The following is a 57,671-nucleotide window of genomic DNA, read 5'->3' on the forward strand; positions in this document are numbered from 1 at the left end:
TTGTAGCAGTCAATCACTGAAAACTGTTGAACTTTTATCATAGGCGAATAATTTTGGGTCTTTTGTCCTAGTCGTAGCCTGCAACCGTTGGTTTCTTTGGTAAAAAAAGTTGACATCTTTAGATGATTGCGTTACACTTATACCATCATTTAGCAAGGAGAATGTATATGCTGTTACAGACGTTTGCCGATGTGGCTCAAGTAAACATCTATTATTACTTTGGTTTCGTTAGATAAACGTTTGTACCTTATGGATACAAACGGTAGCAGTTTGTATCTATGAGGCTAAAGCATTTTCGATTGTCGTTAGCCGATTAGATGGGATTAGTCTAAGCGGCTATTTTTGAGGAGAATATCCTTTAAGAAACCGGTTAGATAACGCGTCTAATCGGTTTTTATGTTATGAGCGGTAATGGCTCGTGTTCAAATGGGTGAGAAAGAAAGGAAGATTATGATGAAGAAACCTGTTAAACTGTTTATGTCAATTGCAGCATCTGCTCTCTTGTTAGTAGCTTGTTCGCAACAATCAGCTTCAGAAAAAAAGGCTTCAGCTGATGCTCAACATATCGGGATCTTGCAGTATGTCGATTTTGAAACTCTCGATGTTGCTCGCGAAGGATTCGTGGATGAATTAGAAAAAGCCGGTTATAAAGATGGCGATAATGTTGTCATTGATTATCAAAACGCACAAGGTGATCAATCCAACCTTCAGACCATCTCCGAAAAATTGGTGAAAGACAACGATTTGGTGTTGGGGATTGCGACACCAGCGGCACAAGCCTTAACGACCGCATCTAGTGATGTACCAGTTACCTTTACAGCGGTAACAGATCCTGTGTCTGCAAAATTGGTGGAATCTCTAAAAAAACCTGGAGGGAATGCGACAGGAACAACGGACTTGGCTCCAACTCAGGAAAGAATTGATTTACTTAAAAAAGTCATGCCTGATTTGAAAAAAGTTTGCATTATGTACACTACTAATGAACGTAATTCGGAAGTTCAGGTGAAGGAAGCTCAAAAACTCTTTAAAAAAGAAGGCATTGAAGTGGTTACTAAGGGGATTGCATCGACAAATGATGTTCAAGATACAGCTCGTTCCTTGATGAATCAAACCGAAGTTCTCTACATGCCGACGGATAATCTGATTGATAGTTCTATTACTTTGGTGACAGATTTATCCCGTGAAATGAAAGTTCCTGTCTATGCGGCAAATGCTGATTTGGTTGAAAAGGGGGCACTTTTCTCTTATGGTCCAGATTTTGAAGAATTGGGACGCCAAACAGCGCGTCAGGCTATTCGTATCTTGGAAGGTGAAAAGGTATCTGAAGTAGCGATAGAGACACCTGAGAATTTAACGGTTAAGGTTAATGACGATATGGCCAAACTCTTAAAAATAGACATAAGTGCTATTGAAGATAGTAAGGAGTAAAAGGAAAGTAAGATGTTAGACATTGTATTATCAAGTATTTCACAAGGCCTGCTTTGGTCGATTATGGCGATTGGGGTCTTTATGACCTTTCGGATTTTAGATATTGCTGACTTGTCTGCAGAGGGAGCATTTCCTATGGGGGCTGCAGTGACGTCTGTCGCTATTCTGGCGGGATGGCACCCTATTTTAGCGACTCTTGCAGGTTTAGCTGGAGGGATGTTGGTCGGTTTAGTTGCTGGATTCCTTCATACCAAGATGAAAATTCCACCTCTATTGACAGGTATTATTACGCTGACGGGACTTTATTCAACCAATCTCTTGGTTATGGGGCGTTCTAATGTGTCATTATCCATGCAACCAACACTGGTTACAATGTTCCAAGATTTAGGACTTGATAAGACAATGGCGGTTATTGTCATTGGTTTGATCTTTATCGGCTTGGTTATCTTGTCCTTGATGCTCTTTTTAAATACGCAATTGGGGCTTTCTCTACGCGCCACAGGCGATAACATTCATATGGGGCAAGCTAATGGTATTAATGTCAACCAGATGAAGGTTTTAGGTTACATGATTGGGAATGGGCTGATTGCTTTATCAGGTGCCTTGCTTGCTCAGAATAATGGTTACGCTGATTTGAATATGGGTGTTGGTACTATTATTATTGGTTTAGCGTCAGTGATTTTGGCAGAGGTTATTATCAAACATTTGCCTCTAGGCAAACGTCTAGCTTCCATTGTCATGGGATCTGTGATTTATCGTTTGATTATCGTTGTGATATTAACAGCAAATGTTGATGCTCAAATGATTAAGTTAGTCTCTGCAGTCTTACTTGCTGTCATTTTATATATTCCAGAAATTCGTGCAAAATTAGGTGTTAAAACCTCTAAATCATTGACTCAGGAGGAGAAGTAATGAGCTTACTTAGTCTACAAAATGTTCATAAAATATTTGAAAAAGGTACTATTAATGAAAATCATGTGCTTCGTGGGTTGGATTTAGATGTTGAAGAGGGAGATTTCATTTCCATTATCGGAGGTAACGGTGCCGGGAAATCAACATTGCTCAACACGATTGCGGGTGTTGTGCAAATGGATGAGGGTGACATTATGCTAAATGGCAAGTCTATCAAAAAAGACTCTGTCGAGGCTCGTTCCAAACATATTAGTCGTGTCTTCCAGGATCCTCGCATGGGGACTGCAACCAATCTAACCATTGAAGAAAATATGGCGATTGCCTATCTCCGTGGTAAGAAGCGCAGCATTTTCAAGAAAGCTGTGACTGATAAAGAGCGTGAACGCTTCAAAGAGGCTTTAAAAGTGCTTGGTCTTGGTTTAGAAAATCGCTTAAAAACAGATGCGGGCTTCTTATCAGGCGGCCAACGTCAAGCGCTGACTTTATCTATGGCGACTTTAGTCCGTCCAGATATCTTGCTTTTGGATGAACATATCGCGGCCTTGGATCCTAAAACCAGTGACATGGTTATGGCTTTAACGCAAAAAGTAGTCGAAGAACATCAGTTGACGACCTTGATGATCACACACAATATGGAGCATGCTATTACCTATGGTAACCGCTTAGTGATGTTATACCAAGGAAAGATTGTGGTTGATGTCAGAGGTGAGGAGAAGAAAAATCTGACGGTTAGCCAATTGATGGATCTTTTCCATAAAAATTCAGGTCAACAGTTGAATGATGATGCTCTTGTGTTAGGATAAGCTTATAAAATATTAAGAACCAGCCTCGGTAAATTGAGCTGGTTTTTGTTTGACTTGTTATTGGTTTAGAATTTGGCTTATCGCTCATTTACAGTATCAGATTGTTTGTAAATAATCAGAAAATTTTGATATACTAGAAAGATAATAATGTGAAGAGGATTGAATGCATGACAGTTAAAATTGGTTTACTTGGATTTGGGACAGTGGCAAGTGGTGTTCCATACTTGTTGCAAGAAAATCAGAAGAAGATTTTTGATTTAGCAGAGGCAGAGATTGCTATTGGTAAGGTCTTGGTAAAATCATCTGAAGAGGCGCAGCGTTTAGTAGCGCAAGGACACGATTATGATTTTGTGACGGATGTCGAAGCGATCCTTAGTGATGAGTCTATTGCTATTGTGGTGGAATTAATGGGACGTATCGAACCTGCTAAAACCTATATTGCAAAAGCCTTGCAAGCTGGTAAGCATGTGGTATCTGCTAATAAGGATCTGATTGCTTTACACGGCACAGAATTGCTGGCTTTAGCGTCCGAAAATCAAGTATCTTTTGCTTATGAAGCTGCAGTTGCAGGTGGTATTCCCATTTTAAGAACCCTGTCACAATCCCTTATTTCAGATAAAATCACCCGCGTACTAGGTGTTTTGAATGGCACCTCTAACTATATGTTAACGAAAATGGTTGAATCCGGTTGGACTTATCAAGAAGCCTTGGAAAGTGCCCAAGCATTGGGATATGCGGAAAGTGATCCTACTAATGATGTTGAAGGTATTGATGCAGCTTACAAGGTCGCTATTTTGAGTCGCTTTGCCTTTGGAATGGCTATTGATTTTGAGGCTATCCACCATCAAGGTATTGACGTGATTACAGCTAATGATGTGGCAACTGCTAAGGAAATGGGTTACGTCATCAAATTGGTCGGTGATTTGCAAGAAACGGCATCAGGTTTATGGGCTGAAGTTGCACCAACTTTAATTCCGACAAATCACCCCTTGGCTACTGTTAATGATGTTATGAATGCTGTTTATGTAGAATCTATCGGAATTGGACAATCTATGTATTACGGTCCAGGTGCAGGTCAAAAACCGACGGCAACCTCTGTAGTGGCGGATATTATGCAAATCAGTCGGGATATCGTCCAAGATAAAGTTGGTCAACCTTTTAATCGTTTTGACCAACCTAGTCGATTAGCTGATTTGGAGCATGTTTCTCATCGTTATTATCTGTCGGTTCAGGCGCGTGATACGGCGGGACAGTTATCTCATTTAGCGCAATTATTTGAAAAACACGCTATTTCTTTCGATCAAGTTTTACAAGAGAAAGCGAGTCAAGAGGATGCCTTCATCACGGTGATCACACATGAGATTACACGTCAGCAATTGCAAGAGGTGACTAAGGATATTGAAGCGTCGGTCGACTTTGAACTCGGTAACGTCTTTAAAGTATTAGGAGATTAATATGAAAATACGAGTACCAGCAACTTCGGCAAATATTGGACCTGGATTTGATTCGGTAGGGTTAGCGGTCAGTTGTTATTTAACCATTGAAGTTCTTGAATCTTCTGATCATTGGCATATTGATCATCAGTTACCGGGGGTGCCTTCTGATGAGTCTAATCTTCTTTTACGGACAGCTTTGAGTCTTGCCCCTCAGTTGCAACCCCATTATCTCAAAATGTCATCTGACATTCCTCTTGCCAGGGGTCTGGGCTCTTCTTCGTCAGTTATTGTGGCAGGTATCGAGCTGGCGAATCAATTGGCTGACTTGCAATTATCTGATGAAGACAAATTAAGGATAGCAACCAAGATTGAAGGGCATCCTGATAATGTTGCTCCCGCTATTTTTGGTGACTTGGTCATTTCATCTTATCATGATGAGGATCTAAATCATTTGCTTGTTTCTTTTCCGGACTGTGCCTTGGTTGCCTATGTTCCTGATTATGAGCTTAAAACGAGTGATTCACGACGTGTCTTACCTGAAACCTTATCATATAAGGAGGCAGTGGCTGCATCGTCTATTGCTAATATGATGGTTGCTGGCCTGATCGCAGGTGATTGGAAGGTAGCGGGTCAAGCTATTGAACAAGACCGTTTTCATGAACCATATCGTCAAGAGCTTGTTCCAGAGTTTAAGCCTATCAAGGAATTAGCACATCGTTATCAGAGCTATGCGACCTATCTTTCTGGAGCAGGACCAACGGTAATGACTTTTTTACCACAAGAGCATAGCGCTTCATTTATACGGGAGCTGTCACAAGCATTTTCTGGTAATGTCCTAACCTTGACCATTGATCGGGAGGGGGTTACTGTTGACGACTAAAACAAAAGGGCTAATGTTAGCCCTTTCTGCATATTTTTTGTGGGGATTACTGTCGCTGTATTGGAAACAGTTGAGCGCTGTCGGCGCTTACGATATTTTTGCTTACCGGATGTTATGGACAGTTGTTACCATGTTGCTTTATATGCTGATCACGCGTCAGACTCAAAAGTATAGGAGTCAGTTAAAAGAGTTGTATCGTGTTAAAACAACCTTGTGGCGCATGGTGTTAGCGAGTGTTTTTATTACCTTTAATTGGATAGCTTATATTTGGGCTGTTACTCATCATCAAGCAACTGAAGCGAGTTTAGGTTACTATGTTATGCCATTGGTGTCTATTGTGCTGTCAGTGCTGTTTTTAAAGGAGTCACTAACAGGAGCCACTCGTCTTGCTTTGTTATTAGCTGCTGTAGGCGTTGCTATTTTAATTTATCAGACGGGTTCTCTTCCAACAATTACTTTAATTTTGGCATTTAGTTTCGCTTTATATGGTCTGATAAAAAAAGGGATTTCCTTATCCAGTGATGTGGCTATGCTATTTGAGTCAGGCATGATTTTGCCATTGAGTGTACTGTATCTCCTCTTTGGGAGTACAACATCGCTAAGTCAGTTATCACTTCGTGAAACAGTTTTAGTGATCTTGTCTGGAGTCGTAACAGCTATTCCCTTATTGCTCTTTTCAGAAGGGGTTAAGCGAGCTCCTCTTAATCAAGTCGGCTTTATCCAATACATTAATCCTACGATCCAATTGTTAATTGCTGTCTTTTATTTTGGCGAATCAATCAGTTCCGGTGAGTTGTATGGCTTCATTTGTATTTGGCTAGGTGTCCTTGTTTTTATCGTAGGGCAAATAATGTTGATTAAGAAAAGGCATATGTTATGAAAGTGATGGTTGTTTTGTGGCAATTAACCATGCTATAATTAATAAAAAATTAAAAGAGAGGTTAGAGAAAAAGCTTGTATTACCCACAGATGTAGCTTCGTGGTTATACAAGAATACTACTGCATTTAATAAAATCGGTGGTGGAACCTATGCCCATGGAATTGGGGCTTCTTTGAAATCAAGAGGTTATGGCTATGAAGTTCAAAAGAGTGTTGCCGATTTAGAGAATACGTTAAAAATGGGACATCCTGTAATGGCCGCTGTTGGACTTGGTGATTTTGTTTGGTATAGTGGGACACATGAAATTTTACTGCAAGGGTATAATAACGGAAAAACATATGTCCGTGATCCCTATCGTGATTTTTTAAACGGTTGGTATTCGATTAGTGATTTATTCTCCCAACAAAGCTGGAATTCAGCAGATAGAGAATTAGGAACACCATTTATCAAAGTTTTTAAATCATAGTCTATCTATTCAAGAGGTTGTTTTCAGCCTCTTTTTTGATATACTTAGGTTATGACAATTTACACAGAAACGATGACCTATGATGACGGTTTAGATTGGATTCACCAACAACTAAAATTTGGCATAAAGCCTGGTATCAAGCGAATGCAGTGGATGCTGGAACAACTGGGGAACCCTCAGGAGACAATCAAAGGCATTCATGTGGTCGGAACAAACGGCAAAGGTTCAACAGTTAATTACCTAAAGACAATTTTTATGGAGGCTGGTTATGAAGTAGGTACCTTTACGTCTCCTTATATTATGGATTTTCGTGAGCGCATTGCTTTGAATGGCCACATGATTTCCAAGGAAGACCTAGTTGCCCTGCTTGAGATTGTCAAGCCTATTGCGGAGAGGTTACCACTAGAAACTGGTTTTGAGCCTGCTACTGAATTTGAAATCATCACAACAATGATGTTTCTTTATTTTGGGCGTCTACATCCTGTCGATATTGCTATAATTGAGGCAGGATTGGGAGGAACGTTTGACTCGACCAACGTGTTTCATCCTTTGGCGGTTATCTGTACCTCTATTGGTCTGGATCACCAAGACATTTTGGGGCAGGATTATCCTGATATTGCCGCTCAAAAGGTAGGTGTCCTAAAAGAGGGCGTTCCTTTTATCTTTTCAGAAAATAAAGCAGAGGTGAGACAGGTCTTCTACGATAAAGCTGTGCAGACACATAGCCAAGTTTATGAGTTTACAAAAGATTTTATGGTTAGCGGTCGTTCGGATAATTTTACATTTAACTGGCAAGAGACTCAATTGACCGGACTTTCTTTGCAGATGCTAGGGCAGCACCAAGTGACTAATGCCTCATTAGCTATTATGTGTTCACTATTATTAGATGAGGATTATCCCTTAGTCAGTCAAGAAGTCATTGCTTCAGGCTTGTCTAAGGCAAAGTGGCTAGGGCGAACGGAGATGATGTCGTCCAATGTGATGATTGATGGAGCTCATAACAAGGAAAGCGTTGCTGCCTTAATTGATGTTCTAAAAAACAGTTTTCCACATAAAAATATTCACATTTTGTTTTCGGCTATCAAGGGAAAACCAATACATCAGATGTTAGATCAACTCGATCGCATCGGATCGGTTACTGTAACAACTTTCCCTTTCCCAAAGGCTCTTGATTTAGACGATTACCCTCAAACTTATGCTAGTGTGGCAAACTTTCAGGATTGGCTAGCCACTTGTGATACCAGATCAGAAAAAGATTTGTACGTCATTACAGGCTCCTTGTATTTTATCTCGCAAGTCCGACAATACTTGTTAGCAAAACCATGTTATAATAAAACCAGTGAAACGAAGGATAAAAAGGAATGATTAATCAAAAAAAAGCAGAAGAAGCAATCTACAATCTTTTACAGGCTATCGGAGAAGATCCGGAGCGTGAAGGGTTACTCGATACCCCAAAACGTGTCGCTAAAATGTATGCTGAGATGTTCTCGGAGCTTAACAGTGATCCCAGGGAGCAATTCACTGCTGTTTTCTCCGAAGGTCATGAAGAGATGATATTGGTTAAGGATATCCCTTTTTATTCCATGTGCGAGCACCATTTGATTCCTTTTTATGGCGTGGCACATGTTGCTTACTTGCCGAGTGATGGTCGTGTGACGGGATTAAGTAAAGTTGCTCGAGCAGTTGAAGTAGCAGCCCGCCGTCCACAGTTACAGGAGCGCTTGACTGCTCAAGTGGCTAATGCTTTGCAGGAAGCTATGCAACCCAAGGGGGTATATGTCATGCTTGAAGCTGAACACCTTTGTATGACTATGCGAGGTATAAAAAAACCAGGTAGTAAGACAGTGACGACAGTATCACGCGGTATTTATCAAACGGATGTTGAGGCACGTGGTCAAGTGATAGCAATGATAAGGGGAAAATAAAGTGAGAATCGGAAATAGAGATTTCGAAGCCAAAGCAGTTATTATGGGGATTCTAAATGTTACCCCTGATTCATTTTCAGATGGTGGCTCCTATATAACAGTTGATTCTGCTTTGGAGCAAGCTGGCAAGATGATTGAAGCAGGTGTCGATATCATTGATATAGGAGGGGAGTCAACGCGTCCTAATGCCACCTTTGTAACGGCTCAAGATGAAATTGATCGTGTGGTTCCTATTATAAAAGCTATCAAAGCACATTATGATGTCTTGATTAGCATTGATACCTACAAAACGGAAACGGCAAAAGCGGCACTTGAAGCCGGAGCCGATATTTTAAATGACGTTTGGGCGGGTCTTTATGACGGACAGATGATGGCTTTAGCGGCTGAGAAAGGGGTGCCTTATATTTTGATGCATAATCAGGAAAAAGAAGGATACGCTAATGTCACTGAGGAAGTTGCGGCCTTTTTGCAAGAACGGGTGCAAGCGGCTCTTGACAGTGGCATTGCTAAAGAAGCTATCTGGATTGATCCTGGTTTTGGCTTTGCCAAGTCAGCTCAAGATAATGTAGAGCTCTTAAAACATTTGGATAGGATTACAGGATTGGGTTATCCTGTTCTCTTTGGTATTTCGCGAAAACGGACGGTAGATGCTCTTCTTGGCGGTGGCCGTGCCATGGAAGATCGCGATCAGGCAACCGCAGCTTTGTCAGCTTATGCTGTCTTAAAAGGTTGTCAAATGGTTCGTATTCATAACGTTGAGGCTAACAAAGATGTTGTAGCAGTTATTAGTCAATTGATTTAGGAGAAGATGATGGATCAGATTACCTTAACAAATTGCCGCTTCTACGGTTACCATGGCGCTTTAGCAGAAGAGAATCGTCTAGGACAAATCTTTGTGATTTCAGCTAAATTGACTGTCGATCTCTCAGCGGCTTCTTTATCAGATCGCCTGGAGGACACGGTTCATTATGGGATGGTTTTTGACTGTATTAAAAATCAAGCGGAAAATCGTCGCTATCAACTGATTGAACGCTTAGCAGGAGCTATTTGTCAGGATATTTTTGACCAATTTCCCCCAGTCACTGCCATAGATATTGCCATCAGTAAGGAAAATCCACCGATCAATGGTCATTATGATGCTGTAGGTATTCGATTGGAGAGACATAGATGACTAATGTATTTCTGAGTTTAGGATCCAATATGGGAGATAAAAAGGCCTATTTAGAAAAAGCCATTACCTCTCTTAAAAACTTGCCACAGACGACTCTTTTAGGAGTATCTTCATTTTACCAAACAGTAGCCTGGGGCAAAACGGACCAAGATGATTTCATCAATGCGGTTTGTCAGATAGATACTTGCTTAGAGCCGCACGAACTTTTAAAGCAATGTCAAGCGATTGAAAAAAGACTTGGACGAGAGCGTCATGAGCACTGGGGACCAAGAACGATGGATATTGACCTATTATTATATGGTTCGGAAACAATTGATACGGCTGACCTAACAGTTCCTCACCCCTATATGACACAACGTGCCTTTGTTTTGGTACCATTGGCAGAAATAGCGCCGGATCTAATATTTCCTAAGACCAATCAAACTGTCTCGTCCTTATTGTCTGACCTTGTCACTGATGATGTGGTAAAAATCTAAGAAAGTGGTGTTATCTCAAAGGAATTTTGGTATAATGGGGATCGGCTATGCCGATTTTTGTCTGTATGAGGAAACAAAATGTTAGAAGAAATGAAAACGGCTTTATCAGGGATCGATATCCGTGTTGATGAACCCTTAAAGAACTATACCTATACTAAAGTTGGTGGTCCAGCTGATTATTTAGCCTTTCCTAAAAATCGTTTTGAGTTAGTTAGGCTAATTACATTTGCTAATAGTCACGATCTTACGTGGATGGTTCTGGGAAATGCCAGTAACTTAATTGTGCGCGATGGTGGTATTCGTGGTATCGTGATAATGTTTGATCGTCTTAATACGATCACTATAAATGGTTACACGATGGAAGTAGAAGCAGGTGCTAACCTCAAGGAAACAACCAAAGTTGCTCGTGATCATAGCTTGACAGGTTTTGAGTTTGCAGCGGGGATTCCTGGGAGTGTTGGTGGCGCTGTTTTTATGAATGCGGGTGCCTACTGGGGAGAAATTGCTCATGTACTGGTTTCTGCTCAAGTCATGGGGCGTGATGGCAAGATAAAGACACTAGATGATAAGGATATGGCTTTCGGCTATCGCCAATCAGCTTTGCAAAGTTCGGGAGACATTGTTATCTCAGCCAAGTTTGCGCTAAAACCAGGTGACTATACAGCGATCAAGAATGAAATGGATCGTCTTAACCGTTTGCGCTCTTTAAAACAACCGCTGGAATACCCTTCTTGTGGCTCCGTGTTCAAACGTCCAGTAGGGCATTTTGCAGGACAACTTATCACAGAGGCAGGGCTTAAAGGCTATCGAATTGGTGGTGTTGAAGTCTCTAAAAAACACGCAGGCTTTATGATTAATGTTGATCAAGGAAGCGCTAAAGATTACGAGAACCTCATTGCACATGTGATTGACACCGTTAAAAAACATTCGGGAATTACTTTAGAACGTGAAGTTCGGATTATTGGTGAAGAATAGTGGCTAGTAGTTGTTTTAACGCGACTAGTTAATAGCTTAGTTTTCAAAAATAACCATACCCATTGCTACAATAACACATTACAGCTCAGAAAATCTTTTTTCTGAGCTGATTCCAAGTTGTTACTAAGATAAGATTACATAGTTAGAAAATGATGGAGGATTTATGACCATTGACTAATCCAATTATTGCCTTCAAGAATGTCTCAAAAGTATTTGAAGACAATGGCACAACGGTTTTAAAAGACATTAACTTTGAACTAGAAGAAGGGAAATTTTACACGCTTTTAGGCGCTTCTGGATCAGGTAAATCAACAATTCTCAATATTATTGCAGGACTTTTGGATGCCACATCTGGAGATGTCTTACTAGATGGTAAGCGTATCAACGATGTTCCTATTAATAAGCGCGATGTGCATACTGTTTTCCAATCTTATGCCCTTTTCCCACATATGACAGTCTATGAAAATGTGGCTTTTGCGCTAAAATTAAAAAAAGTGGATAAGAAAGAAATCGATCAACGCGTTAAAGATACCTTAAAAATGGTGCAACTTGAAGGTTATGAAAAACGGTCTATTCAAAAATTGTCAGGAGGCCAGCGCCAGCGAGTGGCTATTGCACGCGCCATTATTAACCAGCCTCGTGTGGTCCTCTTGGATGAACCTTTGTCCGCTTTAGATTTAAAGTTACGAACAGAGATGCAGTACGAATTACGCGAACTACAGCAACGTCTAGGAATCACCTTTGTTTTTGTCACGCATGATCAAGAAGAAGCACTGGCTATGAGTGACTGGATTTTTGTGATGAATGAGGGACAGATTGTCCAATCTGGGACACCTGTTGATATTTATGATGAACCCATCAATCACTTTGTTGCAACCTTTATCGGAGAATCTAATATCTTGCCAGGAACTATGATTGAAGATTACCTCGTTGAGTTTAATGGCAAACGATTTGAAGCGGTTGATGGGGGGATGCGTCCGAACGAACCTGTCCAAGTGGTGATTCGTCCAGAGGATTTGCAAATTACCCTACCTGAGGAAGGTAAGTTGCAAGTTAAAGTGGATACCCAGCTTTTCCGAGGTGTTCACTACGAAATCATTGCTTACGATGATTTAGGAAATGAATGGATGATTCACTCAACACGAAAAGCTATTGAAGGTGAAGTGATTGGTCTAGATTTTGAGCCAGAAGATATCCATATCATGCGTCTCAATGAGACCGAAGAAGAGTTTGACGCACGTATTGAAGAATATGTGGAACTTGAAGAAGTGGAAGATGGTTTGATCAATGCCATTGAGGAGGAGCGTCATGAAGAAAACGGCTAGCTTTTTCTCCATTCCCTACTTTTTGTGGGTGCTACTCTTTGTCATGGCTCCAGTTGTCATGATTATTTGGCAGTCTTTCTTTGATATTGAGGGGCAAGCGACATTAGCTAATTACCAAACATTTTTTGGATCCTGGACTTATCTAAAGATGAGTCTCAACTCGGTCTTGTATGCAGGTATTATTACGCTGGTAACACTCTTAATTGCTTATCCTACTGCCTTGATTTTGACACGCCTGAAACACAAGCAATTGTGGTTGATGTTGGTTATTCTGCCAACCTGGGTTAACCTTTTGCTCAAAGCCTACGCTTTTATGGGCATATTCGGCCAACAAGGTAGCGTTAATGCCTTTTTGAGTTTTATGGGCATTGGTCCTCAACAAATTTTATTCACGGATTTCTCCTTTGTGTTTGTGGCCTCTTATATTGAGATTCCTTTTATGATTTTGCCTATATTCAATGCTTTGGACGATATCGATCCTAATATTATTAATGCTAGTCGAGATCTGGGCGCTAATAGTACTCAAACTTTTAGAAGGGTTGTCTTTCCTTTGTCTCTAAATGGTGTGCGTTCAGGAGTTCAATCAGTTTTCATTCCTAGCTTAAGTCTCTTTATGTTGACGCGACTCATCGGTGGTAACCGAGTTATCACACTAGGAACTGCGATTGAACAGCATTTTCTGACAACGCAAAATTGGGGCATGGGTTCAACCATAGGAGTTGTCTTAATCGCTGCCATGTTAATGATTATGTGGGTAACTAAGGAGAGAAAATCATGAAAAAACATGCTAACCTCTATCTGATTTTCGTATTTGTGCTTTTGTATGCGCCGATTTTTTATCTCATCTTTTATTCTTTCAATAAAGGTGGCGATATGAATGGTTTTACAGGTTTTACGTTAGACCATTACAAGGTTATGTTTGAGGATAGTCGCCTCATGTTGATTGTGGCACAAACCTTTTTCCTGGCTTTCTTAAGTTCATTGATTGCTACAGCGATCGGAACTTTTGGTGCTATTTATATCCATGAAAGTAAAAAACGCTATCAAAATGGCATTCTTTCTACCAACAATATCTTGATGGTAGCGCCAGATGTCATGATTGGCGCCTCATTTTTGATTTTATTCACCTATATTAAATTTAAGCTTGGTTTTGCGACGGTATTGCTCAGTCACATTGCCTTTTCAATTCCGATTGTGGTCTTGATGGTTTTACCACGATTGAAGGAAATGAATCAAGATATGATTCATGCCGCTTATGATCTAGGAGCAACGCGTTCTCAAATGTTGCGGGATGTTATGCTTCCATACCTGACTCCTGGAATCATTGCTGGGTATTTTATGGCCTTTACCTATTCTTTGGATGATTTTGCGGTTACTTTTTTCGTGACAGGAAATGGCTTTTCAACCTTGTCTGTTGAGATTTATTCGCGAGCTCGCCAAGGGATTTCTTTAGACATCAATGCCTTGTCAACAGTCGTCTTTTTCTTTAGTATTTTGTTGGTTATTGGCTATTACTTCATTTCCCAAGACAAGGAGGCAAAAAATGCGTAAACTGAATTCTTTTTTGGTGGGGATCTGCGCGATTATTGTCATTCTATGGGGAACGAGTTTTGTCTTACAAAGGCAGTCTGGAAGCGTTTCGGATAAACTGGTGATTTACAACTGGGGAGATTATATTGATCCTGAACTGTTAGCTAAATTTACCAAAGAGACAGGTATTGAGGTACAGTACGAGACTTTTGATTCCAATGAAGCCATGTATACCAAAATTAATCAAGGCGGTACGACCTACGATATCGCTGTTCCGAGTGACTATACCATTGATAAAATGATCAAGGAAGGCTTGTTACTGAAACTAGATAAAGGAAAGATCAAGGGATTGGAAAACATTGGACCAGAATTTTTGGGAATGAGCTTTGATCTAGAAAATGATTATTCCATCCCTTATTTCTGGGGTACCGTCGGCATTGTTTATAATAAAAAACAATTAGATACCTATCCTGAACACTGGGAAGATCTTTGGAAACCAGAGTATAAGGATAGTATCATGATGGTTGATGGTGCTAGAGAAGTCCTAGGTTTGGGGCTTAATAGTTTAGGATACAGTTTGAACTCTAAAAACATGTCACAACTGCGCCAAGCCGAGCAGCATTTGAACGATCTGACACCAAATATCAAAGCCCTTGTGGGTGATGAATTAAAGGGTTACATGATCCAAGGTGATGCCCCTATTGGTGTGACCTTCTCAGGGGAAGCCAGTGAAATGCTTTATGAAAATGAAGACTTGGTTTATGTGGTACCGACAGAAGGTTCTAATCTCTGGTTCGACAATATGGTCATCCCTAAAACAGCTAAACACATTGATGAAGCTTATGCCTTTATTAATTTTATGTTAGAGCCAGAGAATGCCGCACAGAATGCAGAATATATCGGTTATTCAACCCCTAATACATCGGCCAAGGAGCTATTGCCTGATGAAATTAAAAATGATACGGCCTTCTATCCCACTCAAGAAACGATTGATCGTTTAGAAGTTTATGATAATCTTGGTCAAAAATGGTTAGGCATTTACAATGATCTGTACTTGCAAATCAAAATGTACCGTAAATAGGAAAGCATCCCTATAGCATAGCGCTAATCGATCATGATGTCATTTCTCGATTAAGATTGAAGAGAAAAGTTGATATGACAATGAGTGTAAATTGATGCTTATATTGAAGCACACTCTCTTTTTTAGTGTAGTCGAAAAGAGAGTGTTGTTTTTTTGTTACTTTCCAGACTAAGAGGACGATCGAAAGAAGCTTCGCCTAACGGAGATAAAAGCTATTTTATGAATCATTTCATTTTGAAAATCTTCTAGAGAAGCTAAAATGTTAATTCTTTAGTGTGTTATGATCAATCCTTTCCGCTCTCTTATATGCTGAGGACTTGTTCGAGGGTGAGATAACAAATTGGAAGATTTTACACTAAACAGGCTTGGCATACCGTTTTAGGCAAACAATTTGGAGACAGAGGAGCTTCGCAAGCTTCAAAAAATGTTGCTCTTCAGACTAGATGCTTCGAGTAAGGTTATCTTGATCGGGGAGGAACTATTAATTTTAGTGATCTGTGTACAACTGTTATTTTATGCTCTTTTTTGCATTTAATGACTAAAAAAAGACATTTCGTGATTTGTCTATTCTCTTTTTGAGGGCATGTAGTATACTTAATACATAAGGACATGAGACATTTCTCTCTCAAAATCTCCCCTAAATACTCTCTCTCTACTAAAACATTTAGGAACTCTTAACTCTAAAATTAGAGTCTCATGTCTTACTATTTCTCTCTAGTCTCAATTCTCCACTGAGACGAAGGGGTTGGAATATTCCGACCTCTTTTTTTTTGACTTTCTGTTAACTGTGGAGAATTATAGTGATCTGGTGAGAAGATAGAACAAGTGCCTTTTTCTAGGTGTTCAATACTATTTGCATCTGTGTCGTAAGACTTTTATCTTGCATCAACCCAATGTGATTCACATCTTGCCCTTGATAAGAGTATTAATGATGTTTAAATTGGCACTTGACTAAGACCGTTAAATGGTATTGATTCTTGCTCGTATACTTTAGAAATGTCTTAAAAACAGTTTGACAATTGAACAGCTTAATTAAGTCGAAGAATGGATCGGTTGCTTTCTAGGTTATGAAATGGCCTTATCACTTGATATAAGGAGAGAGGATATTGCTCTTTTAAAAAAAGAGTTTAGGCAATTGAAGGTGACCTAATAATCAGATACTGTGATCAGTGTAATAAATAGCAGATGCGCTAAGATAACTAGGATTATGAGGTGATTAAAATGGTCTATTGTGAGGTTTTCTGAATCTTAAAAATATGATATGATAAGGTCATTGTTTGGAGGAAAAGAGATGATTAGAAGAGCTAATGAAGCGGATATTCCAAGAATTCAAGAACTTTTGGGTCAAATCTTAAGGGTTCACCATGAGGTTAGGCCAGATATTTTTAAAGCTCAAGGGAGTAAATTCACGTCTCAAGAACTGCTTGATGTGATCAAAGATCCTAAGAAACCTGTGTTTGTTTATGAAGATGCCCAGGGAAATGTTCTCGGACATTTATTTCTTATCCTTCGAGAAGCTAAAGGGGGAGCATTGCAGCCTATTAGAACGCTATTTATTGATGATCTTTGTGTGGATCAAGAGTCGCGTGGTCTTGGTGTTGGCGAGCAACTTTATCAGTTTGCCTTGGCTAAAGCTAGAGAATATGGTTGTTACCATCTGACATTAAACGTATGGAACGCTAACGAGGGTGCGGTTCGTTTTTATGAGCGAATGGGGATGAGACCACAAGAGATGCATATGGAAACGATCATTGGTTTTCCAGGAGGTATCGGATTAAACGATGGAGACCTTGATTGATTATGTTTTAGCAAATGGGCAGATCACATTTGATGACAAGCCCTTAACCCTATTGGATTTTGCTCTTTTTAACGAATTAGGCTATCTCCAACTGATTGAACATCTACCAAACGACTGGAGGAAGCAAGATGAAATTTGCATTCACGACTTAGCGCCTCTTTTTCACGAGTCAAAGCAGGCTATACAGTTTACTTTTTTGAATACCAAGGAACGGATTGCACTTTTTGAAGCTTTTTTAAGAGCAAAACGTTACCGTCATGTGACCATTAGTCATTATATTAACGATGTCAATACAGAATTTGAACGACAGTTTGCGGCTGTGGTTTTCTCTATCCCAGAGTTAAAGACGCATCAGATTGTTTTTCGCGGCACTGACGATAGTTTGATTGGTTGGAAGGAAGATTTTAAACTCACTTATATGCGTGAGATTCCAGCCCAAAGGGCAGCTGTTGTTTACCTGAGAACCATCCTACCAACTTTATCAGGTGAAGTCATAGTGTCGGGACATTCTAAGGGAGGCAACTTGGCAGTATATGCTGCGGCAAATGTGAGTGAAGACATGCAGAATCGCTTGTCATTGATTTACATGCTAGATGCACCAGGTTTCAGGAAAATGTTTTTGGAATCGTCGGGTTATCGTCGAGTGTCTGGTAAAATTGTCTCTATCAAACCTCATGAATCTGTCGTCGGTGTCATGCTCACATCAGATAAAATTTCTTTGATAGTAGCTTCCAAAGAGAAGGGGATGGCTCAGCATTTACTGCTCAATTGGGGTGTTGACAGAGAGACAGACAGTTTCTTGGGTTTGGAACAACTGTCACCTATGAGTCAGAAGTTAGAAAAAACATTTGCCATTTGGAACCAAAGATTGTCTCATTACGAGTTAAAGCATCTATTTGATTTGCTATTTGATTTACTCATTGAAGAGGGCGTCTCTAGTTTAGATGATCTCTCAGGGAAACACCCTTTAGAATTGCGAAAACATTTAGAAGTGTATCGGCAGCTAACTCCTCAGCAAAGGCGCTTATTTGTCAAAGCTTTCAACCTATTTATTCTTGCATACCGATCAAGTAAACTTCCTAAAGTGAAAGCAGACAAAGAGTTGCTTAGATTGCCGGAATTTTTCAATCGTCAGAAATAATCGAAAAAGGGCTTTTTATATTGGCGTGAGTAAGGATGCCAACGAGATAAAAAAAGTTCTTCAAAAAGTCTTTATTCCTGTGACACACTAGATTAGTCTGTTAGGCAGGCTTAAGGTCGAAATAAGAGAACCAAAGTTGATGTCAAGACGATCTGTCCCTGGATAGCTTAGTTTTCTTATTTTTTAAGCCTTATCCTGTGTCGCTCTATCAGTATGAGATAGATTGTTGGGAGTTTGGCGATGAGAGGAACAGCGTTCGTGTCAAGATAGTCTGGGAATCGATGGGTTTAAGACATAGAGCGAGAGCAAACGTCGTATAGGTATGATCGAGAGCGTAATGTGGTAAGTAATGACGCTTGCAATGCAATACTGATTTCCGACTTAACAAGATTTATGATTTTTTTAACCATCAATCGCTGCGTCAATGTGTTTTTTCTAGCAGAATAGTAGATCTCGGACTTGAGTTTAGGATTTTAGGAGAGTCAAAAAATAAAGAGGCTGGGCAAAAATTTGTCCGGCCTCAAGTTACATGATCATAGGGGATTATGCGTTATAGAAACACATTTTGAAAATGTGAATGAGAGTCACTAAGTTTGGGCTTAATCGGTGGAGTTACTGCCAATGTTATTCTTGATTTTTACGGCTCATTATAGTGATTGACGTTGTCCAAGGAGTGTTTTAATACTCAAAAGCATACAGCCTGCAAAAATATAGGTTATCAAAATCACTAGCGTATTTTGTCCCACTTGCATCCACCCATACTTAGTGACATTAATGAAGAAATAAGCGAACGGACTATCTTCTGCTCCCGGAATGGGAAGTTTCAAGACAAGACCGTTGAACAATGCAAAAATAAAATAAAGAAGTGGAGCGGCTGTCCACCAAATGGGATCAAACCAGCGATACATTTTTGTACGATCCAGAACTAACGTATCAATAATAAAGCCAACGGGGACAATATAATGCACTAAGAAATTTCGCAGGTTCCAAAATTCTTTAGGATCCTCTACCAGAGGAGCCAACATAAAATGGTAAACCATAAAAGTAATGGTAATAGCCATGGTGACTGCAGCCTTGGCACGTAGGGTCTGTTTATCAATAATTGGCCCACTTTTTCCTTCTTTATAGACAAGATAAAAAAGGAAACTAATCACCAAAATATTGGATAGTACGGTATAGTAAAGCAGCATTCCCCAACCATCTTGGTAAATTTGTAGAGAAATACCAAGGAGACCTAGAAGGGCTAGTAAAAGACGATAGAAGCGTATTTTAGACATGAGATTCCTTTCCATATTCAGCACTAGTTTACTGTCTTTTAACGAAAATTTCAAGGAAATCTTTGCATAAATCAACAGGTTTTCAGAAAAAGATCCAATAATAGTGCTTGTATCTTTCTTAAAACTTAAAAAAAGTGGAAGCTTTCAAAGGTATATTTGCTATAGATCTTAGTATCGCATATCTATGAAAGACGATCTGTCGATTAAAGAAGTTTTAGAGTATGTATTCCCTTACGAGATGGTTTTATTAATACGAGATTTTTGAAAAGTCATGCTGTAACAGATGGTTGCTTTACTGTTTCCTCTGAAGATATGCCAAAGTATGATATAAGAGCGATGGTTTCTGAAATAAATCGATTAGGTAGAGCTCTGACAGATGATAAGGCAGAAAAATTTATCATCGCTTAAATCAATTTTAACTATAAATATCAGACGGAAATTTTCGCAATCCGTCTTTTTTCATGTCCCAAGTTTTGGAGCCATTCAAAACAGCATAGCTCAAAAATACAGAGCTCATAGCAGTTGCTAGTCTTAAAATTTTGAAATGATGAATAAGCTAAAAAAGAAGCCCTTTTCAGAGCTTCTTTGGGGACTTTTAAATGATTTAATTCATTTAAAAAATATTTCTGGTAATCAAGATATTGTCAAATCAATGCTTCTTGGTTTAAGTCTTCTATATCTATTATTCCCACTCAATGAGTATAGGTTTAGCTTCTAAAAGCCCGTTGTTATTGCGTTTGTGAGGTGTCTCCGCTATTTTGGAGACAGTTCTGGCGACAATTGTTTCACGGCTTGATTACCAGTGAAAGTGAACTGCTTACTTGGTGTGGTTGTTATTGTGATAACACCTGCCATAGATTCGGCGACACCATCATCAATCCCTCGCCATAAATGAGCGTAATGCTTGAGCGTGATTTCTGGCGAGCTGTGCTCGAGTCGTTTGTAAACAATCAAGACAGAAGCATTGATTTCATTAATTAGAAAGCTAACATGACTATGTCTTAGCCCTTTGGCTTGAATCACGGGAACACCCGCCAACTTGGCATAGCGTGCAATGATTCTACCGATGGTTGACTTAATCATAGGTAAACCATCATATGAGAAAATGAAATCCATGTCTCCATACTGTGCTTGGTGTTCCTTCCAGACTCTCAAAACTTCAAGTGTATCATCATCCAAGGTCAGGACGCTTTTTCCATATACTGTTTTGTTATGATTCTTCCGCTTGTAGTTTTTTCTGCTTTTCGTGATAAGCATGTGATGAACCCTAAGCTGTTTCTTGTCAAAATCAACGTCATTCCACCAAAGGGCTGTACCCTCGTTTACTCTAATGCCCGTCATGTAGTAAACCCACAACATGACGAAGCACAAGTGCTCATAGAAATCCTCAACATAGATTTTTGACAGAACTTTTTCAAATTCATCTTTCGTCCAGTAAGCCACATCCGTTTTACCTTTAGGGATGAACTTTACTTGTTGGGCGATATTCTTATCAAGATAATTTAGGGTAACGGCAAATTCAACTATTTTCTTCAACATCCCGAAGACCATGGAAGTGTAGGATTGGGCATAAGCCCCACCATTTTTATCCAAAAGCCAAGTCCTGAAAAACTGCACATCATGCAGGGTAATCTTCTGTAGTAGTTTCTTCCCAAAGCGTGCAAGCAAGATTTTCAAAGTTGGATTCCGTGATTCAAATGTGTCCCCTGTCACTTCCGTTTTGTAGTGCGGAATGTAGTCATTATTCATGAATTGTTCAAAGGTCATGCCATAATCTGAATAGCCTTGAGTTTGTAGAAAATTATTTTTAACCCGAATGGCTTCGGTATAGGCTTCCTTGGCTGACTCAAATTTCTTTCCTGACTGTGACTTGCGACCTTTGCGTTTGATACGTTTTCCTGTGATTTTGTCCGTACCTAAACTTACCTCATAATAGAATTGCCCTTTGTTGTCTTGATAGACATCTTGGTAGCTAGTTTTTGGCAAATTATTTATCCTCTTTTTCGGATAACTCCACGTCACCGATAACGGATTTTACTGCCTGCAAGGGAGCAACTGAAACCCGTCGTCCCGCATAAAACTCATACCCTTGTTGTACCATAAAACGCTTGGCTTGTCTAAGGATAGAGGAAGCAGTATAAGGGCCAAATCCTGCCCTGACAAGCATTTCCCTATCCACTAAAGTCTTACACATCATCATCCTTCTTTCTAACTTAACTTTTTCTTGTCATCTCATCTTGCTTGTATCGTTGTGAGTCCAAAAGTTTTGCAAAAAAATAAGTTTTATTGACTATCAATTTTAGAAGTAATGATTTATTTTTTCTTGCATACGTCACAAGCTCTTCAAACTCAGTGAAATTATTTTGTTCAACTACATCAATCGCTTCATTCCAGAGTTAGCTGTCATCTTGTTCGCTTAAAAACTTATCTAGGTCAAATCTACACCCGCTTTGAATATCATCTTTTGAATATAAAGTTTTTTCGGGATTTTCAGCATGGATGAAATAGTCGTAAAGATCTTTTGAAGACATCACAACTTCAACGTGACTTGGAGCATTTAGCTTTTCACTCACTAACTCCGAAAGCTGAGAGTAGCTTTTAATGGAATCAAAATATAGCACACTATGCCAATGTGGCTTTTTGAACTCTCCCGTTTCCATATTAACATCTTTATCATGAAGCGGACTGGCTTCAAAGGGAACTTTCAATGCTTTCAAAGCTAACTTGAGATTTTTGGGGGCACTTTCTTCGTATGCAATGAACGTTCATGTATTGCTACGTGCTTCTTTTTTACCCATAGTTACCTCCCTGTAATTATTGATTATTGATCCCACGGGGGTCGTAGTAACCCCGTGGGATAATCGTCTTTTTTTATAGCAGAGTTTCTTTCCTCTTGCCAGAGGCAAGCAAGAGCTCCGCTATTCCTTTAGTGAAAGTTTGTTCCCTCAAGTTGTAGCCAATTCTTGAAACGGTCAAAATTCGAGAACACATAGTATGGGAAACGATTTGATATTTCTTCCCGAAGAATATCCCTCGTATCAATTACCGATTTCTATGCCTGATAATCATTTGGTAACTTCATCAAAAATACAACGGTGTCTTCCCGAATGTCTATGATTGCCCTTCTGATGGACTTATTATGCATTGCGACCGTTGAATCACTTTCATCATCAAATTGCACTTTTCTCAGTAAGAACTTCCTAAGCCGATAAGTCAGTCAAATTGACTTTCCCCAGTTAATTAATGAATCTCTTGTCAGTCTTGAAATAAGCTCAGCTAGAAGAAGTAGAAACAGTATCAATGCTGTGATTGCCGTTGCCCCATATAGCCATTTTAGAGCTATCGACAACCACTCATACAGAAATTGGGTGTATTGAATTAGCGACGGGTTTGGTTCGGACTTCAAGTAGCTCACGATAAACTTTATCGGGAGATTAACTACTGCCAACATTGCAAGTAACGTCAGCAAGTAGCCGTTTATTTTGAATGTTTTGAGAAAAAATGACTTCTTCATTTTAATAATTTCCTTCCTTGTCAAAAAATGTTGGTGTCAGGAGTGGCACAATTTGAAAGGGATGCTCCGAATCTATTACCTGTATCAAGCCTGTTCCGATTCTTTGGGGGATGACAATTCCTGTCAGGTCTAAATCAGGAAACAAGAATTGCGCTGTCTTTGAATTGATATTTCCAACTTGTACGAGGACGTTTAACTGTTTCCGAACAGAAATTGGGAGTGCATTATTATCAAAGCGTTGGCTTACAAGAAGCAGATGACACTTAGTCGCCCTGCCCAAAAGAGAAATCTGAGAAAGTAAGCTGAAAAATGCTTCTTTAATTGGTTTAGCCACCCCGTCACTTAAAGCTAGAAGTTCATCTATCAAAATCGTGTAATGTTCAAAATCGGCTTTAGGATTGTGATACAGAACTTGTTGCCGTTTCAGAATTAACTCAACACATTGACTAAGTTCTTCATTCACTGCCGAAATAAAATCAGACTTACTGCGGTTTTCACTTGGAAATATCACGCTAACCCCATTATCTCGTCCCCACCTACTAGGCAAATCAAATTTCGGGTCAATGATTACAAGGTGCGAGCTTTGCTTCAAAACGAAAAGCAAGTAAGTAAGCATGTACGATTTCCCAGAACCAGAGTTCTCTGCAATTGCCATACTTGTAACTTTATTCAAATTTATCGTGAAATTTTCCATTATAGGCACTTGATTTAAGGGCAATTCTTTCGCAAATCTTTCAATATCTGCAACAAACAACCTTTGAGAAATACCTTTTTTCCAAGGGAAGAACAAAGCTCTCATGATGTGGATGTCATCCGTTTCAAGCGGAACAAAGTAAGTTCCTGTCTGCTTCAATAATGTGTATTTTGGATATAAGGCAGCATTAGCAATTTGGAATATTTTTTGATACATCTCGTCATCCACAACATAACTTGCAGGGAGGCGAGGGATGAAGAAAATTCCTTCATCTGATACCATTACATCAAATGAATTGGTGTAGGATGTCTCGCCTACTATCTGCAATGTCATGTTCAGAGCTTGGAGCAGGTATTTTGTAAGCTCTGACTGTTTTATCATTTAACCACTCTTACCCCTGTTGCTCGGAAGTACACGTTGGAGCGGATTTCAATTGCTTCGAGATTATCCAATTTGACTTCTGAGAGAAACGGTGGAAGTGTAGGTTCTTTTTCAAACTTCACTACGAAGGGGTTAACGCCTTCTTGGACAAAGTATGCTCTGTAACCAACAACTTCATCAGTACGCTTACCATCAATCCAGTTGTATTGTTTTTCGATTTCAGACGAAACGTTGATAATTGATTTGTTTTCGTCAATGTATAACGCAGATGTTGCGCCACTATATGCGTTTGCTGTATTCAAATTCTTTCTTTTCATTTGATTTTTTCCTCCTTGATAGAGGTGGACTATCAGCAACTAGTCACCCAAGTAAGCCAGAATTGTTTGCAACCAACCTGACCGCCTACCATCAAGATTTGCTGTTCTTGATAAGGATATTAAAGTACTCACAAAGTGTAAGGGTGGGGTGGTAAAAAAATGTTTCCGCAAAAAAGACCCCCCACCTTTATAGTGAGAGTCTATACTTTTAGCGTTTGATATGTGATTCTAATCGCTTATCTAGACAAATTGAGCTAATGAATGGAACAAAAACTTTCTCAACAAAAACATCTAATTTCTTTGGTAATTCGATAAAAGTTAGTATTTCATTTTTGTACTCTTTAGCCTTTTTATCCACCTTTGTCTCATCAACCTCTTCATCATTTTTAGGTTTATTAGGCTTTCTCTTCATTCTATATACTAACTCATCCTCACGATAATACCCAAGTCTTTCGGCAGATTCAAACTCGAAATAACTAATTTTGTTAAAAGTGAAGTTGATAAATTGGTCAATCAATGCCTCAGATTCTTGGTTATATGATTCATCGATTTCTAAAATAGGAACCTGATTTTCTAAATAAAACTTGCTTACCTCGGACTCAGTAGAAAGCGGAATTCCCATCCAAAATTTGGTGTAATCTTTGTATTCTTGAATTTCTAGTAGTAATATCGTAAAAAAATGTTGAAAATACTCGGAAATATCTTCCCCCCCAATAAGGTTCATTTACGTCTGTAAAATCGAGATTTCTATGATTGCTTCCTGAATTTTTGGAGTACTCAGGTACGGATTGTTTTTTGTCCTTATGCAGTTTAGTACTCTACCAATTAACTTGCGGTCCTCGGGAAAAAACTGAGATTGGATATTATATTTTGGGTTATCTGCTTCCCATTTACGATATTTTTCGCCAATTCTTTGTGAAGCCAATTGATAAATCAACTCACAAGTTTTGAGATATGGTCGTGAATTCACACTTTTCTTTGGCATTTCACTCATCCTCCTCGATTATTACATCAGTAGAAGGGGCAGCTACCATCAATAAATCTATCTGTTCATTAGGTTTCTGATAGGTCACGCCAGACATTGCCATCAATTCAGGGATAGTGTTTTGTCCGTCTTTTGCGGTAAAGAATTTCAGACCGCTAATCTTGACGTTATCGACACCATCTTCAAATTCCATCTCTGCTTGATGGTCGGTCATATAGAGCAACAAGTCCTGCTTCCATAGCTCGCTGACGAATCTATCGCCACTCATGCCTTTTGGTTCAATGAATATTTGGAAGTAAAAGTCACTATCTTCAAGGAACAAGATGAAGTCGGGTTGGAAGCCTTGCAAGTGCATATCTACAATTTCGCCAGCTCGATTGATCCGTGAGCCATATTGATGGAGCTTGAGCTTTTCGTTCTTAGCTGACTCACGGTGCATATTCTCGTCCATGCGGAACAAGTAAACTGCCTTGTTATATTTGGCTTTTAGCTCATTCACATGAGCTTGAATACGTGTGATGAGGTCAAATTCCAACTTGTTGACGATAGCACGGTCATAGACATAGAAGTCCTCAGCTATATCGTAAACTGCAACTTTTTGAGCGGTTTCATTCAAGAGGTTTACCGTGTCGTACTCAGGTACTCGCTTATTATAGTTGGTCAGATACTCGCTAATTGGATAACCAACAAATTTGTTTGTACCACGTTTCTTGACGTATCCTGACTTGAATTTGACTTCGTACTCTTTCAAGAGGTCAATGGTAACTTTCAAAATCTCATCCGTTGTAATATCAGTTGACTTGTATTCTTTTGGAACGGTCAGGAAAAGTTTCAACTTGCTTGCGTTGAGCCAATTTTCCCCATAGATGAACTCTTTCATGGATTCAAGCAATGGCAGATACTTTTTCAAGTTGTCAAATTGATAAAACTCAAGGCGGTGAATGGCTTTCTTAATATAGCGGTCATCAAACCTATCAACATGGACTTGTTTTGTCTCAGTCAATGCGACTGTTGCTTGATATGACACCTCACGAGTACCATAATTCAAACTTCTTTGAATATCGGTCTTGTGTGTGATTCCGTATTTCTGAATGGAGTCAAACCAGTCATCCGCCACGTCCTCAGCTTCGTTGTAGTAGATTTTTCCCGTCCTATAGGCATCAGTTTTCTTGAAAGCAGGATTGAGCTTGATTTCAATCAGTGGATTTTTCTTGTCCTGCCCCGTTGGCAAGTCCATTTGCTTCAATGAGCCTACAAGCTGTTTCAGATATTGTGGTTCATTCATCGTGTGGTAGTGCAATGTTTCCAAGAATAGTTGCTTGTTTGAAGTGTCGTTATCAAATCTACGTCGATAGCTTTTTTCGCCATCTAGTTCAAACGGATTGTATCTTGCACCACGCCCAATGAGTTGCGCTTCAACCATTGTGGCATTTTTGTTTGTCGCAGCTTCCTGTTCAATACGAACAATATCATAGAGATTGAGAACATCCCATCCCTCTGTCAGCTTTGCGACCGCAAAAACCACACGATAGAGGTTGTTTGGGCTTTCGAGCGTGTTGAGTGCCTCATACTGCCCCTTTTCAAGCATATTTCCGCTTGTGTCATTAGCATTTAACACGTTTCTCGGGTCAAAGTCTTGCTTAATATCACGGACGATTTTTGCAAGGTCATCTTCATTTTTGAGATAGTAGTTGTAAGCCAATTCCAAAGCTGAGCTGTCGTTGCTATCTAGGACTTGTTGGCGCTTGATAAATGCGAGCAAATCCGTAACGTTGAGATTTTGAATCAGCTCATTAAAGACCTTGTTGGCTTCCAGTGATACCGCAACTTTTGCGGACTTAAACATAATCACGGGCTTAAATGATCCTGTGACACCCTCGGCATAAGCACGGTATTTTCTAAACTGCGAAAGCAAGACCGCGTTTAGCATTTTATCTTGGTCGCTTGCGGACGTTTCAATTCGCTTAACCTGTTTGGAATAGCCATCAAACATGAATTTATTCAACGGATAGCGGTAGACCACCTTATCCCGATACTTGTTATAGATGACTTCTTTATCAAAATCGACTGTTGCCGTAAATTCAAGGAGGAGATTCTTTTGTTCCTTATCATCACGGGCACGCAAGATTTTGTTAATGGCTGATTCCCAAGTATTTTCAGCTTCCTTCTCTGATTTGGTGCTTGCGGAATAATGGTGTGCTTCATCCGCTAAGACTGCAACAGGTTGGTTTTCATAGTCTGAAAGCCCCATAGTATTTTCTTTCAAGACAAACAGGTCATCCGATACTTTTTGAACCGAAGATAGCTTAATGTAAATGGTGTTGTCTTGTTGAATTCGTGGGAAACGTTCGACTTGCTTAATGAAAATATGCTTGCCGTCGATTTCAATTTTGTCTTGGAACAGGTATTTTTCACTATTTTCGTTGACCAAGTTGTCCTTTGTTTTCATCAAAACTGAGTTGGTATTGACAGTAAACAAGAAGTTGCGATAGCCATGCTCTTGATAAAGGTAGAGGATAAGCCCTGCCATCAAGTCGGTTTTCCCTGAACCTGTCGCCATGTTAAAAAGCACATGTTGAGGGTTTGGCTTAATCTGTGTTTGGGTATAGTGATAGTTTCGGATGGCTTTATCCTGATAAGTACGCAAAGTATGAATTAAGTTTGCGTTGATATACTCAGGAATGATATAACCTAGGTGCTGACTGAACATGTCATTTTCTGCTCGTTCAGCCTGATCCACAAGGGGAAATTGACGAGCGTTTGCGAGTGCTTTCTTTGCTTTTGCCATCCTAGTCACCACCTACATAGAAATTCTTGTTGAAGGTATAGTCTTCATCAGAGATTAAGTCACGGACGTTCTTATCGTCAATTTCTGAGAAGTTGTAGTAAAGCCCGTTTTTATCAAGGAGTTTCACAAGTAGGCGTTTATTTTCGTCAAACCCCTGTAACCAATCAATTTTGGATAAATCAGCACGGAACGAAATATCGGCAGGTTCGGTCGTATCTGTTCCAGCAAGCATACGGTCGTAGACTGACTTCAATTCATCAAGGTCTTTGGCGTGGATAACGTCTTGCAAGTAACCCATATTCTTAGGAAATAGTTCAGCATAAACAAACGAACCGCCACCTTGCCAGGCGACATCCTTGGAGATTCCTGCAGTTCGGTCCCCGTTTGTGGTATTAAGGAGTCTCGTCTTTAGCACATCCTCAATGTAGTCCATTTGCTCTACAAGAATCCACTGCCGATTAATTTTATGCGCAACTGCTCCAGTAGTACCAGAGCCAGCAAAAAAGTCCATGACTAAATCATTCTCATTACTTGTTAATTCCAAAATACGACGTACAAGTTTTTCGGGCTTTTTCCCTTTCTTAAACGATACTCCACCTTCATTGTGTAAGTCGTTAGGTAATACGTCATCCCAAATATCTGTAATGGCAGTCCCGAACGCTAATTTTCCATCAACATCAATTAGTCGCTCTCTCATGAATAACATCGCTTTTCCGTTTTTCATGTAGTAATCATTATATCCTGGACGTTCCATGTAATACATCTTATCTGGATTATCTTTCGATAAGTGTTTCAAAGCACGAGCTTCTTGACTTATCTGTCCCTCATCCAATGATACCCATTGAAAAACAGAATCAGCATTTTCGTAAGCAAATTCATCTAGTTTTCTATCAAATGCCTCGCCAAGTTCTTTTTTTAACTGACTTTTCTTAATTCCCTGACTTTCTGCAAAAGCTTCAAGCAAAGGCATGAACTCCCATGATTCGTAATGGCTACTTACATTTTTGATGAATTGATTATAACGATTATCCCTATCTTTAGCTGCAAACACTTTGTTAGGCTTCCATTGAGATTTGTTTTTTGAATATACGACTAGGTAGTCAGAGATAGTTACAACTCCAGGATTTATAACTTTTGCACCCGAAGCACTAGCTCGACGGACTGTTATGATATTTTGAAGATTTTCCTTCCCAAAGATTGAGTCTGCGAGTGTTAATAGATACCCCAACTCATTGTAATCAATAGCGATTGTTATACTACCTTGATTGCTTAGTAATTCTCTTGCAATCTCAAGTCTATTTTTCATAAACGTGAGCCAACTAGAATGCTTAAAACTGTCATTATATCCAAAACCGTCATTTCCAGTATTATAGGGTGGATCTATAAATATACTCTTCACTTTTCCGGCATAATGATTGGAGAGCGTATGCAACGCCAACAGATTATTTCCTTTGATAATCAGATTGTCTTTCTCCTTATCAAAAGAAACAATCCCTTTATCTACGCTGTCCGCCTGATTATCGCCAAAGCGTTTTACATTTACAAACACTTTCCTATCAAATAGGCGGTCAATCTCGTCTTTCTCGATAACCTCATTCAAGAAGGCATCATCGTAGCCTTCTTCGTTATTCTCCTTGGTCATGGAAGCAGTAAGCACACAATCTTTGAACGGAAAATCTAAGACAACATCTTGGCTGTCTTGTAAGAATTTTCCTTTTGAAGCCAAGCCAACACGATTTTCATATTTGGTGTAGCTTGTGTCCCAGTAATCGTTATAGAGAACGGCTTCTTCAAGTTGTTCAATCTGAAAGAGCTTTTGCCCCGCCACTTCCTTGATGAAATGTTGCATGATGAAATCCACTTCAAACAATTTGCTCAAAAGTGCTTCATCATAATTTCGTAAATCATCAGTGAGTTTGGAACGGTTCAATTCTTCTCCGATAAAATATTTATCGCCAAAAGATACCAAAGCCGTTTTCAACTCGTCAAAAATTTTCGGTTCAATTTTTGACATTTTGCTCATCTCCTTAATAGTTTATCTCTTAAATTATAGCATTGGATGCCTTACACGAGTTAGCAAGAACCCAAAGAATCCTCTCACCGACAACCATTCAGTGAGAGGATTCTTTGGCGACAGTTTTGGAGACAATTCAAATCATTTTGTGTCTCCGAACGTCATCTGAGTTTTAGCTAAATGCAGTAAAATCAACGTTTCTGGTGTTATAAAGTGTCACTTCTTTATTCCCACTCAACAGTTGCAGGTGGTTTACTTGTGATGTCATAGACGATACGGTTGACGTGGGCAACCTCATTAACAATACGAGTTGAGATTTTTTTGAGGACATCCCACGGTAGTTGGGCAAAGTCAGCAGTCATTCCATCAATAGAAGTGATAGCGCGGATAGCAATGGTGTAGTCATAGGTACGACCATCTCCCATAACACCGACGGAACGAACGCCAGTATTGACAGTGAAATATTGCCAAACGTCACGATCTAGGCCAGCTTTGGAGATTTCTTCACGGAGAATGGCATCTGATTCACGGACGGTTTCTAGTTTTTCTTCGGTAATAGCTCCCATGACACGAATCGCAAGTCCAGGTCCTGGGAATGGCTGACGCCAAACGACTTCATCTGGCATACCAAGAGCTGATCCAAGTGCACGAACTTCATCCTTAAATAGGGTATTGAGAGGTTCAATCAATTGAAATTGCATATCCTCTGGAAGTCCACCAACGTTGTGGTGTGATTTGATGGTTTGGGCTGTCTCAGTACCAGATTCAATGATATCGGTATAAAGCGTTCCTTGAGCTAGGAAATCAACACCTTTTAGCTTACTTGCTTCATCATCAAAGACGTAAACAAATTCGTTACCAATGATTTTACGTTTCTTCTCTGGATCTTCAACACCTGAGAGGAGATTCAGGAAACGTTTAGAGGCATCAACACGGATAATGTTGAGGCCAAATTTACCACCAAGCATCTCCATAACTTGATCTCCTTCGTTTTTACGAAGCAATCCATGGTCAACAAAAATACAGGTCAATTGATCGCCGATAGCTTTTTGGAGGAGAACACCGACAACAGATGAATCTACTCCACCTGAAAGACCTAAGAGGACTTTGCGATCGCCAACGGTTTTACGGATTTTTTCGACTTCAATGTCGATAAAGTTATCCATTGACCAGTCGCCATTGGCACCACAGATTGTCATAGCAAAGTTGCGGAGGATATCGTTTCCGTATTCGGAATGACGCACTTCCGGGTGGAATTGGATACCGTAAATGTTACGCTCAGCATTTTCCATGGCAGCATAAGGGCAATCGATGGAATCACCGACTAACTCAAAACCTTTAGGAATCTCAGTAACCGCATCACCGTGGCTCATCAAAACAACTTGCTGCTCTGGAGTGTTAGCAAAAAGTTTGGATTGTTTTTTCAAACGAAGATAAGATTGCCCGTATTCACGATTTCCAGCATCACCAGCAGGAACGACCTTACCACCTAACTTATGTGTAATGAGTTGCATTCCGTAACAAATACCGAGAATTGGAATTCCAAGCTGGAAAATTTCCTCATCAATATCAAAGGCATTATCGGCATAGACGGAATTAGGACCGCCTGAAAGCACGATACCAATAGGATTGATTTCGCGAACTTCTTCAGCTGTGATTTTATGACTCTTCAACTCAGAAAAGACACCGAATTCACGGATGCGTCTTGCAATCAATTGATTGTACTGGCTACCATAGTCTAAAACAATAATCTTTTCAACATCTTTCAGTAATGAAATGTCAGTCATGATTACCTTTCTATTTTACGTCACACGGACAATAGTTAACTTATTCTAGCATAAATCTGTATAATTAGCATTAGGTTTCTGTCAAAAATCTTTTAGGAAGATTGAGAGCGGTAATCTGATGAGATGTATTCTTTTAACCTTTTTGTGTTACACTATTGGTATAGATGTTTTCCTATAAATGATATAGCTGATACTCTTATGTTGGAAGCGTTTTTGAAAAAGATCTGATAGGGGAATGTAAAAAAGCAATTTAAGGAGCGGTTTGATGACCCCAGCCTATATAAAAATTCATGATAGCATCAAAAAAAGTATTGACGAAGGGTATTGGAAGATTGGCCAACGTCTACCTAGTGAGCGTGATCTGGCAGATCATTTCGCTGTTAGTCGTATGACGCTTAGACAGGCTGTTAGCCTTTTGGTTGACGAAGGGATTTTGGAACGTAAAGTCGGCAGTGGCACATTTGTGGCTAGTAGTAGGGTTCAAGAAAAGATGCGCGGGACCACTAGTTTTACCGAGATCATCAAGTCACAAGGGAAAATCCCATCAACTAAGCTGATTTCTTATGAACGCAGTCACCCCAATGAACAAGAAGTTCGTCATCTCAATGTGAAGCCTCATTCTTATATTATCCGAATGGAGAGGATTCGTTATGCTGATAAGGTTCCTGTACTGTTTGAAGTAACCAGTGTCCCAGAACGCTTGGTGAAAGACTTTGATCAAACAGAAATTACAGAACATTTTTTTCAAACCTTAACCAATCACGGCTATGAAATTGGAAAAAGCCAGCAAACTATCTCAGCGACCATACCCGATTCGCAAGTGGCTGCTTATTTGGAAATGCCAGCCTCGGCGGCCATTTTGGCTTTGACGCAAGTTTCTTTTTTGACAGATGGGCGTCCTTTTGAGTATGTTCGCAGTCAATATGTCGGTGAGCGCTTTGAGTTCTACTTAGAAAACAACTAAAGCCGCATTCGTTCATATTATTGTGACTAATATCGTGAGAGCAGCACTTCCGGTCTATGGAAGCCTATTCTAGGGAAAATGGCAAGGTTCTATCAAGGCCCTTTGTTGGCAAGTCTCATGTTCATGTTACAAAAGAAAATCTTTACCTATTGTATCGCGGTAAGTGGTAAAGGGAAGAGTCTCCTCGTTTTGCTTTAGTTCAGAAGCTATAGGCACTTGTTTATGATCTCGTACAGAATACACCTTAAGAACTTTAACGTTCTGTTATCTTTAGCGATCAATGGTTGCTATTCGGTAGTTGTTTTCTCACTTTAGAGATGGATTTTCTTATTTATTAACGCTGAGATTTTTGGTACAATAGAGTTTATGGAAATTGAAAAAACCAACCGAATGAATGCGCTTTTTGAGTTTTATGCTGCACTTTTAACGGATAAACAGATGAATTATATTGAACTCTACTATGCGGATGACTATAGTTTGGCAGAAATTGCAGAGGAATTCGGGGTCAGCCGTCAAGCGGTTTATGACAATATTAAACGCACTGAAAAAGTTTTGGAAACTTATGAGATGAAATTACATATGTATTCTGATTATATTGTGAGAAATGAGATCTTTGACGACATTAGCAAGCGCTATACTGACGATGCTTATTTATTGGAAAAAATTGCTATTTTAAGCAGTATTGACAATAGAGATTGATTCATTTCTTTCGCAAACAAGAATACTGAGATTTATAAGAATGAAAGAGGAAGACTAAAATGGCTTTTGAAAGCTTAACGGAACGCTTACAAGGTGTCTTTAAAAACCTTCGTGGCAAGAAAAAATTATCTGAAAAAGATGTGCAGGAAGTGACCAAAGAGATTCGCTTGGCTCTCTTAGAAGCTGACGTCGCCCTTCCTGTCGTTAAAACCTTTATTAAACGCATTCGTGAGCGTGCTGTCGGGCATGAGATCATCGATACTTTGGATCCGACCCAACAAATCATCAAGATTGTTAATGAAGAATTAACAGAAATTCTCGGGTCAGAGACAGCTGAACTGGAAAAATCTCCTAAGATCCCAACCATTATTATGATGGTTGGTCTTCAAGGGGCAGGTAAGACAACCTTTGCAGGGAAATTAGCCAACAAACTCATCAAGGAAGAAAAGGCTCGTCCCATGATGATTGCGGCGGATATCTACCGTCCAGCTGCTATAGATCAGTTGAAAACCTTAGGTGCCCAAATTAATGTCCCTGTTTTTGACATGGGAAATGAAACACCAGCAGTAGAGATTGTCAAACAAGGTCTTGAGCAAGCGCGTCAAAATCGCAATGACTATGTGCTCATTGATACAGCCGGTCGTTTGCAAATTGACGAAACCTTGATGCAAGAACTTCGCGATGTTCAGGCCTTGGCACAACCAAATGAAATTCTCCTCGTTGTGGATGCCATGATCGGTCAAGAAGCTGCTAATGTGGCGCGTGAGTTTAACGAGCAACTCAGCATTACAGGGGTTATCTTAACGAAAATCGATGGAGATACCCGTGGCGGTGCGGCGCTGTCTATTCGTGAAATTACTGGAAAACCTATTAAATTTACAGGTACGGGTGAAAAAATTATCGACATTGAGACTTTCCACCCAGATCGTATGTCTAGTCGTATCTTGGGTATGGGTGACTTATTGACGCTGATTGAAAAAGCTTCTCAAGAATATGACGAGAAAAAGTCTTTTGAATTGGCTGAAAAAATGCGCGAGAATACCTTTGATTTCAATGACTTCATTGAACAATTGGATCAAGTGCAAAATATGGGACCCATGGAAGATCTGCTAAAAATGCTTCCAGGAATGGCTGGTAATCCAGCTCTTGCCAATCTCAAAGTGGATGAAAAACAAGTAGCCCGTAAGCGCGCCATTGTTTCGTCAATGACGCCAGAAGAGCGTGAAAATCCAGACCTTCTCACCCCAAGCCGTCGTCGCCGTATCGCAACTGGTTCAGGAAACAGCTTTGTTGATGTTAATAAATTCATCAAAGACTTTAATCAAGCCAAGCAGATGATGCAAGGCGTCATGTCGGGAGATATGGAAAAAACCATGCGTCAGATGGGTATTGATCCCAATAATCTCCCTAAAAATATGCCCAACATGCCAGACATGAATGGTATGGACATGTCAGCATTTGAAGGCATGATGGGGCAAAATGGCATGCCGGATATGTCCGCACTCGGTGGTGATATGGACATGAGCCAACTCTTTGGTGGTGGACTCAAAGGCAAAGCTAGCTCTTTCATGATGAAACAAGCAATGAAGCGTCAAGCTAATAAAATCAAAAAAGCGAAGAAGAAACGTAAAAAATAAGAAAATCACCTGACTCCCGATTTTGTTGCTAAATGGTAAGTCAGGTGATTTTGTATTATCGAATAACCCATCCATCAGGTAATGATTTTTGGAATTCTTGGAGTGGTTTGATTTTGGTAAGAAGATAATTCCCCGTTAGACCGACAAAAAAGCCAGAGAGGATACCGCTAAAGGATAGGATAGGGAGGTAATTGAGGACTAACCAGGACTGTCCTATTAGAGCAAAAACAACTAACTGACCGATATTGTGCATGATACCGCCCATAACGGAAATTCCGATAATACTGACTCTCTTTGGTCCCAGCTGCTTGATGGTAGTCATGATAATAAAACTAAAAAGTGTCCCCGCAAATCCATAAAGGAAGGTTGAAAAAGTGCCACTTAAGAAGGTTGACACCAGTAATCTAAAACTGACAACTTTGGCACTATCTGTGAGAGGTAAGGTAAAAATAGAAATAATGGTAATCAAATTTCCAAGTCCAAGCTTGGCTCCAGGTGCAAAGGCAAATGGTGTTGGAATAAATCTTTCAAAAAAAGAAATGACAACAGCCTGAGCGACAAGCATGGTGATAAACATCAATTTTCGATTCGAATTAGGCATAGTATTATTCTATCATAAAAGTAGTGACAGGAGCGAGCGTGTGACAAAAATCCCAAATTCTATTGTTTAATACTATATAGTCTGATATAATGGAAGCGTATTAAAAAAATCTTAACAGGAGGATTAGCTGTGACAAAAGATATAGTTGTCGTAGGTGCCGGCTATGCGGGGATATCTGCGGCGCGCCAGCTAGCGAAAAAATATAAAAAGGACAATGATGTCACGATCACTCTGATTGATAAAAATTCTTTCCATACCTACATGACTGAGCTCCATGAGGTAGCAGCAGGTCGTGTTGAGCCAGAAGCGATTAAGTATGACCTCCAACGTATTTTTAAAAAATACCCTAAAGTTAACCTAGTCACTGATAAAGTGGTCTCTATTGATTACGATAATAAAAAAGTAATCGCTGAGAACCAAACATTGACCTTTGACTACTTGCTCTTAGCTATGGGGGGCGAAGCCAATGACTTTGGTACTCCGGGCGTCAAAGAGAATGGTTTTACTTTATGGTCCATTGAAGCTGCTGAAAAAATCCACAATCACATTATCGAATCCTGCCTAAAAGCCATGGGTGAACATGATGATGCCAAACGTCGTGCCCTTTTGACCTTTACGGTTATTGGTGCTGGATTTACTGGTATTGAGATGATTGGTGAGCTGATTGATTGGGTGCCAATTTTGGCAAAGCGGTATAAACTGGATCCTAAAGAGTTCTCTCTCAAGGTGGTTGAGGCGATGCCAAATATCCTCAACATGGTGACTGAGAAAGAACAAACCAAAGCACGTAAATACCTTGAGAAAAAAGGTGTTGAGTTGATTTTGGCAGACGGCGTTACAAGTGTTGAGAAAGATGCTCTTCACCTGTCTTCTGGTCGTGTGGTACCAACTTATACGTCCATTTGGACAGCAGGTGTTAAAGCTAATACAGATACTGCTAACTTTGGTATTGAGCAAGCACGCGCAGGCCGTCTCGTTGCCAACCAATACATGGAAGCGCAAGGCAAAGAAAATGTTTACGTGGCTGGAGATTTGGTCTACTTTGAAGACCAGTCTCAAGAAGGGCGTCCTGTTCCTCAGATTGTGCAAGCAGCTGAGCAAACAGGGCATACAGCAGCTCATAACATCATTGCAGCTATTAGTGGCGGTGAAAAAGAAGCATTCAAAGGAAAATATGATGGCTTCATGGTCTCTATCGGATCTAAGTACACTGTTGCCTATGTCATGGACAAATATCATGTGTCTGGTTTCATAGCAAGTGCTATGAAACACTTTACCAATCTCTTGTACTTCTTTACCATTCGTAGTTTCTATAATATTGGGGCTTACATGCGCCATGAGTTCTTTGATGTTAAAGATGGCCGAAACATGTTCGGTAGCCACACATCAAGCAAGGGCAATCGTCTATGGCTGGTGCCTCTACGGATCTTCTATGGATCTGTTTGGCTCTTTGAAGGGGTCAAAAAGGCTTTTGGTCTCTTTGGCACCACGTCATGGTTTAGTGATAAGGTTGTCTTTCCATTCCCGTGGTTACAGCAAGCTGCAGAAGCGACATCAGGTGCCTCTGAAGCAGCAACGTCTACATCATCTTCAGTTGCTGAGGCTGTCTCAGGTGCTTCTCAGGCAGCAGAAGGTGCTGGACAAGCTGCAACAGAAGCCTCACATCAAATCTTTAGTTTGAGCTATGCTTATGGTGAGGAGCCAATGCAAGTCTTGAAAGCTATGCCGGATTGGTTTGAAGCGATTATGAAATTCATGATGCCAAACCAAGAAGTAGCCCTCTTCATGCAAAAATTTATGACTTGTGTTGAGATTGCTATTGGTCTTGCCCTTATCGCAGGTGCCTTTGTCTGGCTTGTGAGTGCGGCAACGGCTGCTATGGTGGTCATGTTTAGCTTATCTGGCATGTTCTTCTGGGTTAACATTTGGTTTATTCCAGTAGCCATTGCACTAATGGCAGGCGCTGGCCGTTCCTTCGGTCTTGATTATTGGATTATGCCGTGGCTAGGGCGACTGCTTGATAGGTGGATATACGGTAAGCCAAAACACTTGTACCGACGTTAGGAAGTCATAGGATTTCTTTGACATCCATGTTATAATAAGAATAAGGTTATCTCATGATCGAGTTGGAATGACTTAATCTGAGATAACTTTTCTTTTATCAATGCATTATGAGGAGTTTTTCGTGGTCCATTACATTTGGGATGATTATCCAGACGTTCAAAAAGGATTAAAAGCGGTTAAAGACATTATGGTGTCAGAGATATCAGTGATTCATCCTGATGTCAAAGCCAAAATAATGGCATATATTAATGCGCCTGGCAAATATTTGCGATCAGGGCTATGCCTTTTGCTATCCCAGTTACGACATAATGACATTCCAGAGGGGAAATTGTACTTGGGGGCTTATTTAGAGATCTTACATCTGGCTACCTTGATTCATGATGATGTCATTGATCAAGCAGATCATCGCCGGGGTATCGAGGTCATTCATCAGACCTATAGTAATCGTATTGCTATTTATGCGGGGGATTATCTGCTAAGTTATGCTAACCGCCTTTTATGGAAAGCCGCAAATAAGCTAGATTTTGATAAGGACGATCAGGAGCTGCTGCATTCAAAACTCATTGAGCGGATCTTGGCAGGAGAGCTAGCACAATTGATGAATCAGTTTGATCAGCACATGACTATGAAAACTTATCTCAAACAAATTAAGGGGAAAACCGCCTTATTATTTGCCTTGGCTTGTCAGATGGGGGCTTGGGAAAAAGGAGTTTCTAAAAGAGAGTCCCATACTGCATTTTTATTGGGACAAAACATCGGAATGGCTTTTCAAATGACTGACGATTTGATTGATTATCAGTTACTTGAAGAAAGCTCAGGTAAACCTTGGATGCAAGATATCCAAAATGGCATTTATACCGCGCCCTACTTGCTGGCGAAACAAAAACAGGCAGATTTGGATAAGGTGTTTGCTATTAGCCCTAACAAACAGTGGACTGCCCAAGAGTTAATGGCTTTCTACAATCATCTCGTATCGCTGGGGGCTTTTCAGGAGACGGAAAAATTGGTTGCCGCTTATTTTGGTAAGATGTCTCAACAATCGCAAAAACTACTATCAGATGAACAATCGGATCAGATGGTGCACTTTTTAGAGACAATCATGAAGCGACAATTTTAAGCTTGTCAGGCTACTTGGCTTTAAGAGTCCAGATGTATTCACCAAAGCACTTTTTAAATCAGCGATTATGTCTGATTTGAGGGGTGCTTTTCATATACTACTTATAGCCAAGACCGCGCCATGAGAATGACAGATGGAGGATATGTATCTGTCATTTCGTGCAGAGTTGATCTATCAGAGTCGGATCAGGAATGCTAGTCGTCTGAATGGGGAGAGATGGTTACCAAACAGGTTTCCTAACATGAAGCCTAATCTCAAAAGGAGTTGATAATACGAAACGTTTAAATGTATTGGTCCATAATTTTATGATTACTACTGGTAGATCTAGGGCTACTCATGACTGACAATGAGAATTTTTGAAGACCTTATCGAGCCAAAGGGAAAGTGTGATACAATAGAGCTAACCTATTACTTGTGAAGGAGTTGCTAATGTCTGATCAGATTGATGTGGCCTATTACCACCAGTTGGCTTTACAAAAGCAAGAAGATCACCGTAAGTTTTTGGATGGATTGAAAAAACGTCCTCCGAAGAATTTAGATAAATTAGTCAAGGAAACTCATGAAGCTGTTTTTCAACGCATTGACTGTACGAAGTGTGCCAATTGCTGTAAAAGCTTGGGACCGGATTTGACGGAAGCAGATATCAAAAGGATGTCGAAGCTATTTCGCTTGAAATTATCGACCTTTGAGCAAACTTACCTTAGGGTTGATGAAGATGGTGATAAGGTCTTTCAATCGATGCCTTGTCCGTTTTTAGGAGCTGATAATCTATGTGATGTCTATGATGCGCGTCCCAAAGCCTGCGCTGAGTTTCCTCATACAGATCGGAAAAAATTTTACCAGATTAACCATCTGACCTTAAAAAATACCTTGATTTGCCCAGCGGCTTATCAGTTTGTTGAGGCATTGAGAGAGAAACTGTGAGGTGTGGATTTCTTCATTAGGGGAATCATTTATCGAAGAAGTGATACTGGTGCATGCGCCGAGTACAGGACCCTATATTGCACTTGACTCATGGAGAAATAAACCGCTGTGTTGAGTTTAATATAGTCAAATGAATTAACTTTCAGACAAGGAACTGAGACGCGGACAGTACTTGAGTACGGCAAGTCGAAAGTGACGATGTATCAAAGTTAATTCAAAAGACTATACATAGTTCTTTGCCAAAGCTGAGGTCAGTAATACAGTGATCACAGCTTTTTGTTTTTTAGACTATTTCGCTTGGTATGTGGAAGATAAGGAGTAGCTGCTATGTGGATGTGGGGTAATAGCGATCTTCAAAATCTTCTAAAGCGGTACACCAATGATGATTAGGCTATTCATTTTTTGACTGGTTTTGCTTTTGTGTCAATATGTCATTTTAAGTTGTATGTGTTGGAAATAGGTTGTCTAGCTAATGGTTATTATAAGAACTTTTTAGGCTTTAGCTGTTTAGGGATAAGGATGAGGCTGGGCAAGCGATCTTATTTTTGAGCGTTTGTGTTGCATTTTATTACTAGTTAGTTGTAAAATAATATTAAGAATCAAGGGACTTGTAAAGCTTTAGCAAGAAATGGAGTTATTATGACAGATCATCAGTTACTTGGTATTCATCATGTGACGGTAATGACGGATAGTGCTGAGCACAATTATCGCTTTTTTACAGAAGCTTTAAGCATGCGCTTGGTGAAGAAGACCGTTAATCAAGACGATATTCAGACCTACCCTACTTCTTCGCTGATGATGAGGGGTCAGCTGGTACGGACACGACATTTTTTGATTTTCTTGGAAATCCTAAAGCCATGCATGGGACAAATGCAATTACCAGAGCTAGTTTTCGTGTGCCCGATGATGCTGCTTTGAAGTATTATCAGGAACGATTTGATGCTTTTGGTGTTAAACATGAGGGTATCATTGACTGGTTTGGGGTTAAGGCTTTGCCATTTGAAGAAGAAGACGGACAACGGTATCAACTGGGGCGTATTTTGATAGAAATCTCGACAGATGGTCCTGGTTTTGAGACAGATGACCCCTATGAAACACTTGGTGAGCGTCTTTCTTTACCGCCGTTTTTAGAACCAGAACGTGACCTGATTGGACGAACGATTCGGCCATTTAACACTTAACGCCATCACAGTTGATAAGGAGATAGTCATATGGAAGTTATAAAGCACATTCATCATATCAGTGCAATTGTTGGTAATGTTAATGAAAATTTGCAATTTTATCGTGAGATTTTACAGCTACGACTAGTTAAGCAGACGGTTAATTTTGATGATTCTACAGGGTATCATCTCTATTTTGCCAATCAAGCGGTTGATCCTGGAACACTGATGACCTTTTTCCCTTGGGAAAATGCGGAACCTGGTCAAAAAGGGAGTGGTCAAGGTGGGCGCATTGCTTTTCGCGTTCCCAAAGGACAGTTGGGGTATTGGCGAGAGCGTCTGACTGCCTATGATGTATCTTATCAAGAGGCTAAATGGTTTGAATACCCTGCTCTCTTTTTCCAAGACCATCATGCCCTCAATTTAGCCTTGGTTGAGGGAGAGGAAGTATCAGAAACACCGGATATTCTTGGTTTTCATGGCGTTGAGCTTTTATCTAGTCATCCTAGTGGTAGTGTGGCTTTTTTGAAACAACATATGGGCTTGGTTGAATTGGAAGAATCATCTGAAGCCTATCGTCTTCAAACTACTGGCCATCAAAAACATGATATTGTGATTCCTAAAGCAAGTCTTGAGAGAGGAAGTTGGGGGCCAGGGACAGTTCACCATATTGCTTGGCATGTGAGTGACGAAACAAGCTTAATGAGCTATAGTCAAGGGCTCTCTGAAGCAGGTTTTAGACCGACTGTGGTTCGTGATCGTAAATATTTTAAATCCATTTATCTTCGTGAAGCAGGACATGTGATTTTTGAGTTTGCGACAGCTAAGCCAGGGATGACGGTAGACGAGACATTTGACCAATTAGGCATGTCGCTACAATTGCCGAAAAAATATGAAAACCGTCGTACACTTATCGAAGCCGCACTTGAACCTTTGAATATGAAAGAAGAATAAGATGCTAAATATATCATCTTATCGCTCTGATCAAGGGAATCCTGAAATGAAAGAATACGCTTCAGCAGATCATTTTGTAACGGCACAATTAAGGGAAGTTCCAGACTTACAAGATTTTTACAAAATCATCTCAGTTTCATTGGAAGGAAAGGACTTATCGGATTTTCAGGACAAGACGATTGGCCAACTGTTTGACTATTTGAATCGCTAGGTTGGTGAGAGGATCATGAATCATCTATTTTATAAAGGAGACTTGGACCAACCGACCTTGATCTTGTTGCACGGTACTGGTGGTGACGAGACGAGTATGCTCTCAATTGCAAAACGGCTTAATCCTCATGCCAGTGTATTAAGCCTGCGTGGTGATGTTAACGAAAATGGAGCCCTGCGTTTCTTTCAACGGCTGTCTGAAGGGCAATATGATGTTGTTGACTTGGAGAAACGCCGCGAACGATTACGAATATTTTTAGAGGAAGCAGCGCAAAGTTATCAATTTAAGCTTGATGAGGCAGTATTAGTTGGTTTTTCAAATGGGGCTAATATGGCTATTGCTCTGCTTTTAGAGGATGATTCTCTCTTGCAGATCGGTGTGCTCATGGCTCCCATGTATCCCATTGATACAAGTCATTTAAGGCAGAAGAAAGCTAAGACGCGCGTCTTTTTATCACTGGGGTCGGCAGATCCGATTGTTCCACTGGATGAAAGTTATAAGGTAATCAGTGAATTTGAAAAACGTGATGCTTTACTTCAGGTTTACTGGGTGAGAGGTCATGAAGTCACTGCTGCAATTCTAGAAGCAGCTAAAAAATGGTTAGCAAGTCAAATGTTAGTAATGAGATCTGACGGTTAGAAGACAGAGGAAGAGTTGGTAACAGACAAGGGTGAGCCAACCTATGCGGCCCCAGTGCCAGCACTTGGTCTAGCAGCGGTATTAGAGCAGCTTGGTTATGACAGACCAGTTCCAACCAAGGTTGTTAAGAACCTAGCTAGTCCAGAAGTCAAGCTGGGTCAACGTAAAGCTGCAGCTCAGGCTGAAAACAGCTATCCAGCTGCCTTACCAAACACGGGTGATGCTTCAGCAGTTGCCTTTGTGGTAACAGGCTTAGCCATGAGCTTACTCGGTTTTGGATTAGGTATGAGAAACCGTGAGGATTAGAACGGAGTTCTCCTAATCCCATAATCCCCTGCTTATTGATGAACTGCACCCCAAAAGTTAGACAGAAAATCTAACAAATGGGGTGCTTTTCTTTTTTTGTTTTTATAGTATAATGAATAAGATTATTGGATGAGGAAGTGCTAGAAGCATCCATCACTAGATCTTAGTCTGGGAAGTTTCTTCATGACTCTAAAGGAAGACTTACAATTAGGGATAACCCTGCACCTGATTAGTAAAATATGAGAAGATATGCGTATTTATAAAGTAAATACGGACTCTTAGAAATAGTTGACTATTCCCAAAATGTGCCTAACGAATGTTTCTCAGAGATAGTGCTCTATCTTATCAATAGGTAAAGTCGGGTACGAATGATTGGGAAAGCTGATGTTTAGCGAGATCTCTCCAGAAATCTTAGAAGCTAAGAAAGCATGTCCTACCTAACTGAGGCTAAGAGACGTAGTCTCGATTTGATGAAAGTGCCCATGCTAACTCATCACTCAGCTAACATAAAGTTAATACCTAAAGAAAGGACCTAACCGTGTCTTACCAATTTCTACTTTTCGACCTTGATCACACCTTGCTGGATTTTGCATCTGATGAAGAATCGGCGCTAACCACCTTACTAGTAGAAGCAGGTGTTAGTAATATAGCAGCCTATAAAGCGTACTACATCCCGATGAATCAAGCCTTGTGGCAAGATCTGTCAGCAGGCTTAATCACTAAAAAAGAACTGATTGACACTCGTTTTGCGAAACTTTTTGCCCACTTCGGTCAGGAAGTTGACGGCCAGGATATGGCTGAGCGTTACCAGCATTTTTTGAGCCAAGAGGGGCATGTTTTTCCAGGTGTTCGTGACTTTTTGCAAACTCTTCGCGAGCAGGGATATCATCTTTTTGGCGCCACAAATGGAGTGACTTATATCCAAAAAGGGCGTCTAGCCCAATCACAACTAGTATCTTTCTTCGACCATGTCTTTATTTCAGATGAGTTAGGCGCCCATAAACCTGAAAAAGCCTTTTTTGCGCATATTGCCAATACCATTCCAGGATTTGAAGCTCAGAAAGCGCTGATGATTGGGGATAGTCTACTGGCTGATATTAAGGGTGGTCAAGACTCAGGGATTGATACCATCTGGTACAATCCTGAAAATCATGCCAACACAACCTCAGTTACACCGACCTATATTGCGCAAAATTACCAAGATATTCTCGATATCATTCGTCGAGGGTCTTGCTAGAACTTATTTGAAATATTTGATGAAATAGTGAGCCTTTTTAAACAGCTTTTAGAAAATCTCATGCTATAATGAGACATCAAAAAATACTTTGGAGGAACACGATGTTAAAAGCAATGGAAGCCTATTTGGTGACAGATGGTAATGGATTGGAAGCTATCGATTTTTATAAGGAGGCTCTTGATGCTACAGTTGAACAAGTAAATCTTTATAAAGACTTTTTACCAGACTGCCCAGCAGAGTTGGAAAACTTTGTCATGAACGCCCAGCTTCGCCTACCGAACGGCCAACGCTTTATGTTGTCAGACAATAACCCAGAAATGCCTTATACAGTTGGTGATAATATCACAGTTGCCTTGATTACCGATGATGCTGAGACAGCCAAAGACTTCTATAACAAATTATCCGTTGATGCTAAAGCAATTGCCATGGAACTCCAAGAAGTGCCTTGGTCGCCTGCCTATGGCAATCTAACAGATAAATTTGGTATCTCATGGCAGGTCAATGCCGAAGTTGCAGACTTTGGCCGAGATTATTACGCTGATTAAGGTGAAACTGATTACTATTAATCTAGTAAAGACAAGAGTTGGTCATGTTGCCAACTCTTTTTGCGTGGCTATCATTTTGAATTGTCATAGCTTTCATATGCCAATGTTACCTTGCAATGTTAAGAAATGCCTCATTTTTGATATAATAAGCTTATGAATCAACTGATTAAACATAAATTGGAGTTGCTTCCTAATAGCCCAGGGTGCTACCTCCACAAAGACAAAACAGGAAAAATCATCTACGTTGGAAAAGCTAAAAATCTCCGGAATCGCGTCAGATCTTATTTTCGAGGCAGTCATGATACTAAAACGGAAATGCTGGTATCGGAGATCGCTGATTTTGAATTCATTGTCACTGAGTCAAATGTTGAGGCCTTGCTTCTTGAGATCAATCTGATCCAAGAAAACATGCCCAAATATAACATCCGCTTAAAAGATGACAAATCTTATCCTTTCATCAAAATCACAAATGAAACCTATCCGCGATTGATCATTACCCGTCAGGTGAAAAAAGATGGGGGCCTTTACTTCGGACCTTATCCAGATGTTTATGCCGCAAACGACATTAAGCGTCTTTTGGATCGCATGTTTCCCTTTAAAAAGTGTAAAAACCCTGCCAATAAAGTTTGCTTTTATTACCACATTGGTCAGTGTTACGCGCATACCGTCTGTCATACAGATAAGGGGTATTGGGACGGTCTGATTACTGATGTTAAAAACTTTTTGAATGGTCATGACGACAAGATGATTAAAGAGTTGAAAACCAAAATGCAGACCTTTTCAGACCGCTTAGAATTTGAAAAAGCAGCAGAATACCGCGACCTCTTGACTGCTATTCAAACGCTTCGTACCAAGCAGCGTGTTATGAGCCAAGATATGCAGGATCGCGATATTTTTGGTTATTATACTGAAAAGGGCTGGATGTGTGTTCAGGTTTTCTTTGTGCGCCAGGGAAAACTCATCCAAAGAGATGTCAATCTGTTTCCTTATTATAATGAGCCAGAAGAGGATTTTTTGACTTATTTAGGACAGTTTTATCAAGAAACCAAGCATATCCTCCCCAAGGAAATTTTCATTCCATCAGCTATTGATGAAGAGCTGGTTAAAGCCATTGTTCCTAGCAAGGTAATTAAACCTCAGCGTGGCGAAAAGAAACAGCTGGTTAATTTAGCTATAAAAAACGCCCGTGTCAGCCTAGAGCAAAAATTCAGTCTCCTGGAAAAAGACCTACAAAAGACCCAAGGCGCTATCGAAAATCTAGGGAAATTGATGGGCATTCAGACACCAATTCGGATAGAAGCCTTTGATAATTCAAACATTATGGGAACAAGTCCTGTCTCAGCCATGGTTGTTTTTGAAAATGGGAAACCCAACAAAAAGGAATACCGAAAATATAAAATCAAAACTGTTCAAGGTCCTGATGACTATGCGAGTATGCGAGAAGTTATTCGTCGCCGCTATGGGCGCGTGAAAAAGGAAAATCTCCCAGTACCCGATTTGATTATCATTGATGGTGGACAAGGACAGGTCAATAGTGCCAAAGCCGTCTTAAGAGATGAGTTGAATATGGTCATACCAGTGGCAGGTCTTCAAAAAAATGATCGTCACCAGACGCATGAGTTATTATTCGGAGATCCCTTAGAGGTGATTGATCTGCCGAGAAATTCGGAAGCCTTTTTCCTTCTACATCGTATTCAAGACGAGGTGCACCGATTTGCGATCACCTTCCACCGACAAGTACGTAGTAAAAATTCATTCAGTTCACGATTAGATGGCATTCAGGGATTGGGTCCCAAGCGCAAGCAGTTATTACTGAAAGCGTTTAAATCCATCACTAAGATTCAAGAAGCAAGCATTGCTGACATGACGTCGCTAGGTCTGCCTGAAAAGGTAGCACAAACTGTGAAAGAGGCTCTACAGGAAACAAAAGAAACGAAATAGCGGCAAATCTAATGTGGTTTATTGGGCCTAAACAGGCCAAGGAAAAAACTATGATTGTTGAATGTAATAAAATACAGTATAATAGAGAATAGCAAAATTGGAGAAAAGAGTTATGCCAAAACATCGTAGATCTAAACCGAGTCGATCGCATTCGACTAAAAATGTATGGGCAATCGTTAATAGCTGTTTAATTGCCCTGTTTATCTTGTTAGCGGGACTGACGTCCTATCTCTTGTTAGCTAACAATATTTTAAATGTCAATGGCTTGAATTGGATTGTCATCGCCTTGTTTATAGGAGTCACTTTATTAGCTATCGTCTTGACAGCGACAAAAAAATTGCAGCGACTAACTTGTTTAATATTACTAGTTGCGTCCGTATTTGTGGGTGTATTTTTATTTGCCACAAAATCGACAATTGATGCGACCAAACGGATGAATGAATCTTCCTTCTATTCAGAAGTTGAGATGTCTGTAGTTGTCAACAAGGACAGCGCGATTAATAACATTAAAGAAGTAGACAAACTCTTAGCGCCTGTTGATAGTGATCAAGAAAATATTCAAGGTTTGCTGACCAATATCAAGTCAAACGAAGGTATTGATCTTACGACTGAAAAGGTGGATTCTTACCAGTCAGCATTCGATACAATTTCATCTGATAGTAATCAAGCTATGGTCTTAAATAGCGGCTTTGTCTCCTTATTGGAGCAGCCAGGTGAGTCACTGAAAGATCGTGTCAAAACAATTTATACTTACACTGTACGAAAAGAAACCAAAACAAATTCTAAAACAGCAAACGCCGATGTGTTCAATATTTACGTCAGTGGAATTGACACTTATGGACCGATTAGCTCAGTCTCTCGTTCAGACGTGAATATCATCATGACGGTAAACCTCAAGACCAACAAAGTCTTACTAACAACGACACCTAGGGATTCTTACGTTAAGATCCCAGATGGTGGAGCAGACCAGTACGATAAGCTCACCCATGCAGGTATTTATGGCGTTGAGACCTCTGAAAAGACCCTTGAAAATCTATACGGTATTCCGATTGACTATTATGCGCGGATCAACTTCACCTCATTCTTAAAATTAATTGACCTCCTTGGTGGTGTCGAAGTGGTCAACGACCAAGCTTTTACAAGTAAGCACGGAAATTATGATTTTCCAGTTGGTAAAGTGACATTAGATTCTGAAAGAGCTTTGGCCTTTGTCCGTGAGCGTTATAGTCTTGATGGTGGTGATAACGACCGTGGTAAAAACCAAGAAAAAGTTATTACCGCTATTATCAATAAAATGGCCAGCCTTCGAACAATTACCAACTTCTCAAGTGTTTTGAATGGTCTGGGGGATTCGATTCAAACCAATATGCCAACGTCTACACTGATGACCATTGCAAATAAGCAAGTCGCTTCGGGTGGTCGCTATACTGTTGAATCACAGGATGTCAAAGGGACAGGTTCCACTGGTCAGTTGAAGTCTTACGCTATGCCAGGATCAAGTTTGTATATGTATTCCTTGGATGAGGCTAGTGTCTCCGAGGCTAAAGCAGCTATCCAGTCTGTCATGGAGGGAAATTAGTGTGATTGACTTACATTCGCATATTATTTATGAGGTTGATGATGGTCCCAAAACCTTAGATGAGAGTATCGCCTTGATCAAAGAAAGCTATTCTCAGGGCGTTAGGACGATTGTAGCAACCTCACACCGCCGCAAAGGAATGTTTGAAACACCTGAAAAGCTGATCATGCAAAATTTCTTACGTGTAAAAGAAGTTGCAGAAGCAACGTTTCCTGACTTAGAATTATTGTATGGTGGTGAGCTTTATTATTCATCGGATTTAATCAAGAAACTGGAACAGCATCGCGTTCCAAGTTATAACGAAAGACGCGTTATTTTGCTAGAATTTAGCATGGCGACACCTTGGAAAGACATTCAGACTGGGGTTTCTCAAGTGCTTATGTTGGGATTGACACCTGTTATTGCGCATATCGAGCGATACAATGCCCTAGAGTTTAATGAAGAACGCGTGAAAGAATTGCAAAATATGGGTTGCTATACGCAAGTTAATAGTAATCATGTCCTAAAACCTCAATTGTTTGGGGATAAAGAAAAGATTTTTAAAAAACGCGGGATGTATTTCTTAGAAAAAGACCTCGTTGATGTTATCGCTAGTGACATGCATAACTTGACTAGTAGACCACCTTATATGCGAGAAGCCTACAAGGTTGTTACGGCAAAAAAAGGCGAAAGCAAAGCAAAAGCCCTATTTGAAACAACACCAAAATCAATTATCGGTCGATAAGACCTAGGAGAAGAAATGGAAAAAGCAACTGTAGAAATTGATGTATTACAATTATTAAAGAAGCTGTGGAACAGAAAGTTTTTGATCTTACTGATTTCAATGATTGGAGCAGTATTAGGAATGGTTGTCAGTGTTTTCTTGATTACACCTGAATACCGGTCAACAACGCGACTTTATGTGATCAACCAAACGTCAGATGCCAATACCCCAACCGTGCAAGATATTCAAGCAGGTGGCTACTTGGTTAATGACTATAAAGAAATCATCACTTCAGAGGATGTTCTCAGCCAAGCTATTGAGAGAGAAGGCTTGACCATGACACCTGGCGAATTATCAGGAAAAATGTCAGTGGTTATTCCTACGGATACGCGTGTTATCTCTATCAATGTCATGGATGAAAATGCTAACAAAGCAAGTGAGATAGCTAATACTCTGCGGGAAGTAGCTGCTGAAAAGATCAAGGCGGTTACCAATGTTGAGGACGTCACCACACTAGAAGCTGCTAAGCCATCACCTTCACCTGCAACGCCTAATACGAAGCGCAATGTTGCCTTAGGTTTTATCGTCGGTTTCTTCCTATCAATTTTTAGTATTTTAGTAATAACTGTCTTAGATGATCGTGTAAAAGATGCTACTGATATTGAAGAACAATTAAAATTGCCGTTGTTAGGTATCGTTCCTGATTTGAAACGTTTATAAGGAGAAAGAGATAATGCCCAAATTAGAATTAAACAGTAGACGTTTAGTAGATATCGGCAAAACAGAAGAATACTTTAATTCCATTCGTACTAACATTCAGTTTTCGGGAAGTGATTTAAAAACGATTGTGGTTTCTTCTGTTCAACCAGGAGAGGGGAAGTCAACAACCTCAACCAGTTTAGCAGTTTCCTTTGCCAATGCTGGATTTAAAACCCTTCTTATCGATGCCGACGTGCGTAATTCCGTTATGACAGGAACCTTTATCGCTCATGAAAAATACCTTGGATTGACTAGTTACTTAACAGGTAATGCACGTATGAACGATGTTTTTTGTGAGACAGATGTTGACAATCTAATGGTTGTTCCATCTGGTCAGATGTCGCCAAATCCAACGTCCCTACTTCAAAACAAGTATTTCGCACAGTTATTACAAACTGCTAGAGATGTCTTTGATTATGTGATTATCGACTCACCACCGATCGGTTTGGTTATTGACTCTGCTATCATTGCCAGTCAATCGGATGCCAGTCTCTTAGTAGTAGAAGCAGGCTCAGTCAAACGTCGTTTTGTGCAAAAAGCTGTTGAGCAACTGTCACAAAGTGGTAAACCGGTCTTGGGTGTCATTTTGAACAAAGTCGACACAACCAAAGATTCTTACGGTGCGTACGGAAATTATGGCGCCTATGGGAATTATGGGAAAGAGCATAGAGGCAATAAGAGTGCGAGAACTCGCAAGTCTAAAAAATAAGAAATAGATAGAGCTAGGAGAGTTTAGATAAGTGTATAGTGAATCATCAACAATTAAGTTAATTTATTTATTATGTGATCTAGTTGCTATCTTATTGACTTGCATTGTCTTGAGTTTTAAATATCCTTTTCCTTATCTTGATTCTGTATTAGATATCTTTGTTACAGCGTTCGTATCTGTTTTTCTTGTTTTAATAGCGAACAACTATTCAAGAATCCATCTTGCTGGCTTGAGAGAACTTTTTTGGTTAAGTGTCAAATTTATTTGGAAATTTTTAGTAACCATTTTACTTGTGCAATTTGCCAAAGAAGTTATCTTAAAGTCTGCTAATTTAAGTATCACTTTAGATGTTCTTAGTCTGCAGTTAATCGTCGTTTTTTTATCGATTTTTGCAAGTAGATTAATTGTTTATGGTGTTTGCCGTGACTTTTTTAGTTCTAGACAGAAGGTTCTATTAATTTCTTCCAAAGAGAAAGTTATTGATATGGTAAAACAGCTAGAAAATGCCAAATTTTCCGTTACAGCTATTTTTACCAAGGATCAATTGGATACCTTTGATATACCTATATTAACTGACTTAAACGGAGTTAGAAATTTTTTGACGAAGAATGAACTTAATGAAGTATTTGTTTCTTCTGAATCGCATGATGATTACTATACCGTTCAAAGGCATTTTCAAGAAATTGGCTTGCCAGTGTCAATTAGCCTAGTAAATGAAAATAGCCACAATCGACGTAAATACAGCTTAACTAGCTTACCTCACCAGCTTTTTTTGACCTCTTCACTCAATATCTCACCATACCGCTACATGTTACTCAAGCGTGCAGCAGATATTGTCTTTGCCTTACTAGGCTTAATCTTGGTAAGTCTGACTTATCTCCTTATCTATCCGATTGTTCAAAGACAATCTAAAGGTCCAATGATTTTTAAGCAAAAACGTGTGGGACAAAATGGTAGGGTTTTTGAGCTTTATAAGTTTAGAAGCATGTATTTAGATGCTGAGGAAAGAAAAGAGGCTTTGCTATCTAAGAATCAGCTATCTTCAGACTATATGTTTAAGATGGACAATGATCCCCGAATTTTTCCTTTTGGGCAAAAGCTTCGTGATTGGTCTATTGATGAGTTGCCACAATTTATCAATGTCTTAAAAGGCGACATGTCCTTGATAGGAACACGCCCGCCGACACTAGAAGAGTATTACAAGTATGATTTTAGACATTTTAAACGACTAGCGATGAAACCTGGTATCACAGGTATGTGGCAGGTATCTGGTCGTAGCAACATCACCGACTTTGAAGACGTCGTTGCTTTGGATACCTACTACATTGAGAATTGGTCGCTGTGGTTAGATATCAAGATTTTCTTGAAGACGATTGTAGTGGTTTTGAAACGGGATGGGAGTAAGTAATGATAAAAACTGTTGAAATGTTGGGAATTAAACTTAATCCCTTAACAATAGATGAGACAGTGAGCGTAGTTGATCAGGAATTTATCCAAAAGAATAAACCTTTACACCTTATGGGAGTTAATGCTGATAAAATAAATCAGTGTTATGAAGATTCCAATATGATGAAAATCGTAAATAATTGTGGAGTGGTCAATGCTGATGGTGCTTCAGTTGTTCTTGCGGGAAAATATCTTGGTATTGATATTCCAGAAAGGGTTGCTGGCATAGACCTAATGCAGGAACTTCTTAAACTATCTGAAAACAAAAGTTATTCGGTATATTTCTTTGGTGCCAAGGAGGAAGTATTACAAAAAATGCTTAGTGCTTTTAAAGTAGATTATCCTAATTTAAAAGTAGTTGGTTATCGAAATGGTTATTTTAAGGACGATGAGATTGATGCTATTTCACAAGATATTGCTAGTAAGGCGCCTCAATTGGTCTTTGTAGGAATTACTTCTCCGAAAAAAGAAATATTGATTGAAAGATTCATGAGAGATGGAGTAAATAGTATTTTTATGGGAGTCGGTGGAAGTTTTGATGTTTTGTCCGGCACGATAAAAAGAGCACCGTTATGGATGCAAAAATCTCATCTAGAGTGGTTGTTCCGGGTTATGAATGAACCCCGCAGATTATTTAAGAGATATTTTGTTGGGAATACAAAATTTATAAAAACTATTGTTAAGGAAAAGAGAAAATTGAAACTATGAAAAAAGTAATGCTTGTTTTTGGAACTAGACCTGAGGCGATTAAAATGTGTCCGTTAGTGCAGGAACTAAACCGTAGACAACAGTTTAAAACAGTAGTTTGTGTTACTGGGCAGCATAGGGAAATGTTAAAACAGGTTCTGGATGTATTTGGGGTGATTCCTGATTATGATTTGGACATTATGAAAGATAATCAAACATTATTCAGTATAACCACTAGTATTCTTGAAAAAATGCAACCAATTCTTGAAGAGGAAAAACCGGATATTATGTTGGTTCACGGTGACACAACGACGACCTACGCGGCATCATTGGCTGCTTTTTACTTAGGAATAAAAATAGGCCATGTAGAAGCAGGACTACGTACCTATAACATTAGGAGTCCTTTTCCTGAAGAGTTCAATCGACAATCAGTTTCAATTATTTCTGATTTTGACTTTGCACCTACTCTTGATTCAAAAACTAATTTACTGAAAGAAGGGAAAAAAGAGTCACAAATTTTTGTTACAGGAAATACTGCAATAGATGCGTTAAATACTACTGTTGTTAGTGATTTTTCACATCCTTTGATAGATTGGATTGGTCAATCTCGCCTAATTATATTAACAGCACACAGAAGAGAAAACTTGGGTGAGCCGATGACTAACATGTTTAAGGCAATCAATAGAGTTTTAGAAAATCATTTGGATGTCAAAGTTATATATCCGATTCACAAAAATCCTAGGGTTAGAGAAATTGCTGAAAGAATATTTGCTGGTAATGATAGGATCAAAATAATTGAACCATTAGAAGTTGTTGAATTTCATAACTTACTGAATAAAAGTTACATTATTTTAACGGATTCAGGGGGTATTCAGGAAGAAGCACCATCTTTAGGAAAGCCTGTACTAGTAATGCGTGATACCACAGAGCGTCCAGAGGGTGTCAATGCTGGAACATTGAAGCTTGTAGGTACAGATGAAGAAACAATATTTAATGAATTTACAAAATTATTAGTAGATAATGTAAGCTATAATAAGATGAGTCAAGCAAGTAATCCATATGGAGATGGAAAAGCTAGTAAGCAGATTGTAGATGTGCTAGATAAGTGGTTATAGAATATGAAAAAAATAAGAGTGTGCCACATTGGAACGGGTGTCGAAAATCCTGGGGGAATGACAACTGTTATACAGGACTTATTGGCTAACCAAAAGTTAACTGAATTTGAACAAATTCACATTGTTTCAGTAGCACCTGAACATAAATTTAAAGTTTTCTTACTTGCAATCCTAAAGTTTATTGAGGAGCATAGAAAAGGAGCTATAGACATAGCTCACCTACATATGTCTGAATACGGGAGCTGTTATCGAAAGATTATTTTTATACTCTTGTGTCGTATGTTGAAGATAAAAACAATTGTTCATTCTCATGGTGGTGAATTCGAAAATTTTCTTAAAAAATCAAAAGGATCATTTATCTTTAAAAAAATTGTGAAATTGGCTGATAAAGTTTTGGTTTTGACACCAGGTTGGATGAAAATTTGGGAAACGCTAGTTCCTAGTGATAAAATTGAAATTCTTCCAAATGCTGTATCACTACCAGAAATTAATCGTAAGAAGTATTATAAAAATAACCAATTAAATATATTATTTTTAGGCTATATCGGACATAGGAAAGGAACCTACGACTTAATACGAGCCGTCAAAGAACTTGTCAATGATGAATTGAAAGTAAATTTAAAAATAGGTGGTAACGGAGAAGTAGAGAAAGCTAAAAAGATAGTAGATGAATTGGACTTATCCCGTAATATTGATATTTTAGGATGGGTCGATTCGGATTTGAAAGATAGATTATTACGTGAGGCAGACATATTGGTATTGCCATCCTATTTTGAATCTTTTGGCATTGTATTATTAGAAGCTATGTCCTACAAATTACCAGTTATTTGCGGGGATGGTGGTTTCTCTAAGGAAATTATTTCAGACGGTTTAAATGGCTATGTCGTCAAATCAGGAGATGTTCAGGACATACAAGAAAAAATTAGCCTTTTTTTTGACCGTCATATAGTTGAAGTGCTTGGTAACAATGCTAGAGAAACAGTGGAAAAGTTTTATACATTTGAAACAATAGGTTCCCAACTACGTAAAATATACTTGAGGATGGTTGAATAAAGTGAAACAAGATAGATTAGTTACTATTGTAGTTCCGATTTACAATGTTGAGAAATATTTAGAGAAGTGTTTGGAATCTCTGATAAAACAAACCTATGAAAATCTACAAATTGTTTTAGTGAATGATGGCTCTACGGATAACTCAGAAAATATTTGTCGAAAATTTATACTTGAAGACAATCGCATTGAGTTAATTAACAAAGTTAATGGAGGATTATCGGAGGCTAGAAACTTTGGAATAGACGTTACACGAGGGGAATACATATTGTTTGTTGATTCAGATGATTACCTGTCTCCGCAAACAGTAGAGTTTTGTATGAAAACCATTGAGCATACCAATGCGGATATCGTGGAATTTGCAGTAAAAAAAATATTTGAAAGTGATCCGGATTATTTTCAACCATTTGAATTTGATAAAAATGATATTCAAATATTTAATCATACTGAGGCACTTACAAATATTCTCTCATATCGCTTCAAGATAGTAGCTTGGAATAAATTATATAAAGCTAGTTTATTTAATGCCATTCGATATCCCAAAGGGAAATTACATGAGGATGAGTTCACCACTCCATATTTAGTTGATAACGTAGCCATTTATTGTACAATTCCTTATACATTGTATGCCTATGTTCAGAGGGAAGGCAGTATAATGAATAATAATTTTAGTGAGAGACGATTTGATATATTGGAGGCTTATCAAGAAAGGTACCGTTATTTTCAGGAAAAATACGGCAATAGATACGATGCTATTCTTGATTTTGGGTACCTTTCTATTCTGTCTAATTTACTAGAAATTACGCCAACTTCACATGAAAAGACTCCCATCCTCAAGCAACAAAAGCAAAAACAGTTTAAGAAAATTATTACTGGGAAAACTCCATATTTTATTAAACTAAAAGTGTTATTTAAAAACTTTTTACCGAACATTTATACTGAAATTATCGAGCGAAAGAATTGGGAGAAATAGCGAGTATGAAAAAGCTAATTTTTTTTATTTTTCTATGTGTTACAGCTGTATTAAATAAGATTTTATTTGGAAAAAAGCTTATTTTTCTAATGGGAACTCCTATGCATGGAAATTTAGGAGATATTGCGATTGCTTATGCTGAAGAACAGGTAATTAAGGAAATTATAGCAAGACCTTATTTCGAAATTCCATCATCATATGTTGGATCTTACATAAATATTTGGAAAAAAATAATCGGAAGAAATGAAGTTTTTGTTCATGGTGGTGGTTTTACAGGAACAATTTGGCCTGAAGAGATGGACATGCTACTTAGCGTTTTAAGACATTTTCAAAATAATAAGATTATTATTCTCCCTCAAACAGTATATTTTGAAGTTTTGGGCTCAGATGTAGAAAATGCATTAGCAGAAGCAATTGATAATTGTACGGATTTGACAATCTTATTGCGTGAACACTACTCAAATGAATTTGTTGATTTACACTTTAAAACAGCTCGTAGTTACTTGGTTCCGGATGTTGTCCCCTATTTGGATAAACGTTATTTTAAATTAAAAAATCATGATTCTCGTGGTAGAATACTGTTTGTTATACGAAATGATAAAGAAAAAATTGATCAAAGTACAACGATTGAGAAAATAAAGAGTTTAACTACAGATTTTGAAATAGATTATACTGATACGGTAGTGCCTTATGCTATTAGACCATGGAATAGATTGAAAGAAATTGAAAAAAAGATAGCACAGTTCAGGAATTCTGGACTAGTGGTTACGGATCGTCTACACGGAATGATATTTGCAACTATTGCAGAAGTCCCTTGCATTGTTTTGAATAACAATAATTATAAGATAAAGGGGGTTTATGAATGGATAAAGCACCAACCTAATATTTATTTCCTTAATTCTGAAGAGGAGCTAGATTCTGTAATTCCATCGTTGTTAAAGATGCCATATCAAAAATTTGATAATAATTTTATACGTGGTAAATTATCTGAAATTATTTCAAAGATTGTCTAATTAGTAGGAGTTGTTAATGAGTATTAAGCCGATTAGGGTTATTTCAATGTTATTTTCTATATTGAGTGACAAATTGAGTAGACACAATATTTCAGTGCTCAGTACAGAAGAGACATTGGATACTATTATAAAGAATAAAGTATCAATTTCTAGATTTGGTGATGGCGAATTTAATCTTTTATTGGGAAATGATATGCCTTTTCAGTCAGCAAGTCCAGAATTGAGAGCCAGCTTACGTAGAGTATTGATTGATCAGGATGACAATCATCGGTGTCTTGTTGCAATACCTGGGAGCTTTGTAACAGTGTCGCACTTAACTCTAAAATCAAAGTTTTTTTGGATAAAGTACTTTGCAAAATTTAGAAATGATCTATTACCTTTTCTAAACAACCAATATGTCTATGGCGACTCACAAATTTCAAGAATATATATCAATAGAAAAGATAAGTTAGGAGCAACCAAAAACTTTGATAACTGGAAAGAAATTTTTAAAAATAAGCATATACTCCTTGTGGAAGGTAGTGAGTCAAAGTTTGGTGTAGGAAATGATTTGTTTGAAAATACTCTTAGTATTTCTAGGGTAATCTGTCCGAGTCGTCAAACATTTCAGGTGTATGAAGAGTTGCTAGATTATTTATCATCCGTGACTTCAAT

The 57,671-nt window shown here is 39.2% G+C and carries 54 protein-coding genes and 2 pseudogenes (1 of these 56 running past the window's edge); 44 read left to right on the top strand and 12 right to left on the bottom strand.

Annotated elements, in window-relative coordinates; translation table 11 throughout:
• Positions 1-453: 453 nt before the first annotated feature.
• The 19 genes from G574_RS0100740 (at position 454) to G574_RS0100830 (ending at position 18,227) form a co-directional block, all read left to right on the top strand.
• The gene (locus G574_RS0100740) at positions 454-1,428 is read left to right on the top strand and encodes an ABC transporter substrate-binding protein (RefSeq protein ID WP_029690514.1); all 975 of its coding nucleotides are present in this window, start codon (positions 454-456) and stop codon (positions 1,426-1,428) included.
• A gap of 12 nt (positions 1,429-1,440) precedes the next feature.
• Positions 1,441-2,340: an ABC transporter permease gene (locus tag G574_RS0100745; protein ID WP_029690515.1), complete on the top strand. Its 900-nt coding sequence runs from the start codon at positions 1,441-1,443 to the stop codon at positions 2,338-2,340.
• Positions 2,340-3,143, top strand: a complete 804-nt coding sequence (locus tag G574_RS0100750) for an ABC transporter ATP-binding protein (protein WP_029690516.1) — start codon at positions 2,340-2,342, stop codon at positions 3,141-3,143. The genes G574_RS0100745 and G574_RS0100750 overlap by 1 nt, the downstream gene beginning before the upstream one ends.
• Positions 3,144-3,310: 167 nt before the next feature.
• Positions 3,311-4,597, top strand: coding sequence for a homoserine dehydrogenase (locus G574_RS0100755; protein ID WP_029690517.1), 1,287 nt, complete (start codon positions 3,311-3,313; stop codon positions 4,595-4,597).
• Position 4,598: 1 nt separating this feature from the next.
• Positions 4,599-5,459 carry a homoserine kinase gene (gene thrB / locus G574_RS0100760; protein WP_029690518.1) on the top strand — a complete coding sequence of 287 codons (861 nt, stop codon included), beginning with the start codon at positions 4,599-4,601 and terminating at the stop codon, positions 5,457-5,459.
• Positions 5,460-5,472: 13 nt separating this feature from the next.
• Positions 5,473-6,339 (top strand): EamA family transporter RarD, encoded by an 867-nt coding sequence (rarD, locus tag G574_RS0100765; protein ID WP_029690519.1) that lies wholly within the window; start codon positions 5,473-5,475, stop codon positions 6,337-6,339.
• Positions 6,340-6,355: 16 nt separating this feature from the next.
• Positions 6,356-6,805, top strand: coding sequence for a C39 family peptidase (locus G574_RS0100770; protein WP_051130507.1), 450 nt, complete (start codon positions 6,356-6,358; stop codon positions 6,803-6,805).
• A 72-nt stretch (positions 6,806-6,877) separates the two neighbouring features.
• Positions 6,878-8,170, top strand: coding sequence for a bifunctional folylpolyglutamate synthase/dihydrofolate synthase (locus tag G574_RS0100775; RefSeq protein WP_029690521.1), 1,293 nt, complete (start codon positions 6,878-6,880; stop codon positions 8,168-8,170).
• Positions 8,167-8,730, top strand: coding sequence for a GTP cyclohydrolase I FolE (folE, locus tag G574_RS0100780; RefSeq protein WP_029690522.1), 564 nt, complete (start codon positions 8,167-8,169; stop codon positions 8,728-8,730). Before G574_RS0100775 ends, folE begins: the two co-directional genes overlap by 4 nt.
• Positions 8,731-8,773: 43 nt before the next feature.
• Positions 8,774-9,532 carry a dihydropteroate synthase gene (gene folP, locus G574_RS0100785; protein ID WP_156828090.1) on the top strand — a complete coding sequence of 253 codons (759 nt, stop codon included), beginning with the start codon at positions 8,774-8,776 and terminating at the stop codon, positions 9,530-9,532.
• Positions 9,533-9,541: 9 nt separating this feature from the next.
• Positions 9,542-9,901, top strand: a complete 360-nt coding sequence (folB, locus tag G574_RS0100790; protein WP_029690524.1) for a dihydroneopterin aldolase — start codon at positions 9,542-9,544, stop codon at positions 9,899-9,901.
• A complete protein-coding gene (gene folK, locus G574_RS0100795; RefSeq protein ID WP_029690525.1) occupies positions 9,898-10,377 on the top strand; it encodes a 2-amino-4-hydroxy-6-hydroxymethyldihydropteridine diphosphokinase in 480 nt (159 codons plus the stop codon). Before folB ends, folK begins: the two co-directional genes overlap by 4 nt.
• 78 nt (positions 10,378-10,455) lie before the next feature.
• The gene (gene murB / locus G574_RS0100800) at positions 10,456-11,352 is read left to right on the top strand and encodes a UDP-N-acetylmuramate dehydrogenase (RefSeq protein WP_029690526.1); all 897 of its coding nucleotides are present in this window, start codon (positions 10,456-10,458) and stop codon (positions 11,350-11,352) included.
• Positions 11,353-11,522: 170 nt separating this feature from the next.
• Entirely contained in the window at positions 11,523-12,677 is a 1,155-nt protein-coding gene (locus G574_RS0100805; RefSeq protein WP_029690527.1) for an ABC transporter ATP-binding protein, read from the top strand.
• Positions 12,661-13,455 (top strand): ABC transporter permease, encoded by a 795-nt coding sequence (locus G574_RS0100810; protein WP_029690528.1) that lies wholly within the window; start codon positions 12,661-12,663, stop codon positions 13,453-13,455. The genes G574_RS0100805 and G574_RS0100810 overlap by 17 nt, the downstream gene beginning before the upstream one ends.
• On the top strand, positions 13,452-14,228 hold the full coding sequence (locus G574_RS0100815; RefSeq protein WP_029690529.1) for an ABC transporter permease: 777 nt from the start codon (positions 13,452-13,454) through the stop codon (positions 14,226-14,228). Before G574_RS0100810 ends, G574_RS0100815 begins: the two co-directional genes overlap by 4 nt.
• Positions 14,221-15,288: an ABC transporter substrate-binding protein gene (locus G574_RS0100820; protein ID WP_029690530.1), complete on the top strand. Its 1,068-nt coding sequence runs from the start codon at positions 14,221-14,223 to the stop codon at positions 15,286-15,288. Before G574_RS0100815 ends, G574_RS0100820 begins: the two co-directional genes overlap by 8 nt.
• A 1,291-nt stretch (positions 15,289-16,579) precedes the next feature.
• Positions 16,580-17,086, top strand: coding sequence for a GNAT family N-acetyltransferase (locus G574_RS0100825; RefSeq protein ID WP_051130508.1), 507 nt, complete (start codon positions 16,580-16,582; stop codon positions 17,084-17,086).
• The gene (locus G574_RS0100830; RefSeq protein WP_029690532.1) at positions 17,070-18,227 is read left to right on the top strand and encodes an Mbeg1-like protein; all 1,158 of its coding nucleotides are present in this window, start codon (positions 17,070-17,072) and stop codon (positions 18,225-18,227) included. The genes G574_RS0100825 and G574_RS0100830 overlap by 17 nt, the downstream gene beginning before the upstream one ends.
• A gap of 647 nt (positions 18,228-18,874) precedes the next feature.
• Here G574_RS0100830 and G574_RS0100835 read toward each other — a convergent pair.
• The 11 genes and pseudogenes from G574_RS0100835 to guaA all read right to left on the bottom strand — a co-directional run bounded on the left by G574_RS0100835 (position 18,875) and on the right by guaA (position 31,984).
• Positions 18,875-19,504: a Pr6Pr family membrane protein gene (locus tag G574_RS0100835; protein ID WP_029690533.1), complete on the bottom strand. Its 630-nt coding sequence runs from the start codon at positions 19,502-19,504 to the stop codon at positions 18,875-18,877.
• 753 nt (positions 19,505-20,257) lie between these two features.
• Positions 20,258-21,490, bottom strand: a complete 1,233-nt coding sequence (locus tag G574_RS0100840; RefSeq protein WP_029690534.1) for a tyrosine-type recombinase/integrase — start codon at positions 21,488-21,490, stop codon at positions 20,258-20,260.
• A 1-nt stretch (position 21,491) separates the two neighbouring features.
• Positions 21,492-21,698: a DUF3173 family protein gene (locus G574_RS0100845; protein WP_029690535.1), complete on the bottom strand. Its 207-nt coding sequence runs from the start codon at positions 21,696-21,698 to the stop codon at positions 21,492-21,494.
• A 19-nt stretch (positions 21,699-21,717) separates the two neighbouring features.
• Positions 21,718-22,263 (bottom strand): annotated as a pseudogene (locus G574_RS10640) (replication protein).
• A gap of 756 nt (positions 22,264-23,019) precedes the next feature.
• Positions 23,020-24,093: an ATP-binding protein gene (locus G574_RS0100860; protein ID WP_029690536.1), complete on the bottom strand. Its 1,074-nt coding sequence runs from the start codon at positions 24,091-24,093 to the stop codon at positions 23,020-23,022.
• Positions 24,090-24,410: a hypothetical protein gene (locus G574_RS0100865; RefSeq protein ID WP_029690537.1), complete on the bottom strand. Its 321-nt coding sequence runs from the start codon at positions 24,408-24,410 to the stop codon at positions 24,090-24,092. Before G574_RS0100865 ends, G574_RS0100860 begins: the two co-directional genes overlap by 4 nt.
• Positions 24,411-24,618: 208 nt before the next feature.
• Positions 24,619-25,134, bottom strand: a complete 516-nt coding sequence (locus tag G574_RS10650) for a hypothetical protein (RefSeq protein WP_037590514.1) — start codon at positions 25,132-25,134, stop codon at positions 24,619-24,621.
• On the bottom strand, positions 25,135-25,395 hold the full coding sequence (locus tag G574_RS11465; protein WP_029690538.1) for a hypothetical protein: 261 nt from the start codon (positions 25,393-25,395) through the stop codon (positions 25,135-25,137).
• Between the two features lies 1 nt (position 25,396).
• Positions 25,397-28,183 carry a DEAD/DEAH box helicase family protein gene (locus G574_RS0100880; RefSeq protein WP_029690539.1) on the bottom strand — a complete coding sequence of 929 codons (2,787 nt, stop codon included), beginning with the start codon at positions 28,181-28,183 and terminating at the stop codon, positions 25,397-25,399.
• A gap of 1 nt (position 28,184) precedes the next feature.
• Complete coding sequence (locus tag G574_RS0100885; protein ID WP_029690540.1) at positions 28,185-30,197, bottom strand: DNA methyltransferase; 2,013 nt, start codon at positions 30,195-30,197, stop codon at positions 28,185-28,187.
• Positions 30,198-30,421: 224 nt separating this feature from the next.
• Complete coding sequence (gene guaA, locus G574_RS0100890) at positions 30,422-31,984, bottom strand: glutamine-hydrolyzing GMP synthase (protein WP_029690541.1); 1,563 nt, start codon at positions 31,982-31,984, stop codon at positions 30,422-30,424.
• Positions 31,985-32,249: 265 nt separating this feature from the next.
• Here guaA and G574_RS0100895 point away from each other — a divergent pair, with 265 nt between their 5' ends.
• The 3 genes from G574_RS0100895 to ffh all read left to right on the top strand — a co-directional run bounded on the left by G574_RS0100895 (position 32,250) and on the right by ffh (position 35,284).
• Complete coding sequence (locus G574_RS0100895) at positions 32,250-32,948, top strand: GntR family transcriptional regulator (RefSeq protein ID WP_029690542.1); 699 nt, start codon at positions 32,250-32,252, stop codon at positions 32,946-32,948.
• A gap of 366 nt (positions 32,949-33,314) precedes the next feature.
• Complete coding sequence (locus tag G574_RS0100900; RefSeq protein ID WP_017768845.1) at positions 33,315-33,647, top strand: putative DNA-binding protein; 333 nt, start codon at positions 33,315-33,317, stop codon at positions 33,645-33,647.
• 59 nt (positions 33,648-33,706) lie between these two features.
• Complete coding sequence (gene ffh, locus G574_RS0100905) at positions 33,707-35,284, top strand: signal recognition particle protein (RefSeq protein ID WP_029690543.1); 1,578 nt, start codon at positions 33,707-33,709, stop codon at positions 35,282-35,284.
• A gap of 55 nt (positions 35,285-35,339) precedes the next feature.
• Here ffh and G574_RS0100910 read toward each other — a convergent pair whose 3' ends face one another.
• A complete protein-coding gene (locus tag G574_RS0100910; RefSeq protein ID WP_029690544.1) occupies positions 35,340-35,885 on the bottom strand; it encodes a Gx transporter family protein in 546 nt (181 codons plus the stop codon).
• A 129-nt stretch (positions 35,886-36,014) separates the two neighbouring features.
• Between G574_RS0100910 and G574_RS0100915 the strand changes: the two genes are divergently transcribed.
• The 22 genes and pseudogenes from G574_RS0100915 to G574_RS0101020 all read left to right on the top strand — a co-directional run.
• Positions 36,015-37,949, top strand: a complete 1,935-nt coding sequence (locus tag G574_RS0100915; protein ID WP_029690545.1) for an NAD(P)/FAD-dependent oxidoreductase — start codon at positions 36,015-36,017, stop codon at positions 37,947-37,949.
• A gap of 121 nt (positions 37,950-38,070) precedes the next feature.
• Positions 38,071-39,066, top strand: coding sequence for a polyprenyl synthetase family protein (locus G574_RS0100920; protein WP_029690546.1), 996 nt, complete (start codon positions 38,071-38,073; stop codon positions 39,064-39,066).
• A 429-nt stretch (positions 39,067-39,495) separates the two neighbouring features.
• Positions 39,496-39,990 carry a YkgJ family cysteine cluster protein gene (locus G574_RS0100925; protein ID WP_029690547.1) on the top strand — a complete coding sequence of 165 codons (495 nt, stop codon included), beginning with the start codon at positions 39,496-39,498 and terminating at the stop codon, positions 39,988-39,990.
• A 639-nt stretch (positions 39,991-40,629) separates the two neighbouring features.
• Positions 40,630-41,021: pseudogene (locus tag G574_RS10655) on the top strand (VOC family protein); the annotation flags it as partial.
• A 180-nt stretch (positions 41,022-41,201) separates the two neighbouring features.
• Complete coding sequence (locus G574_RS0100935) at positions 41,202-42,104, top strand: VOC family protein (protein WP_029690548.1); 903 nt, start codon at positions 41,202-41,204, stop codon at positions 42,102-42,104.
• Between the two features lies 1 nt (position 42,105).
• Entirely contained in the window at positions 42,106-42,315 is a 210-nt protein-coding gene (locus G574_RS0100940; protein WP_017769655.1) for a hypothetical protein, read from the top strand.
• A gap of 15 nt (positions 42,316-42,330) precedes the next feature.
• Positions 42,331-42,954: an alpha/beta hydrolase gene (locus G574_RS0100945; RefSeq protein WP_017769654.1), complete on the top strand. Its 624-nt coding sequence runs from the start codon at positions 42,331-42,333 to the stop codon at positions 42,952-42,954.
• Positions 42,955-42,969: 15 nt separating this feature from the next.
• Positions 42,970-43,260, top strand: a complete 291-nt coding sequence (locus G574_RS0100950; protein ID WP_029690550.1) for an LPXTG cell wall anchor domain-containing protein — start codon at positions 42,970-42,972, stop codon at positions 43,258-43,260.
• A gap of 538 nt (positions 43,261-43,798) precedes the next feature.
• Complete coding sequence (gene pynA / locus G574_RS0100955; protein WP_029690551.1) at positions 43,799-44,497, top strand: pyrimidine 5'-nucleotidase PynA; 699 nt, start codon at positions 43,799-43,801, stop codon at positions 44,495-44,497.
• Between the two features lie 101 nt (positions 44,498-44,598).
• The gene (locus G574_RS0100960) at positions 44,599-45,042 is read left to right on the top strand and encodes a VOC family protein (protein WP_029690552.1); all 444 of its coding nucleotides are present in this window, start codon (positions 44,599-44,601) and stop codon (positions 45,040-45,042) included.
• A 153-nt stretch (positions 45,043-45,195) separates the two neighbouring features.
• The gene (gene uvrC / locus G574_RS0100965) at positions 45,196-46,983 is read left to right on the top strand and encodes an excinuclease ABC subunit UvrC (RefSeq protein WP_029690553.1); all 1,788 of its coding nucleotides are present in this window, start codon (positions 45,196-45,198) and stop codon (positions 46,981-46,983) included.
• Positions 46,984-47,095: 112 nt separating this feature from the next.
• On the top strand, positions 47,096-48,562 hold the full coding sequence (cpsA, locus tag G574_RS0100970; protein WP_029690554.1) for an LCP family glycopolymer transferase CpsA: 1,467 nt from the start codon (positions 47,096-47,098) through the stop codon (positions 48,560-48,562).
• 1 nt (position 48,563) lies between these two features.
• Entirely contained in the window at positions 48,564-49,286 is a 723-nt protein-coding gene (gene cps4B / locus G574_RS0100975; RefSeq protein WP_029690555.1) for a capsular polysaccharide biosynthesis protein Cps4B, read from the top strand.
• A 15-nt stretch (positions 49,287-49,301) separates the two neighbouring features.
• Complete coding sequence (locus G574_RS0100980) at positions 49,302-49,985, top strand: Wzz/FepE/Etk N-terminal domain-containing protein (protein ID WP_017770407.1); 684 nt, start codon at positions 49,302-49,304, stop codon at positions 49,983-49,985.
• A gap of 13 nt (positions 49,986-49,998) precedes the next feature.
• Positions 49,999-50,733, top strand: a complete 735-nt coding sequence (locus tag G574_RS0100985; RefSeq protein WP_029690556.1) for a tyrosine-protein kinase — start codon at positions 49,999-50,001, stop codon at positions 50,731-50,733.
• Between the two features lie 31 nt (positions 50,734-50,764).
• Positions 50,765-52,141: a sugar transferase gene (locus tag G574_RS11185; protein WP_029690557.1), complete on the top strand. Its 1,377-nt coding sequence runs from the start codon at positions 50,765-50,767 to the stop codon at positions 52,139-52,141.
• Positions 52,141-52,887, top strand: a complete 747-nt coding sequence (locus tag G574_RS0100995) for a WecB/TagA/CpsF family glycosyltransferase (protein WP_029690558.1) — start codon at positions 52,141-52,143, stop codon at positions 52,885-52,887. Before G574_RS11185 ends, G574_RS0100995 begins: the two co-directional genes overlap by 1 nt.
• Positions 52,884-53,981 (top strand): non-hydrolyzing UDP-N-acetylglucosamine 2-epimerase, encoded by a 1,098-nt coding sequence (wecB, locus tag G574_RS0101000; RefSeq protein ID WP_017770403.1) that lies wholly within the window; start codon positions 52,884-52,886, stop codon positions 53,979-53,981. The genes G574_RS0100995 and wecB overlap by 4 nt, the downstream gene beginning before the upstream one ends.
• Before the next feature lie 3 nt (positions 53,982-53,984).
• The gene (locus G574_RS0101005; RefSeq protein ID WP_023649420.1) at positions 53,985-55,034 is read left to right on the top strand and encodes a glycosyltransferase family 4 protein; all 1,050 of its coding nucleotides are present in this window, start codon (positions 53,985-53,987) and stop codon (positions 55,032-55,034) included.
• A gap of 1 nt (position 55,035) precedes the next feature.
• The gene (locus G574_RS0101010) at positions 55,036-56,004 is read left to right on the top strand and encodes a glycosyltransferase family 2 protein (RefSeq protein WP_051130509.1); all 969 of its coding nucleotides are present in this window, start codon (positions 55,036-55,038) and stop codon (positions 56,002-56,004) included.
• A gap of 5 nt (positions 56,005-56,009) precedes the next feature.
• A complete protein-coding gene (locus G574_RS0101015) occupies positions 56,010-57,017 on the top strand; it encodes a polysaccharide pyruvyl transferase family protein (RefSeq protein WP_029690560.1) in 1,008 nt (335 codons plus the stop codon).
• Positions 57,018-57,033: 16 nt separating this feature from the next.
• A protein-coding gene (locus G574_RS0101020) for a GT-D fold domain-containing glycosyltransferase (RefSeq protein ID WP_051130510.1) crosses the window boundary here: on the top strand, positions 57,034-57,671 show its 5' portion. The gene runs 256 nt beyond the window's last position; only the first 638 of its 894 coding nucleotides appear in the window; the start codon lies at positions 57,034-57,036; its stop codon lies beyond the right edge, outside the window.

Origin of the sequence: Streptococcus hyovaginalis DSM 12219, from assembly GCF_000420785.1 — a bacterium.
Lineage (GTDB): Bacteria > Bacillota > Bacilli > Lactobacillales > Streptococcaceae > Streptococcus > Streptococcus hyovaginalis.

What these genes read in the sequence shown, in the direction of transcription:
- G574_RS0100740 (WP_029690514.1), top strand. Translation starts at nt 454, where the DNA reads ATGAAGAAACCTGTTAAACTGTTTATGTCAATTGCAGCATCTGCTCTC.
- G574_RS0100745 (WP_029690515.1), top strand. Translation starts at nt 1,441, where the DNA reads ATGTTAGACATTGTATTATCAAGTATTTCACAAGGCCTGCTTTGGTCG.
- G574_RS0100750 (WP_029690516.1), top strand. Translation starts at nt 2,340, where the DNA reads ATGAGCTTACTTAGTCTACAAAATGTTCATAAAATATTTGAAAAAGGT.
- G574_RS0100755 (WP_029690517.1), top strand. Translation starts at nt 3,311, where the DNA reads ATGACAGTTAAAATTGGTTTACTTGGATTTGGGACAGTGGCAAGTGGT.
- thrB (WP_029690518.1), top strand. Translation starts at nt 4,599, where the DNA reads ATGAAAATACGAGTACCAGCAACTTCGGCAAATATTGGACCTGGATTT.
- rarD (WP_029690519.1), top strand. Translation starts at nt 5,473, where the DNA reads ATGTTAGCCCTTTCTGCATATTTTTTGTGGGGATTACTGTCGCTGTAT.
- G574_RS0100775 (WP_029690521.1), top strand. Translation starts at nt 6,878, where the DNA reads ATGACCTATGATGACGGTTTAGATTGGATTCACCAACAACTAAAATTT.
- folE (WP_029690522.1), top strand. Translation starts at nt 8,167, where the DNA reads ATGATTAATCAAAAAAAAGCAGAAGAAGCAATCTACAATCTTTTACAG.
- folP (WP_156828090.1), top strand. Translation starts at nt 8,774, where the DNA reads ATGGGGATTCTAAATGTTACCCCTGATTCATTTTCAGATGGTGGCTCC.
- folB (WP_029690524.1), top strand. Translation starts at nt 9,542, where the DNA reads ATGGATCAGATTACCTTAACAAATTGCCGCTTCTACGGTTACCATGGC.
- folK (WP_029690525.1), top strand. Translation starts at nt 9,898, where the DNA reads ATGACTAATGTATTTCTGAGTTTAGGATCCAATATGGGAGATAAAAAG.
- murB (WP_029690526.1), top strand. Translation starts at nt 10,456, where the DNA reads ATGTTAGAAGAAATGAAAACGGCTTTATCAGGGATCGATATCCGTGTT.
- G574_RS0100810 (WP_029690528.1), top strand. Translation starts at nt 12,661, where the DNA reads ATGAAGAAAACGGCTAGCTTTTTCTCCATTCCCTACTTTTTGTGGGTG.
- G574_RS0100815 (WP_029690529.1), top strand. Translation starts at nt 13,452, where the DNA reads ATGAAAAAACATGCTAACCTCTATCTGATTTTCGTATTTGTGCTTTTG.
- G574_RS0100820 (WP_029690530.1), top strand. Translation starts at nt 14,221, where the DNA reads ATGCGTAAACTGAATTCTTTTTTGGTGGGGATCTGCGCGATTATTGTC.
- G574_RS0100825 (WP_051130508.1), top strand. Translation starts at nt 16,580, where the DNA reads ATGATTAGAAGAGCTAATGAAGCGGATATTCCAAGAATTCAAGAACTT.
- G574_RS0100830 (WP_029690532.1), top strand. Translation starts at nt 17,070, where the DNA reads ATGGAGACCTTGATTGATTATGTTTTAGCAAATGGGCAGATCACATTT.
- G574_RS0100835 (WP_029690533.1), bottom strand. Translation starts at nt 19,504, where the DNA reads ATGTCTAAAATACGCTTCTATCGTCTTTTACTAGCCCTTCTAGGTCTC.
- G574_RS0100845 (WP_029690535.1), bottom strand. Translation starts at nt 21,698, where the DNA reads ATGTGTAAGACTTTAGTGGATAGGGAAATGCTTGTCAGGGCAGGATTT.
- G574_RS0100860 (WP_029690536.1), bottom strand. Translation starts at nt 24,093, where the DNA reads ATGATAAAACAGTCAGAGCTTACAAAATACCTGCTCCAAGCTCTGAAC.
- G574_RS0100865 (WP_029690537.1), bottom strand. Translation starts at nt 24,410, where the DNA reads ATGAAAAGAAAGAATTTGAATACAGCAAACGCATATAGTGGCGCAACA.
- G574_RS10650 (WP_037590514.1), bottom strand. Translation starts at nt 25,134, where the DNA reads ATGAACCTTATTGGGGGGGAAGATATTTCCGAGTATTTTCAACATTTT.
- G574_RS11465 (WP_029690538.1), bottom strand. Translation starts at nt 25,395, where the DNA reads ATGCCAAAGAAAAGTGTGAATTCACGACCATATCTCAAAACTTGTGAG.
- G574_RS0100880 (WP_029690539.1), bottom strand. Translation starts at nt 28,183, where the DNA reads ATGGCAAAAGCAAAGAAAGCACTCGCAAACGCTCGTCAATTTCCCCTT.
- G574_RS0100885 (WP_029690540.1), bottom strand. Translation starts at nt 30,197, where the DNA reads ATGTCAAAAATTGAACCGAAAATTTTTGACGAGTTGAAAACGGCTTTG.
- guaA (WP_029690541.1), bottom strand. Translation starts at nt 31,984, where the DNA reads ATGACTGACATTTCATTACTGAAAGATGTTGAAAAGATTATTGTTTTA.
- G574_RS0100895 (WP_029690542.1), top strand. Translation starts at nt 32,250, where the DNA reads ATGACCCCAGCCTATATAAAAATTCATGATAGCATCAAAAAAAGTATT.
- G574_RS0100900 (WP_017768845.1), top strand. Translation starts at nt 33,315, where the DNA reads ATGGAAATTGAAAAAACCAACCGAATGAATGCGCTTTTTGAGTTTTAT.
- ffh (WP_029690543.1), top strand. Translation starts at nt 33,707, where the DNA reads ATGGCTTTTGAAAGCTTAACGGAACGCTTACAAGGTGTCTTTAAAAAC.
- G574_RS0100910 (WP_029690544.1), bottom strand. Translation starts at nt 35,885, where the DNA reads ATGCCTAATTCGAATCGAAAATTGATGTTTATCACCATGCTTGTCGCT.
- G574_RS0100925 (WP_029690547.1), top strand. Translation starts at nt 39,496, where the DNA reads ATGTCTGATCAGATTGATGTGGCCTATTACCACCAGTTGGCTTTACAA.
- G574_RS0100935 (WP_029690548.1), top strand. Translation starts at nt 41,202, where the DNA reads ATGGAAGTTATAAAGCACATTCATCATATCAGTGCAATTGTTGGTAAT.
- G574_RS0100940 (WP_017769655.1), top strand. Translation starts at nt 42,106, where the DNA reads ATGCTAAATATATCATCTTATCGCTCTGATCAAGGGAATCCTGAAATG.
- G574_RS0100945 (WP_017769654.1), top strand. Translation starts at nt 42,331, where the DNA reads ATGAATCATCTATTTTATAAAGGAGACTTGGACCAACCGACCTTGATC.
- G574_RS0100960 (WP_029690552.1), top strand. Translation starts at nt 44,599, where the DNA reads ATGTTAAAAGCAATGGAAGCCTATTTGGTGACAGATGGTAATGGATTG.
- uvrC (WP_029690553.1), top strand. Translation starts at nt 45,196, where the DNA reads ATGAATCAACTGATTAAACATAAATTGGAGTTGCTTCCTAATAGCCCA.
- cpsA (WP_029690554.1), top strand. Translation starts at nt 47,096, where the DNA reads ATGCCAAAACATCGTAGATCTAAACCGAGTCGATCGCATTCGACTAAA.
- G574_RS0100980 (WP_017770407.1), top strand. Translation starts at nt 49,302, where the DNA reads ATGGAAAAAGCAACTGTAGAAATTGATGTATTACAATTATTAAAGAAG.
- G574_RS0100985 (WP_029690556.1), top strand. Translation starts at nt 49,999, where the DNA reads ATGCCCAAATTAGAATTAAACAGTAGACGTTTAGTAGATATCGGCAAA.
- G574_RS0100995 (WP_029690558.1), top strand. Translation starts at nt 52,141, where the DNA reads ATGATAAAAACTGTTGAAATGTTGGGAATTAAACTTAATCCCTTAACA.
- wecB (WP_017770403.1), top strand. Translation starts at nt 52,884, where the DNA reads ATGAAAAAAGTAATGCTTGTTTTTGGAACTAGACCTGAGGCGATTAAA.
- G574_RS0101005 (WP_023649420.1), top strand. Translation starts at nt 53,985, where the DNA reads ATGAAAAAAATAAGAGTGTGCCACATTGGAACGGGTGTCGAAAATCCT.
- G574_RS0101015 (WP_029690560.1), top strand. Translation starts at nt 56,010, where the DNA reads ATGAAAAAGCTAATTTTTTTTATTTTTCTATGTGTTACAGCTGTATTA.